The 55,338-nt window shown below is 72.8% G+C and carries 57 protein-coding genes, 2 pseudogenes and 1 riboswitch (1 of these 60 only partly in view); of the genes and pseudogenes, 24 read left to right on the top strand and 35 right to left on the bottom strand.

The genetic code is table 11. The features are described from left to right. Together IF37_RS0115740 and IF37_RS0115735 are read left to right on the top strand one after the other, a co-directional pair. Positions 1 to 210: the 3' end of a hypothetical protein gene (locus IF37_RS0115740; RefSeq protein WP_052845211.1), read on the top strand. Its footprint begins 261 nt before the window's first position; only the last 210 of its 471 coding nucleotides appear in the window; its start codon lies beyond the left edge, outside the window; the stop codon is at positions 208 to 210. A 50-nt stretch (positions 211 to 260) separates the two neighbouring features. After that, positions 261 to 4,169: a CHAT domain-containing protein gene (locus tag IF37_RS0115735; protein ID WP_079165756.1), complete on the top strand. Its 3,909-nt coding sequence runs from the start codon at positions 261 to 263 to the stop codon at positions 4,167 to 4,169. An 84-nt stretch (positions 4,170 to 4,253) separates the two neighbouring features. On the opposite strand, the gene IF37_RS0115730 is transcribed toward IF37_RS0115735, so the two are convergent. Next, entirely contained in the window at positions 4,254 to 5,123 is an 870-nt protein-coding gene (locus tag IF37_RS0115730) for an LLM class F420-dependent oxidoreductase (RefSeq protein ID WP_030742316.1), read from the bottom strand. Positions 5,124 to 5,396: 273 nt separating this feature from the next. Between IF37_RS0115730 and IF37_RS42110 the strand changes: the two are divergent. After that, positions 5,397 to 5,486: pseudogene (locus IF37_RS42110) on the top strand (nuclear transport factor 2 family protein); the annotation flags it as partial. A gap of 35 nt (positions 5,487 to 5,521) precedes the next feature. Here the strand turns inward: IF37_RS42110 and IF37_RS0115720 are convergent. From IF37_RS0115720 to IF37_RS43620, 10 genes are all read right to left on the bottom strand, one after another. Next, positions 5,522 to 6,742 (bottom strand): ferritin-like domain-containing protein, encoded by a 1,221-nt coding sequence (locus tag IF37_RS0115720; protein ID WP_253915777.1) that lies wholly within the window; start codon positions 6,740 to 6,742, stop codon positions 5,522 to 5,524. Positions 6,743 to 6,950: 208 nt separating this feature from the next. Next, positions 6,951 to 7,805, bottom strand: a complete 855-nt coding sequence (locus tag IF37_RS0115715; RefSeq protein WP_037856578.1) for a phosphate/phosphite/phosphonate ABC transporter substrate-binding protein — start codon at positions 7,803 to 7,805, stop codon at positions 6,951 to 6,953. Beyond that, entirely contained in the window at positions 7,802 to 8,962 is a 1,161-nt protein-coding gene (locus IF37_RS0115710; RefSeq protein WP_052845210.1) for an acyl-CoA dehydrogenase family protein, read from the bottom strand. The genes IF37_RS0115715 and IF37_RS0115710 overlap by 4 nt, the downstream gene beginning before the upstream one ends. Before the next feature lie 176 nt (positions 8,963 to 9,138). Further along, complete coding sequence (locus IF37_RS0115705) at positions 9,139 to 10,005, bottom strand: energy-coupling factor ABC transporter ATP-binding protein (protein WP_030742303.1); 867 nt, start codon at positions 10,003 to 10,005, stop codon at positions 9,139 to 9,141. Between the two features lies 1 nt (position 10,006). Beyond that, the gene (gene cbiQ / locus IF37_RS0115700; RefSeq protein ID WP_030742301.1) at positions 10,007 to 10,762 is read right to left on the bottom strand and encodes a cobalt ECF transporter T component CbiQ; all 756 of its coding nucleotides are present in this window, start codon (positions 10,760 to 10,762) and stop codon (positions 10,007 to 10,009) included. Between the two features lie 6 nt (positions 10,763 to 10,768). Continuing rightward, positions 10,769 to 11,209 (bottom strand): energy-coupling factor ABC transporter substrate-binding protein, encoded by a 441-nt coding sequence (locus IF37_RS0115695; protein WP_253915776.1) that lies wholly within the window; start codon positions 11,207 to 11,209, stop codon positions 10,769 to 10,771. Beyond that, complete coding sequence (locus IF37_RS0115690; RefSeq protein ID WP_030742297.1) at positions 11,206 to 11,907, bottom strand: energy-coupling factor ABC transporter permease; 702 nt, start codon at positions 11,905 to 11,907, stop codon at positions 11,206 to 11,208. Before IF37_RS0115690 ends, IF37_RS0115695 begins: the two co-directional genes overlap by 4 nt. Before the next feature lie 29 nt (positions 11,908 to 11,936). Then, a riboswitch (cobalamin riboswitch) is annotated at positions 11,937 to 12,121 on the bottom strand. 171 nt (positions 12,122 to 12,292) lie between these two features. Then, positions 12,293 to 12,625, bottom strand: a complete 333-nt coding sequence (locus IF37_RS0115685; RefSeq protein WP_030742294.1) for an antibiotic biosynthesis monooxygenase — start codon at positions 12,623 to 12,625, stop codon at positions 12,293 to 12,295. A gap of 331 nt (positions 12,626 to 12,956) precedes the next feature. Further along, positions 12,957 to 13,415, bottom strand: a complete 459-nt coding sequence (locus IF37_RS0115680) for a hypothetical protein (RefSeq protein ID WP_079165755.1) — start codon at positions 13,413 to 13,415, stop codon at positions 12,957 to 12,959. Positions 13,416 to 13,481: 66 nt separating this feature from the next. After that, complete coding sequence (locus tag IF37_RS43620; RefSeq protein WP_173456835.1) at positions 13,482 to 13,754, bottom strand: hypothetical protein; 273 nt, start codon at positions 13,752 to 13,754, stop codon at positions 13,482 to 13,484. Positions 13,755 to 13,990: 236 nt separating this feature from the next. Between IF37_RS43620 and IF37_RS39455 the strand changes: the two genes are divergently transcribed. The 3 genes from IF37_RS39455 (at position 13,991) to IF37_RS0115660 (ending at position 15,175) form a co-directional block, all read left to right on the top strand. Further along, the gene (locus IF37_RS39455; RefSeq protein ID WP_037856576.1) at positions 13,991 to 14,188 is read left to right on the top strand and encodes a hypothetical protein; all 198 of its coding nucleotides are present in this window, start codon (positions 13,991 to 13,993) and stop codon (positions 14,186 to 14,188) included. 148 nt (positions 14,189 to 14,336) lie between these two features. Next, positions 14,337 to 14,768, top strand: a complete 432-nt coding sequence (locus IF37_RS0115665) for a phage holin family protein (RefSeq protein WP_173456837.1) — start codon at positions 14,337 to 14,339, stop codon at positions 14,766 to 14,768. Then, positions 14,765 to 15,175, top strand: a complete 411-nt coding sequence (locus tag IF37_RS0115660) for a DUF3618 domain-containing protein (protein ID WP_030742284.1) — start codon at positions 14,765 to 14,767, stop codon at positions 15,173 to 15,175. Before IF37_RS0115665 ends, IF37_RS0115660 begins: the two co-directional genes overlap by 4 nt. A 570-nt stretch (positions 15,176 to 15,745) precedes the next feature. Here the strand turns inward: IF37_RS0115660 and IF37_RS0115655 are convergent. Next, positions 15,746 to 16,225 (bottom strand): hypothetical protein, encoded by a 480-nt coding sequence (locus IF37_RS0115655; protein ID WP_030742282.1) that lies wholly within the window; start codon positions 16,223 to 16,225, stop codon positions 15,746 to 15,748. Positions 16,226 to 16,437: 212 nt separating this feature from the next. Beyond that, positions 16,438 to 16,716, bottom strand: coding sequence for a GlsB/YeaQ/YmgE family stress response membrane protein (locus tag IF37_RS0115650; RefSeq protein WP_030742279.1), 279 nt, complete (start codon positions 16,714 to 16,716; stop codon positions 16,438 to 16,440). A 250-nt stretch (positions 16,717 to 16,966) separates the two neighbouring features. On the opposite strand from IF37_RS0115650, the gene IF37_RS0115645 reads away from it, so the two are divergent. Together IF37_RS0115645 and IF37_RS0115640 are read left to right on the top strand one after the other, a co-directional pair. Continuing rightward, positions 16,967 to 17,503, top strand: a complete 537-nt coding sequence (locus IF37_RS0115645) for a cysteine hydrolase family protein (protein WP_030742276.1) — start codon at positions 16,967 to 16,969, stop codon at positions 17,501 to 17,503. 272 nt (positions 17,504 to 17,775) lie between these two features. Then, entirely contained in the window at positions 17,776 to 18,912 is a 1,137-nt protein-coding gene (locus tag IF37_RS0115640) for an NAD(P)/FAD-dependent oxidoreductase (RefSeq protein ID WP_030742273.1), read from the top strand. A 231-nt stretch (positions 18,913 to 19,143) separates the two neighbouring features. On the opposite strand, the gene IF37_RS0115635 is transcribed toward IF37_RS0115640, so the two are convergent. The 3 genes from IF37_RS0115635 to IF37_RS0115625 form a co-directional block, all read right to left on the bottom strand. After that, the gene (locus IF37_RS0115635; RefSeq protein ID WP_367647075.1) at positions 19,144 to 20,001 is read right to left on the bottom strand and encodes a hypothetical protein; all 858 of its coding nucleotides are present in this window, start codon (positions 19,999 to 20,001) and stop codon (positions 19,144 to 19,146) included. Positions 20,002 to 20,369: 368 nt separating this feature from the next. Further along, entirely contained in the window at positions 20,370 to 20,798 is a 429-nt protein-coding gene (locus IF37_RS0115630; RefSeq protein WP_030742268.1) for a hypothetical protein, read from the bottom strand. 165 nt (positions 20,799 to 20,963) lie between these two features. Continuing rightward, positions 20,964 to 21,596 (bottom strand): hypothetical protein, encoded by a 633-nt coding sequence (locus IF37_RS0115625; protein ID WP_030742266.1) that lies wholly within the window; start codon positions 21,594 to 21,596, stop codon positions 20,964 to 20,966. A 135-nt stretch (positions 21,597 to 21,731) separates the two neighbouring features. On the opposite strand from IF37_RS0115625, the gene IF37_RS0115620 reads away from it, so the two are divergent. The 3 genes from IF37_RS0115620 (at position 21,732) to IF37_RS0115610 (ending at position 23,175) form a co-directional block, all read left to right on the top strand. Then, the gene (locus IF37_RS0115620; protein ID WP_030742264.1) at positions 21,732 to 22,163 is read left to right on the top strand and encodes an Hsp20/alpha crystallin family protein; all 432 of its coding nucleotides are present in this window, start codon (positions 21,732 to 21,734) and stop codon (positions 22,161 to 22,163) included. A 103-nt stretch (positions 22,164 to 22,266) separates the two neighbouring features. After that, a complete protein-coding gene (locus IF37_RS0115615; RefSeq protein WP_030742262.1) occupies positions 22,267 to 22,662 on the top strand; it encodes a DUF2267 domain-containing protein in 396 nt (131 codons plus the stop codon). Positions 22,663 to 22,731: 69 nt separating this feature from the next. After that, positions 22,732 to 23,175, top strand: a complete 444-nt coding sequence (locus tag IF37_RS0115610; RefSeq protein ID WP_030742260.1) for a DUF2267 domain-containing protein — start codon at positions 22,732 to 22,734, stop codon at positions 23,173 to 23,175. Between the two features lie 101 nt (positions 23,176 to 23,276). Here the strand turns inward: IF37_RS0115610 and IF37_RS0115605 are convergent, their stop codons facing one another. Further along, the gene (locus IF37_RS0115605; protein WP_030742258.1) at positions 23,277 to 24,170 is read right to left on the bottom strand and encodes an AraC family transcriptional regulator; all 894 of its coding nucleotides are present in this window, start codon (positions 24,168 to 24,170) and stop codon (positions 23,277 to 23,279) included. Between the two features lie 232 nt (positions 24,171 to 24,402). Here IF37_RS0115605 and IF37_RS0115600 point away from each other — a divergent pair, with 232 nt between their 5' ends. The 3 genes from IF37_RS0115600 to IF37_RS0115590 are packed head-to-tail and all read left to right on the top strand — an operon-like array spanning position 24,403 to position 27,021. Continuing rightward, positions 24,403 to 25,164, top strand: coding sequence for a nuclear transport factor 2 family protein (locus IF37_RS0115600; protein ID WP_030742256.1), 762 nt, complete (start codon positions 24,403 to 24,405; stop codon positions 25,162 to 25,164). 34 nt (positions 25,165 to 25,198) lie between these two features. Next, entirely contained in the window at positions 25,199 to 26,131 is a 933-nt protein-coding gene (locus IF37_RS0115595; protein ID WP_030742255.1) for a macro domain-containing protein, read from the top strand. Then, a complete protein-coding gene (locus tag IF37_RS0115590; RefSeq protein ID WP_030742253.1) occupies positions 26,131 to 27,021 on the top strand; it encodes a hypothetical protein in 891 nt (296 codons plus the stop codon). The genes IF37_RS0115595 and IF37_RS0115590 overlap by 1 nt, the downstream gene beginning before the upstream one ends. A gap of 19 nt (positions 27,022 to 27,040) precedes the next feature. Here IF37_RS0115590 and IF37_RS0115585 read toward each other — a convergent pair whose 3' ends face one another. From IF37_RS0115585 to IF37_RS0115560, 6 genes are all read right to left on the bottom strand, one after another. After that, entirely contained in the window at positions 27,041 to 27,631 is a 591-nt protein-coding gene (locus IF37_RS0115585; RefSeq protein ID WP_030742251.1) for a hypothetical protein, read from the bottom strand. Positions 27,632 to 27,770: 139 nt separating this feature from the next. Further along, on the bottom strand, positions 27,771 to 28,721 hold the full coding sequence (locus IF37_RS0115580) for a carbohydrate kinase family protein (protein WP_030742248.1): 951 nt from the start codon (positions 28,719 to 28,721) through the stop codon (positions 27,771 to 27,773). A gap of 122 nt (positions 28,722 to 28,843) precedes the next feature. Continuing rightward, on the bottom strand, positions 28,844 to 29,176 hold the full coding sequence (locus tag IF37_RS0115575; RefSeq protein WP_030742246.1) for an antibiotic biosynthesis monooxygenase family protein: 333 nt from the start codon (positions 29,174 to 29,176) through the stop codon (positions 28,844 to 28,846). 66 nt (positions 29,177 to 29,242) lie between these two features. Next, the gene (locus IF37_RS0115570) at positions 29,243 to 30,466 is read right to left on the bottom strand and encodes a 3-deoxy-7-phosphoheptulonate synthase (protein ID WP_216725842.1); all 1,224 of its coding nucleotides are present in this window, start codon (positions 30,464 to 30,466) and stop codon (positions 29,243 to 29,245) included. 193 nt (positions 30,467 to 30,659) lie between these two features. Beyond that, on the bottom strand, positions 30,660 to 31,352 hold the full coding sequence (locus IF37_RS0115565; protein WP_030742241.1) for an O-methyltransferase: 693 nt from the start codon (positions 31,350 to 31,352) through the stop codon (positions 30,660 to 30,662). A gap of 196 nt (positions 31,353 to 31,548) precedes the next feature. Beyond that, on the bottom strand, positions 31,549 to 32,292 hold the full coding sequence (locus tag IF37_RS0115560; RefSeq protein WP_158727345.1) for a hypothetical protein: 744 nt from the start codon (positions 32,290 to 32,292) through the stop codon (positions 31,549 to 31,551). Positions 32,293 to 32,899: 607 nt separating this feature from the next. Here IF37_RS0115560 and IF37_RS39450 point away from each other — a divergent pair. Beyond that, positions 32,900 to 34,729: a class I adenylate-forming enzyme family protein gene (locus tag IF37_RS39450; protein WP_052845208.1), complete on the top strand. Its 1,830-nt coding sequence runs from the start codon at positions 32,900 to 32,902 to the stop codon at positions 34,727 to 34,729. A gap of 62 nt (positions 34,730 to 34,791) precedes the next feature. On the opposite strand, the gene IF37_RS0115545 is transcribed toward IF37_RS39450, so the two are convergent. Then, positions 34,792 to 35,667, bottom strand: a complete 876-nt coding sequence (locus IF37_RS0115545) for a LysR family transcriptional regulator (protein WP_037856572.1) — start codon at positions 35,665 to 35,667, stop codon at positions 34,792 to 34,794. 168 nt (positions 35,668 to 35,835) lie between these two features. Between IF37_RS0115545 and IF37_RS0115540 the strand changes: the two genes are divergently transcribed. From IF37_RS0115540 to IF37_RS0115525, 4 genes are all read left to right on the top strand, one after another. Beyond that, a complete protein-coding gene (locus IF37_RS0115540; RefSeq protein ID WP_079165753.1) occupies positions 35,836 to 37,245 on the top strand; it encodes a DHA2 family efflux MFS transporter permease subunit in 1,410 nt (469 codons plus the stop codon). A 91-nt stretch (positions 37,246 to 37,336) separates the two neighbouring features. Continuing rightward, entirely contained in the window at positions 37,337 to 37,942 is a 606-nt protein-coding gene (locus IF37_RS0115535; protein WP_052845207.1) for a VOC family protein, read from the top strand. Beyond that, complete coding sequence (locus IF37_RS0115530; protein WP_052845206.1) at positions 37,939 to 38,193, top strand: hypothetical protein; 255 nt, start codon at positions 37,939 to 37,941, stop codon at positions 38,191 to 38,193. Before IF37_RS0115535 ends, IF37_RS0115530 begins: the two co-directional genes overlap by 4 nt. Beyond that, positions 38,190 to 39,431, top strand: coding sequence for an FAD-dependent monooxygenase (locus tag IF37_RS0115525; protein WP_030742227.1), 1,242 nt, complete (start codon positions 38,190 to 38,192; stop codon positions 39,429 to 39,431). Before IF37_RS0115530 ends, IF37_RS0115525 begins: the two co-directional genes overlap by 4 nt. Positions 39,432 to 39,722: 291 nt before the next feature. On the opposite strand, the gene IF37_RS0115520 is transcribed toward IF37_RS0115525, so the two are convergent. Then, positions 39,723 to 40,592 carry a LysR family transcriptional regulator gene (locus IF37_RS0115520; protein ID WP_030742225.1) on the bottom strand — a complete coding sequence of 290 codons (870 nt, stop codon included), beginning with the start codon at positions 40,590 to 40,592 and terminating at the stop codon, positions 39,723 to 39,725. A gap of 602 nt (positions 40,593 to 41,194) precedes the next feature. Between IF37_RS0115520 and IF37_RS0115515 the strand changes: the two genes are divergently transcribed. Then, positions 41,195 to 42,064 carry a helix-turn-helix domain-containing protein gene (locus tag IF37_RS0115515; RefSeq protein ID WP_030742224.1) on the top strand — a complete coding sequence of 290 codons (870 nt, stop codon included), beginning with the start codon at positions 41,195 to 41,197 and terminating at the stop codon, positions 42,062 to 42,064. A 58-nt stretch (positions 42,065 to 42,122) separates the two neighbouring features. Here the strand turns inward: IF37_RS0115515 and IF37_RS0115510 are convergent, their stop codons facing one another. The 5 genes from IF37_RS0115510 to IF37_RS0115490 all read right to left on the bottom strand — a co-directional run bounded on the left by IF37_RS0115510 (position 42,123) and on the right by IF37_RS0115490 (position 49,064). Next, complete coding sequence (locus tag IF37_RS0115510; protein ID WP_030742223.1) at positions 42,123 to 42,764, bottom strand: CoA transferase subunit B; 642 nt, start codon at positions 42,762 to 42,764, stop codon at positions 42,123 to 42,125. Then, positions 42,761 to 43,519: a CoA transferase subunit A gene (locus tag IF37_RS0115505; RefSeq protein WP_030742222.1), complete on the bottom strand. Its 759-nt coding sequence runs from the start codon at positions 43,517 to 43,519 to the stop codon at positions 42,761 to 42,763. The genes IF37_RS0115510 and IF37_RS0115505 overlap by 4 nt, the downstream gene beginning before the upstream one ends. A 2-nt stretch (positions 43,520 to 43,521) precedes the next feature. Next, positions 43,522 to 45,291 (bottom strand): FAD-dependent monooxygenase, encoded by a 1,770-nt coding sequence (locus IF37_RS0115500; protein ID WP_030742220.1) that lies wholly within the window; start codon positions 45,289 to 45,291, stop codon positions 43,522 to 43,524. After that, entirely contained in the window at positions 45,288 to 47,237 is a 1,950-nt protein-coding gene (locus IF37_RS0115495; protein ID WP_030742218.1) for a maleylacetate reductase and hydroxyquinol 1,2-dioxygenase domain-containing protein, read from the bottom strand. The genes IF37_RS0115500 and IF37_RS0115495 overlap by 4 nt, the downstream gene beginning before the upstream one ends. Before the next feature lie 201 nt (positions 47,238 to 47,438). Further along, positions 47,439 to 49,064: an MFS transporter gene (locus IF37_RS0115490; protein ID WP_079165751.1), complete on the bottom strand. Its 1,626-nt coding sequence runs from the start codon at positions 49,062 to 49,064 to the stop codon at positions 47,439 to 47,441. 89 nt (positions 49,065 to 49,153) lie between these two features. Here IF37_RS0115490 and IF37_RS0115485 point away from each other — a divergent pair, with 89 nt between their 5' ends. Beyond that, positions 49,154 to 49,519 (top strand): helix-turn-helix domain-containing protein, encoded by a 366-nt coding sequence (locus IF37_RS0115485; protein WP_030742214.1) that lies wholly within the window; start codon positions 49,154 to 49,156, stop codon positions 49,517 to 49,519. Positions 49,520 to 49,624: 105 nt separating this feature from the next. On the opposite strand, the gene IF37_RS0115480 is transcribed toward IF37_RS0115485, so the two are convergent. The 5 genes from IF37_RS0115480 to IF37_RS0115460 all read right to left on the bottom strand — a co-directional run bounded on the left by IF37_RS0115480 (position 49,625) and on the right by IF37_RS0115460 (position 53,977). Next, complete coding sequence (locus IF37_RS0115480) at positions 49,625 to 50,938, bottom strand: NtaA/DmoA family FMN-dependent monooxygenase (RefSeq protein ID WP_030742211.1); 1,314 nt, start codon at positions 50,936 to 50,938, stop codon at positions 49,625 to 49,627. Then, entirely contained in the window at positions 50,935 to 51,783 is an 849-nt protein-coding gene (locus tag IF37_RS0115475; RefSeq protein WP_052845205.1) for a creatininase family protein, read from the bottom strand. Before IF37_RS0115475 ends, IF37_RS0115480 begins: the two co-directional genes overlap by 4 nt. Next, a complete protein-coding gene (locus IF37_RS0115470; RefSeq protein WP_052845204.1) occupies positions 51,780 to 52,667 on the bottom strand; it encodes a dihydroorotate dehydrogenase in 888 nt (295 codons plus the stop codon). Before IF37_RS0115470 ends, IF37_RS0115475 begins: the two co-directional genes overlap by 4 nt. Before the next feature lie 58 nt (positions 52,668 to 52,725). Then, on the bottom strand, positions 52,726 to 53,298 hold the full coding sequence (locus tag IF37_RS42100; protein ID WP_030742206.1) for a nucleoside 2-deoxyribosyltransferase: 573 nt from the start codon (positions 53,296 to 53,298) through the stop codon (positions 52,726 to 52,728). Positions 53,299 to 53,497: 199 nt separating this feature from the next. After that, the gene (locus IF37_RS0115460; RefSeq protein ID WP_030742205.1) at positions 53,498 to 53,977 is read right to left on the bottom strand and encodes a flavin reductase family protein; all 480 of its coding nucleotides are present in this window, start codon (positions 53,975 to 53,977) and stop codon (positions 53,498 to 53,500) included. 193 nt (positions 53,978 to 54,170) lie between these two features. Here IF37_RS0115460 and IF37_RS46620 point away from each other — a divergent pair. The 3 genes and pseudogenes from IF37_RS46620 to IF37_RS46370 all read left to right on the top strand — a co-directional run. Beyond that, positions 54,171 to 54,320 (top strand): annotated as a pseudogene (locus IF37_RS46620) (AsnC family protein); the annotation flags it as partial. Positions 54,321 to 54,467: 147 nt separating this feature from the next. Beyond that, positions 54,468 to 55,157: an Lrp/AsnC family transcriptional regulator gene (locus IF37_RS0115455; RefSeq protein ID WP_052845202.1), complete on the top strand. Its 690-nt coding sequence runs from the start codon at positions 54,468 to 54,470 to the stop codon at positions 55,155 to 55,157. 46 nt (positions 55,158 to 55,203) lie between these two features. Then, positions 55,204 to 55,338: hypothetical protein (locus IF37_RS46370; RefSeq protein ID WP_158727343.1), on the top strand; the 135-nt coding region annotated here is incomplete at its 3' end.

The raw sequence follows: 55,338 nt of genomic DNA, 5'->3' as shown, positions 1-55,338 counted from the left end.
AAGCCGTTGCGAAGGCTCATCGCGCAGGGCGCCGCCACGGGCGTCCTGACGGCCCGGCAGGCGGAGTACCTCGACTACGGCCGGAAGATCCGCAACGGCATGGCGCACGGCCAGACCACGCACGCGGTGATGCCCCCGGCCATGGCGGTACCGATGGTGGCCACGTCGTTCGCGATCGTCACCGAGCTGTGCGCACCGCCGACCGGCTGACGGCGTGTCACGGGGAGCCGGGCGGGGAACATCCACTCGTGGGGGGACGCATGACCGACGAACAGCAGCGGGACCACGGAGGGCGGCTGGACCAGGGTGGGCGGCAGGACCAGGGTGGGCGGGAGAGCCGCGCCGGTCAGGGGGAACACGGTGGGGGAGCCGTCGAGGGGCTCCGGGCCTGGGCCGCCGTCGCCGTCCGCCAGGCGCACGAACTGTGGCCACACGCGCTGAAGAGTCCACGGGCCGCCGCCCTGCGGCTCGCGATCGAGCACCTGGCCACCGTCGAGCGGCTGTTGCCGGCGGACGATCCGGCCCGGGCGACGGTCGTGCCCTGGCTCGGGCTGCTGACACGGGCGTGGCTCAAGGACCGGTCGGGCACCCGGCCGCGGGATTGGGCGGCCGCGGTGAGCCACCTCCGGTGGACCGACCGCGCCAGACCGCTCGACGACCGGCTCGCCATGATGGCCCGGAGCCACTTGGCCGAGCTGCTCATCCCGCCCGGAATCCCCTCGGAGGTGCTCGACGGCTCCGCGCCGCCCGAGCTGGTGGAAGCCCTGCGGGAGCAGCTGACCGAGGCCCTGAACGTGCTCGCCCGCGTCGTCGCCGGGGACCTGTCGACGCGGGAGAGGGTGCTGGTCGTCATGGAGCACGTCGCGACGCTGCTGGACTCGCTCCCCGGCCCGCCCGGGGAGTGCCCGACCGGTGAGAGCCCGCCCGGTGAAGGCCCGACCGGTGAGAGCCCGCAGGCTCCGCCCCGGGTGGGCGAGGACGGTGAACGGGCCGCGGCCCGGGCCGGTGCGGAGCCCCACGAAAGGGCTTGGCAGGCCGGGGAGACCGGGGAGACCGGGGAGGAGGCGCTGGCCGGCGCCGTACGGGAAGTGGTCCAGCGGGCGCGCGGGGACGCGGTGCGGTTCGCGCGCCTGCTGGAGTGGCTGTGCGTCACCTTGAACGAGTCCCGGGTCGCCGCCGCGGACGCCGAGCGGGAGCTGGCGGACCTGGGCCTGGACCGGCCCGGGTGCACGCCGCTGCGCGAGCTGCTCGTCGCGCTCAGATCGGGCGGGCAGGATCCCCGGACCCTGGTCGAACGCGTGCGCGGCGCCGCGCTGGCGGTCCGGGAGGCGTTGCTCGCCCTGCCCGCCGACGCGCCCGAGCGGATCCGCGTCGCCAAGTTCCACGCGGCCCTGCTGGTGGCGGGGAACCTCCGGATGCCCGAGACGCTGGACTTCGGCCAGGTGGACGAGGCCGCGATGCGGCCGGACCCCGATCCCGGGGCGCGCTCGATCCCGAGGGGGGCGCTGAGCCTGGAACTGATCCTGTCCACCATGATCGACAACCTGTGGGTGTCGAACGGCGAGATCGCGCGCCTGGAGCGGAGCGTGGCATGGCTGAGGCAGTGGATCGACACCCTTCCGGTGGACGGAGCGGACGGAGCGGACGGAGCGGACGGAGCGGACGGAGCGGACGGAGCGGACGGAGCGGACGGAGCGGACGGAGCTGGCGCCGCGGCCACCCGGCGCTACCTGTCCTCCATCCTGGCCCACCGCGTCGCCACCGCCGCCACGCTCGGCGGCAGCCTCCAGGACGGCGTGGCCGCCCTCTCGATGGCCCGGAAGCTGTCCGGCACCGGCGAACCGGACGACGCACAGGTGCTGTTCAGCCTCCTCGCCGGGTTCCAGGTGGCCCGCCGCAGCCAGGACCGGGCCGCGCTGGTCCGCGCGGTGGAGGAGCTGATCCGGATGCTGAGCGACCGGTACGCCGCCCCCGCACCCGAGGCGGCCACGCGTTTCGTCGTCACCGGCACGCTGGGCATGGCGTACGGCGAACGTGCCGCCCTCACCGGAGACCGGGCCGACCTGCACACCGCCACCCGGTACCTGCGGGAGGCGCTGGAGCTGGACCCGGCCGCGATCCCGTCGGCGTACGCACCGTACCTCCCCACCGTGCGGGCCCAGTTGACGATCGAACTGGCCAAGGCCGACCCCCGCCGGGAGGTCGTCGACCGCGCCGTCGCGGAGGTCCACCGGGTGATCGCGGAAACGCGGCCGTCGGCCTGGGACGAAGCCCGGATGCGGCTCGCCCTCGGCCAGGCCATGCTCCGCGCGACCACCCACCGCAGCGATCTCGGCCTGCTCGACCCGTGCATCGCCGAACTGACCCGGGTCCGCGCCCTGGCCGCCGAGGGCCACGGCCTGTCGCTGAACGTCGAGGCGCTGACGGAACTGTCCTCGGCCCACTGGATGAGCGCGGTGACCGGCGGCGGGCGCGCGAGCGAGGACTGGAAGACGAGCCTGGACACCCGCCGTGCGGCACTGGAGCTGATGGCCGCCGACGTCCTCCTCCAACTCGGCGCGGAACACGCCCTGTCGGTGGCCCGGGCCGCGACCGGCCATGGGCTGTGGCTGGCCCTGCGGTGCGCCGAGGAGCACCGTTCCGCCGAAGCGGTGGAGGCGCTGGAACTGGGGCGGGCCCTGGTGCTCCAGACGGCCGCCGCCGCGCACGGCGTGCCCCGGCTGCTGACGGACCGGGGCCACGCCGACCTGGCCGAACAGTGGCGGGCCCAGGCCCCGAGGCACCCGCTCCAGGGGGACCGGCACGAGGAGGACCGTCGAACAGCGGCCACGGCGGAGCCCCCCGCCCCCGGCCTCGCGTCCGCCCCCGAACTGCCGAGCAGCCTGCGGCGCAAGGCGCTCGCCGCACTGGGAGCGGGCGACGGCACCGGCGCGCGGGAGCTGCTCGGCACCCCGGACGCCGCCGCGCTGACCGCCGCGCTGGCCGCCTCGGGGGCCGACGCGCTGGTCTACCTGGTGCCCGGCGAGGGCTTCCGGCCGCACATCCCGGGCCGCGCGCTGGTCCTGCGCCCCGGCGGCGCCGAGCCCGCCGTGCTCGCCCTGCCGCTGCTGCTCTCGCCCGGCAGCCACCAGCTGGAGCGTTACCTCGCCGCCGCCGCCGACCGGTCCCGCAAGGCGGCCGACCCGGACGCGCCCCGCGCGTCCCGGGAGGCCGCCGAGAGGGAGTGGCAGGCGGCGCTGGGCGAGCTGTGCGACTGGGCGTGGCCCGCCGCCGTGGGACCGGTCCTCGACTCCCTGGAACCGCTCGGCCGGCCGCCGCGGATCGTGCTGGTCCCCTGCGGCGCCCTCGGCGCCGTCCCCTGGCACGCGGCGCGCAAGCACATCCCGCTGGGGGGCCACCGGTACGCCTGCCAGGACGCGGTGTTCAGCTACGCCCCGTCCGGGGCCCAGTTCCTGCGCGCCGCCGGACGCGCCCGGCTGCCCGGCGGACGCCGGGTGCTCGTCACGGACCCGCGGCTCAGTCTGGTGTGGGCCGAGGTCGAGACGGAGGCGCTGCGGTCGGCCTGCTACCCGGACGCCCGGCGCTACGGCGAGTTCGCCGCGGCCGAGGGCGTGCCGGACGCGCCGGGCGACTGCGCGGACCTGCTGGCCGTGCTGCCGGGCGGCGGCCGGCCGGCCGCGGTCGTGCACGTGTCCTGCCACGGAGTGGCCGGTCCGAGCCCGACGCGGTCGGCGCTGTCGCTGGCCGACGGGGAGCTGACCGTCGCCCGCATCCTGGACCACCCCACGACCGCAGCGCCCGGACCGGACGGCCCGCTGGTCGTGCTCAGCGCCTGCGAGACCGACCTGAGCACCGGCGACCACGACGAGGCCTTGACCCTCTCCACCGCCCTGGTCGCCCGGGGCGCGGCCGACGTGGTCGGCTCCCGCTGGGCCGTCGACGACAGCGCGACCGCGCTGCTGATGGCCGTCTTCCACCACTTCCTCACCAGCCAGGACCTCGCTCCCGCCGACGCGCTGCGCGCCGCCCAGCTGTGGATGCTCGACCCCGACCGCCGGCCCCCGCCCGGCCTCGGCGACCCCCTGCGCCGCGAGGCCGCCCGCACCGGCCTGCACGAGATCCATCTGTGGGCCGCCTTCACCCACCAGGGCAACCCCGCGCCCCGCTGACCACCCGCCCACGCCACGCCGCCGTACGACCGCACCACCCGGGGCCCGGCCACCAGTCCCCGAGCCGCCCCGCGCCGGCCCTGGTCACACCCCCGGGCGCAGCCACGTCCGGGCGAGTTCCGCGATCCAGGGGGCCACCGCGTCGGGAGCGGGCGGGGGAGCGGCGACGACGACGAGTTCGGTGACGCCCGCCGCACCGAGCGCGGGCAGGTGCTCCGGAGTGCCGTCGCTCAGCGCGACGGCGACCGTCAGCTCGTCGAAGGCGCGACCGTGCCGGACGCACTCCTCGGCGAGGACGGCGACGCGCGCCGGGACGTCGGCCGCCGGCAGTCCGAAGCCGTACCAGCCGTCGGCGAGCGTGACCGCGCGGCGCAGGGCGGCGTCGCTGTCGCCGCCGACCACCACCGGCAGCCGGCCGCCGCGCAGCGGCTTCGGATTGACCCGGATCGCGTCGAAGCGGGTGAACTCCCCCGCGAACGAGGCCGGGTCCTCGCTCCACAGGACGCGCATCGCGGCGAGGTACTCCTCGGCGCGCCGCCCGCGCCCGGCGAAGGGGACGCCGAGCGCCGTGAACTCCTCGGCCGACCAGCCGATTCCGACACCGAGACTGAACCGGCCCGCGGAGAGCACGTCGAGTGTGGCGGCCTGTTTGGCGACCACGACCGGGTTGTGCTCGGGCAGCAGGAGCACTCCGGTCGCCAGTTCGACGCGGCTGGTGACCGCTGCCGCGAAGCCCAGGGTGAGCAGGGGGTCCAGCCAGTCCGCGTCCGCGGGTACGGCGATCCGGCCGTCCGCGGAGTAGGGGTAACGGGAAGCGGGCGCGTCCACCAGCACCACGTGCTCGCCGCACCAGAGCCGGGCGAAGCCGTGCGCCTCCGCGGCTGTCGCCACCGCCCGGACGACCTCGGGACGGGCACCGTCACCGATGCCGAGCGCGTGCAACCCCACTCGCATGCTCCACCTCCGGGCGCCACCGTAAACGTGTGCCGCGGTGACACCCGGCCGACGCGGCACACGGCGCGCGGAGGCGACGCGGGACATCCACCGGACGAGCGAGCCGACGCCCATCACCCACACCGCGGCTTCAAGCGCGACGCACCGCGCCGAGCGCCGAGGTCAGCAGCTGCGTCAGCACTCCGGGTATCAGCGCGATGGCGTGGCCGGTCGCGACACCTCCCCGGCGGGCGTCGGGCGCACACCGCGTACGTGCCGCCGTACCAGCGGAGGGGCACAGACACCTTCACCGACGTGTTCCTGCTGGTCCGGGCCGACGGCGGCTGGCGCATCGCCGACAAGGTCTACCACCGGCACTCCTGAGCCGGACACACGTGTGCGGTCGGAGCGGCGCCGACTCACATGAAGTTGCGGGTGTGCAGCGCCGAGAGGGCCGCCGCCTCGTCGTCCGGGAAACCGAGCCGGGACAGCCGGTGACGTCGTCCTTCGTCCATGTCGGCCTGGAGCCGCAGCACCGCGCGCCAGCCGCGTTCGATCGCCTCCGGGTGCCAGGAGCCCGCCGCGAGCAGCACCAGGGCGTCGAACACGTCGGCGTTCAGTCCGGCGGTGTGCGTCAGGGCCTCGTGACGGCGTTCCACGGCGGCCCGCAGCCGGCCGCGGAGCCGGGGGTCGACGGTGCCGCGGTGTTCGAGGTGGCCGAGGCCGAACGCGACGTGCCGGGCCTCGTCCTGCCGGACGAGCCGGCTGATGCGGTGCGTCACGGGGTCCGGCGCGTGCCGTTCGAGGAAGGACAGCAGGTTGAGGAAGCTGCCCTCACCGAGCACGGACAGCAGGAAGGACGCGATGGAGAAGTCCGGCTCGGTCAGCAACGTGGCCAGGGAGGCCCGGCCGCCCACGGAGGAGGTGCCCATCCGGCCGCCGTTCAGCAGCGCCCGCCGGGTGAAGACCTCGACGTGCCTGGCCTCGTCGGCGGCCTGCACGGCGAGCAGTTGCAGCACCTCCCGGAAGTGCGGGTGCACCTGGGTCAGCAGCCGCGCGGGCACCACCAGGGCGGCTTGTTCGTTCTCCACGAGGTAGGTCATCACCTGCCGTACGGCCGTCTCGACGTCGTCGGGCAGCGTGAAGGGCGTGTCCCAGGGGATCGCGGTGTGCGGGTCCCACTGGGCGGCGGCCGCCTGGCGGTAGAGCCGTGGCGCGAGGTCCGTCCAGGCGGTGTCGCGGTCGGCGACGGCGAAGTGTGCCTCGGGTCCGCCGGCCTCCACCAGCGCCCCCCGCGCGGCCAGGCCCCAGTGTGCCGGGGCGTGTCCGACCACCCCGTCCGGCCCCGCGTGTCCGGCCCGTTCGGCGCCGTTCCAGCGGGCCCCGGCGGCGGCGCCCCGGCACACGTGTGCGCGCAGCGGAGCCGCCTCGGCGGGCGCGGGTGTCACCAGGTGTCCTTCGTGACGGCACCAGACGGTCAGATGGGCGAGGAGCTCGGGGTGCGTGCCGGACACCGCGACCGGCCGGCCGGGTGCCGCGCGGTCGAGCGCCCGGCGCAGCAGCAGGTGGGCCCCCTGGTCGAAGCCGAGCGCGGCGAGGTCGAGCGGCAGGGAGGCGGCCCGAGGATCACCGGCGGTCACGGCCGGCACCCGGCGGGAAGCGGAAGCGGCCCGCGGGTCGTCGTCGGCCGCCCTTGCCTGTACCCGGCGGTCATGACCGGTACCCGGCGGGATGTGGCCCGCGGGTCGTCGGCCGCTGCTGGTAACCGGCGGTCATGGCTGGTCCCGGAGGCCACGGCTGGTCCTGGAGGCCACGGCTGCTCCTGGGGGTCACGGCTGCTCCTGGGGGTCACGGCCGGTAGCCGGGGGCCGTGATCCGGCCGTCCGGGCCGTAGAAACCGGTGGCGTCGACGGCCGCCGCGAGCTGGGCGAAACCGGTCTCGCGCGCGGGCACCCAGCGGGTGAGTCCTTCCAGGTCGAGCAGGTGGCGCAGGTCCGGGTCCGCGTACGACATCGACAGCAGCAGCGTCGTCAGCCGGTCGGCGGTTTCGGCCGCGAGCGCGGGCCCGGCGGCGAGCACACAGTGGTCGTAGGGGGCCGTGCGGGTCAGGACCCGGGTGCTGCCCGGGGGCAGGGTCGCGTCCTGGGTGAAGGCCAGGTGATTGGCGTCGATCACACAGGCCGCCGCCGCCCGCCCGGCCAGCAGGGCGCGGGCCGCGTCGCGTTCACCACCGATGTGGTCGCCGTGCAGCCCGACGCCCGTGTCGTGGCGTTCGACCCGCAGGTGGGTGTCCGGGTCGACGCCCAGTTCCCGCAGGTGGTGCAGGGGGATCAGGGTGGCCTGGGGCGAGTCCACCGCGCCCACCGCGACCGTCTCCCCCTTGAGGTCGGCGACCGTGACGGCGGGCGAGTCGGTCCTGACCACGACCACCGAGGTGAGGTCCTGGTCGGTGTCGCGCATGACGAGCGGCCGGACGTCGACGCCTGCCGCCGCGGCCAGCCGGCGGGTACGCAGCCAGGCCAGCGGCGACTGCCAGGCCACGTCGATACGGCCGCGCACCAGGTCCTCGGTCTGCCGCTCGTAGTGGGTGTGGAGCACGAAGTCGAGGGGCAGCCGCTGCCGCCGCAGCCAGGTGCGGAAGCCGGACCAGATGGTCACCACCTTGGGGTCGTAGGCGACGGCCCCCAGCACGAGCGGGTTCACCGGGCCTCCTCGAACAGCGGCAGGCCGAGTCCGGCCCGTCCGCAGAAGTCGTGGAGCGCGTCGGTGGTGGGTGCCATCACGCGGGCCGCGAGCGCGTCCCGGAAGCGGCGTTCCACGCCCAGGTCGCGGCGGAAGGCGCTGCCGCCGCACAGCCGCATCACACCGTCCGCCAGCCCGGCGGTGGTCTCGGCCGCCAGCGCCTTGACCTGGAGCACCCGCGTCATCGCGTCGGGGCGGGCGGTCTCCAGCGCGGTGAGGGTGTCGTCCAGGAAGACGCGTACGGCGTCGGCGCGCAGCCGCAGGAGGGCGAACTCGCGGCGCGTGACGGGCTGTTCGGCCAGGCTCTGCCGCAGGTGCTCCAGGCGGGTGGTGCGCAGGTGCCGGGCGGCCAGGACCAGGAGGGCCTCCGTCACCCCCACGCAGAACGCGGCACTCAGCACGAGGAAGCGGGGCAGCACCAGGTCCAGGGCGGTGGTCAGACCACCGCCGTCGGCGCCCAGCCGGGCCGTCTCCGGCACGCGTACGTCCTTGGCGCCGACCGGGCTGGACGCGTTGCCGCGCAGCCCGAACCCGTCGTAGTCGCCGCGTACGTCCAGTCCCGCGCTGTCGCCCGGCACCAGCCACAGCGTCATCGGGCCCTCGGCGCCGAGCGGCCGGCTCGACCAGACGTAGCTGTCGGCCTCGCCGGCCGAGGTGACCCACGACTTGCGGGCGTTCAGCAGCACCTCCCCGCCGCCGTCCCGCGCGGCGGTGCCGGCGGGTGCCCAGAAGTGGCTGCGCGAGCCCTGCTCCGAGAAGGCGAGGGTGCTCAGGTGCCGTCCGCCGGCGACCGCGCGCCGCACGTCCTCCGGGCCGTGCGCCTCGATGACGGACACGGCCGCGTAGTGCATGAGCAACACCATGGCGGTCGAGCCGCAGACGCCGGCCAGCCGCTCGACGACCGCGGCGGCCTGCCGGAGGTCCGCGCCGGCCCCGCCCAGCTCCGCGGCGCTGAGCAGCCCGAGCCCGCCCGCGCCGGCCAGGGCCCCGAGGCCGTCCCGGGGGAAGCTGCCCGCCCGGTCCACCTCCTCGGCGAGCGGTTCGACGACGTCGTGGATCACGGCGTACAGGCGTTCCACCGGGTCCGGCGTCGGCACGGCGCGGGTGGGGTGCGGCATGGTGGCCCCTTGACGGTCGGTACGTTATGTCGCGTTTCGGCACCACCTAACCACTACGCCCGGTCGATCCCCTCCCAACGCACCGTGCGGGACCGGAAGCGGGGTACCGGACCGGGAACCGGGTTGCCGGACCGGAAGCGGGTCGCGCACACCTGCCCGACTTCCGGGGGCCGGCCTCAGTCGGCGCCCGTGACCGTGACCGGGGAAGCCGCGGGCGGGACGAGCAGCGCCAGTTCCTCCGCGGTCCGGGGACCGGCGGCGGAGCCGGTCGGCAGCCCGTGCGCGCGCAGCAGCCGGGTGGCGGCGACGCCCCAGGGCAGCCGCAGCCCCGCCCGCTCCAGCAGGTCGGTGCGCGCCAGCATGGCGGCGACCGGGCCCGTGTGCGCGCCCGACGGGGTGAGCAGCGCCGCGTCGTCGGCCCAGCGCAGGGCGAGGTCGACGTCGTGGGTGGCCATCACCACCGTCGTGCCGCTCTCGCGCAGGGAGGCGAGGGTGACCAGGAGCCGTTCCTGGCCGTCCGGATCGAGGCCCGCGGTGGGCTCGTCGAGGATGAGCACGCGGGGCCGCAGGGCGACCGCCCCGGCGATGGCGGCCCGTTTGCGCTGGCCGTAGGAGAGGAGGTGGGTCGGGCGGTCGGCGAGGTCCGTGATGTCCAGGGCGGCCAGGGCCTCGCCGACGCGGGAGCGGACCTCTGTGTCGGGCAGGCCCAGGTTGAGGGGCCCGAAGGAGACGTCCTGCGCGACCGAGGCGGCGAACAACTGGTCGTCGGGGTCCTGGAGCACGAGCTGGACCGTCGTACGCAGCCGGGTCAGGCCCCGGCGGTCGTAGGAGACGGGCTGCCCGGCTAGGGCCAACTGCCCGGTGCGCGGCCTGAGTCCGCCGCTGAGCAGGCGCATCAGCGTGGTCTTCCCGCTGCCGTTGCGGCCCAGCAGGGCCAGCGCGCGCCCCTCCCGGATGTCGAAGTCGAGGTCCTTGAGGACGGTGGGACCGTCCTCGTAGGCGAACGACGCTCCCCGCAGGGTGACGAGGGCGGGGTCGCTCATGTCAGCGGCCTTTCCCGTACGAATGCAGTACGAAGGTGAGGGTGGCCAGGGCCGCGAGCAGCACGAGACTCGCGACCGTGAAACGGACCGAGACCCGGGAGCCGGACGGCAGGACGCGCAGCGTGCCGTCGTACCCGCGTCCGGCGAGTCCGGCCTGGAGACGCGCCGCCCGGTCGAAGGCGCGGACGAACGCCACGGCGCCGAGACCGGCCAGGGACCGCCAGGCGGCGGTCCGGGTGGTGTGGCCGAGCCGGGCGGCCTGCGCCTCGCGGATGCGGCGGACCGAGTCGAGCAGGAGGAAGCTCATCCGGTACATCACCATCGCCACGTCCACCACGGCTGCGGGCACCCCGGCCCGCAGCAGCCAGGGCAACAGGTCGGACAGGGGAGTGGTGAAGGCGAACAGCAGGACGCCGAGGGAGGCGGCCGAGGAGCGCAGCAGCAGTTCTCCGGCGCGCACCGGTCCGCCGTCGGCCAGGCCGACGAACCCGTGCGGCCCGCCCACCCGCACCAGCAGCGTGGCCGCTCCGGTCAGGCAGAAGCCCAGCGGTACGCGGTAGGCACGCCACAGCCGGCGGCCCGGCACGCCGGCCGGGCCCAGCAGGACGGCGAGCGCGGCCGTCAGGACGAGTGCCGCACCGGGCCAGGGCGGCAGCGCGACGGCGAGAGCGGTGAGGCCCAGTCCGAGCACGGCCTTGTCCACGGGGTGACGGTGGCGCCAGCGGCTGCTGTGCGCCGCCGCGTCGATCGGCAGCACGTCGGCTCAGACCTGCTCGGCGGCGGACTGGGCGGTGGGTGCGTCGGCGGACGCGTGAACGGATGCGTCGGTGGGTGGGTTCACGTGCCCGTCAGCGGGGGCGTCGGGGGCGGGCGCGGCAGGCCGGCCGTCCGCCCGTGCCAGGGCCCGGAGTTCACCCTGGCGCCGGCCCCGGCGCAGACCGAAGTAGTAGGCGAGGACACCCGCGCCGAGGGCCGCCTGCGCCGCGAACAGCGCCGATTCGATCTCCCCGGACGGCGGTTCGTACAGCGGCGAGAACCAGGGCTTGTAATCCGGTTCGATCTCGGTGATCGCCGTCTCGGCCTCGGCGTCCGCGCCCGCGAACGGTTCCTTTTTGCGGTCGCCCAGCCCGAGGGCCAGGGGCAGTACGGCCAGTGCGGCCACGATCACCAACAGCAGTACGTTGATCTTCGTGTTCCGGCTCATCGGGTCACCGCCTCCGCTCCGGTGGCACCACGGCCGCCGGTGACGAGCACGCCCAGCCGGGTCAGTTCACCCTTGCTGGACTGCACCAGCAGCCGCATCACGAACACCGTCAGGAGCCCCTCGCTGACCGCGAGCGGGATCTGGGTGACGGCGAAGATGGAGCCGAACTTGCCGAGCGCGCCCAGGAATCCACTGCCCGGGTCGGGGAACGCCAGCGCCAGTTGCACACTGGTGACGCAGTAGGTCGAGAGGTCGGCGACGAACGCGCCGCAGAAGACGGTGACCATGAGCGGTACGCCGTAGCGCCGCAGCAGCCGGTAGACGCCGTACCCGGCCCACGGCCCCACGATCGCCATCGAGAAGGCGTTGGCGCCGAGCGTGGTGAGGCCGCCGTGGGCGAGCAACAGGGCCTGGAAGAGCAGGGTGATGGTGCCCAGCACCGTCATGACCGGAGGACGGAACAGCACGGCGCCCAGGCCCGTACCGGTGGGATGCGAGCAACTGCCCGTCACCGAGGGCAGTTTCAGGGCGGACAGTACGAAGGTGAACGCTCCGGAGGCACCGAGGAGCAGTGTGCTCTCGGGGTGCTCCCTGACCTCGCGGGTCAGTGACCGGACTCCGTGGACGACGAACGGCGCGGACGCGACGCCCCAGGCGATCGCGTGTGCGGGAGGCAGGAAGCCCTCGGCTATGTGCATGACTCGGCAGACCCTCTCCAACACCTCGTGGATGGTTGAACTGCCTTGGCCGGTCTCCTGGCTCACGGGTACCACCGCCCAGTGCTCCGCCTTCCCGGGTCCGAGGACCCAGTGGCCGCCCGCGAGGGCTGGAGCCGGACTTCCCGATCACAGTGGCGAGGGCCGCACCGGCATCACACCGGATTTCCCGAGCACCAAGGCACGGTGACAGTAATGCCGGGGTGTTATCGATGGCAAGCAGCGGCCCATGGCCGGGAGGGGGCGCGCGACGGCTCCTGCCCGCGCGTGCGCCCGCGCCCGCGCCCGAGTCCGCGCTCGTGTCCGCGCCTGTGCTCCTGCCCGCGCCCGGCGGCCTCGCCGTCCGGTGTGCCGCCGGGCGGGGCGGTCATGGCGCGTGGACCGACACGACCGAGAACAGCCGCGGCTGCACATCCGTCGCGATCTTGGCCGCCTGCTCCATGTGGACGCGGGCCTCGGGGTTGGAGAGCATCGCCCGGTAGTGCTCCTCGGTCTCCCACTGGGCGTAGTTGAGCACGCGTTCGCCGTCCAGGGACGCGTGGAAGTTGGCGCAGACGAAACCGGGTTGGTGCTTCATCGTCTCCTCGGTGGCGCGGGAGAGCAGTTCGATCAGTTCGTCCTGACGATCCGGTGAGACGGTGAAGACGTTGATGAGGGTGGCCACGGGGCGGGTCGTGTCGACCTGAACGGTAACGGTCATGCCGCCATGTCTCCCCTTACCCACCGTAAGGCTCTCACATTCGACCGCTCATTCGCCCGATCGGAGGCGAGTCGCAAGGGCACGGTGGTCGGCGAGGGCTGCCAACAGGTAGGGCGGCGGAGGCACGACAGCGGGACGGTGGTCTTGCCCGGCGCCGGTCCCGCTGCCTGGATCGGCCGCCATGCCGCTGCCACCGCTGGTCCGTGTGGTCACCCGGATGCTCAGGACTTTCACGAGTACGGCCCAGTAGTCGAAGAATACGGACGGACGCCCCGTCCTCCGACTCCGGGAGGCGCGGGCGTCGTCGTACCCAGCTCAGGTCTGGCACTGCTCAGGTCTGGCACTGCTTTGTCGCGGCCCCGCTCCAGTTGCTCCACGCCCCGCCGGCCGGCCTCACACGCACCCGGATCTCGGCAGTGACGTTGACGGGGCCGCAGACGCGGTCGGTGTTGCCGATCTCGAACGGGCCGATCGTGGACCTGCGCTGGACGACCGTGCGGCCGTTGCCGAGCTTGACCCAGTGGCCGCCTTCGCGGACCCGGAAATACGCTTCGTAGTCGACGTAGGAGGCGTGGGCACGGGAGTTGGTGATGACGGCATGGGCCGTGATGTTCCGCATGAAGACGCGGCCGTCCTTCCACCGTTCGGCGGAGATACAGCCCTGTGCGCCGATGTTCTGGGTCGAGACGGCGCCTCCGCAGGCAATGGCGGTGGCGTGGGCGTCTGTCGGCAGTGCCAGCGCGGTCAGCACGGCTGCTCCTGCTGCGGCGGCGAGTTGTTTCAGTTTCATGGATTCCTTTCGGTCGGAATGTACCGAAGAACAGACTGCCAGTCAGACCATGCGCCGGTACCCGTTTCATGCCTTTGCAGCGGTCGGCATTTCGGTCCTCCACGGCTCCGGATCGTCAGCGGTGATTGAGGGTGTGCGTTGTCGTCCGCGTCCGGGCTTGGTCTCACGCTTCGTCGCGGTGCGTGAGGTGGCCGTCGGTGAGTCGTTCGCGGTGTTCGGCCACCGTCCGCGCCGGTGCTCCGGCCAGTCCAGCAGCAGCTTCACGGTGAGGTCGTCGAGCGGGCGGACGCGTCCGGCGATGGTCAGCCGTCGGTTGCCGAGGTCGACGTCGTCGAGCATGAGGGTGGCGATCTGGGCGGATCCGGGCGGCGTGGACCGCCGCGCGCCCGAACGGCCAGCCGGCATCCCCGCGCCCGAACGGCCAGCCGTCCGGCACACGGCGGCGAGCGGGGGCGTACGGCGGCACACGGCGGCACACGGTCGGAAAGGCACACCGGACTTTCACGCGGGCGGACCGGTGACCGGGACCGGCATGGGCACCCGTCAGCGATCGCCTGCCGGGAGGGAGTCCCACCGTGGTCATCGTCGCCTGTCTGCTGCTGCCCGTCGTCGCCGTACTGCTCTACGGCATGGACCGCGTCGAGGACTGGCTGACCCGCGCCCCGCAACGACCCCGCCACGCCCAGCCCCGGCATCTGCGCCTGATCCAGGGCGGCAGGCAGGGATCCCCCGCGCGCACCCGGACCGGCCGGCGACACTCCGACGCCGCGTGAGCGCTCGGCACCGGTCCGGCCGGGCAGGGACGGGAAAGCTCGAAATCACTGTCCTGAACTGCGTTGTTCGGGGTACCCGCGCGCTCACCGGATGGCGCTCGCGGCGCCTTCCTGCCGGAAGAAGCGAGTAAGACAGGAGGTGATCGCCATGCCGTCGAGTACGCAGCCGCATCAAGGTTCCGGCCAGCGGACGGCGGGATCGGAGCCGGTGAGCGAGCTCGTGCAGCGCGCCTCGCAGCAACTGACCGCACTGGTACGGAGCGAGCTGCGCCTGGCGCAGGCGGAGATGAAGGAGAAGGGCAAGCGGTACGGGAAGGGCGGTGGACTGTTCGGCGGTGCCGGCCTCGTGGGGTTCCTGATGCTCCAGGCCCTGGTGGCCACGGTGATCGCCGCGCTGGCGGTGGTACTGCCGGTGTGGGCCGCGGGCCTCATCGTGACCGCGGCCCTCGGCGCGGTCGCCGCCGTCATGGTGCTGACGGGGAAGAAGGAATTCTCCCAGGCCGCCCCGCCCACGCCGGAGCAGACGATGGAGAACGTGAAGGCCGACGTGGCCGAGATCAAGGAGAGTGCACACCGATGACCCAGCCGCCTCACGACGAGCCCACCGCCCAGAGCCCGGAGGAACTGCGCGAGCAGGTCGAGCGCACCCGTCACGAGCTGGGGGACACGGTGGAGGCGCTCGCGGCCAGGACCGACGTCAAGGCCCGGGCCCAGGAGAAGGCCGTGGAGATCAAGGAACAGGCGGCGGTCAAGGCCGGCGAAGTCGCGGCCAAGGCGGGGGAGGTCGCCGAGGAGGTCGTGGCCAAGGCCGGGGAGGTCAAGGCCAAGGCCGCCGAGACGGCGTCCCGCGTGCAGGAGAAGCTGCCCGACCCGGTGCGGAACCAGACCGCGCAGGGCGCCCGCCTGGCCCGGGACAACCGCGGTGTGCTGCTGGCGGTCGCCGCGGCGGCCGCCGTCGTATGGCTGACGTGCCGCGGGAGGAAGTGACACCGTAGGGGCGTTCGGCACGCTGCCCGTGAGCGGGCCGGTCCCGTTCCGGGTGCCGCCGACGGCATGCTCGCCGGCGCGCTGCTCTCCCGCCAGGCGTGGAGATGACCGGACGCCCCTGGGGCGCCGCTGACACCACTGTGGGGACCGCGGCTGCGGCGGGAAACGGTGAACGCCGTACCGCCGCGGCCGTGGTCCCCACAGTCGTTCCGGCAGAGGGGCAGCGTCCTCGTACCTCGTCATCAACGGATTCGGCAGCCAAGCGGAGCCGGTGACCGCGTACTTGCGCGATCGGCGCTGGGCGATCGCAGCCCGCTCACCGGGCGTGGTTGCCCGTACGGGCTGCCGCGCCGGTTACGGCTGCTCTGGCTGCTCGGCCAGCCTGGGACGAGGGACAGGGCCACGGAGGGTGAGGCTCCCCGTGAGTTCCACGGCCACCACGACCGCGGCCCCGTAGTGAACCCCGGCCGGTGGCATCACAGCGGCGACGCACCCTCGGGCCGACCTCGGCATCCCCAACCCCGCCCCCGCACGCGCGGAGCCGACGAATGACGCGGATGCCCGCGACACTCACGTCGGCACGCCAGTCCATCCCTCGACGTTCCGATGCCTGCCCAGGCCCACCGCCGTGAATTCGTCCTCCCGTTCACCAGGACGGACACCGAGTACGCGTAGAGCCCGGCAAACCGGACTGCCCTCGGACGAGGGCAACTCACCTTCGACAAGGTGCAGCGGTCCCAGGACAAGCTGCCCGTCGCACCAGACCGCCACGTTTTCCTCGCCGACACCTCCGAAGTACTCGGCTTCCACATAGGCGACGGGGCCTTGCTTCGACCACTTGGCCAGCACAAGGTCGAAGCCGGGCGGAAGGCTCCAGAAGTCGGTACGACGGGGGCGATCAGCATCGGCTACCGCATCCGACAAGGCATCGGATATCGGCAGCAACGCCAGACCTTGCTTCAGATCTACGACGCGAGCCGACGACAGGCCGCTCGCCATCGCGGCCAGCAGACCGCTGCCCGCGATCACTGCCTTGAGGTCATGGCTCAACCCCCTCACCTTCCCCTCCACTCGTCACAGCGCTGATCCTGGCACCCCCGGGACTTCCCGGTCGACGCCACTCCTGCGGCGTCGACATCGACACGCCCCAACCCACTCACCCACGGAGCCTCATCGCCCTGGTCCTTACACACCGACGGCTCCCCCCTGTGCACCAGGGTGGGAGCCATTCGGAGGGTCCTGGACGCGTGCGGTGTCAGGGCTTACGCGTGACGGTGCGAATGGCGATTGCCGGTGATGACGCGGTAGAGGGCCAGCAGGATGAGGGAACCGACGATCGCGGCTATCCACGTGGAGAGTTCGAAGAACCCGTCCACCGAGTCGACACCGAAGATGACCTTGCCGAGCCAGCCACCGAGCAGACCTCCGGCGATGCCGATGAGCATGGTGATGATGATGCCGCCCGGGTCCTTGCCCGGCATGATGGCCTTGGCGATGGCGCCGGCGAGCAGGCCGATGATGATCCACGCGATGATGCCCATGTTGCCGCTCCGTCTCGTCGTGTAAAGGTTGTGTTAGCTCCTCGTGTTTACCGTCCGCGCTCGTACAAACGTCCTCTTGTGCTCGAAGTCCTGACGGAGTCTGAGAACCGGCCGGTCGCGCGGTGCGTGAGACGCGTCGCCTCCTGGCTCGAATCCACTGGAATGAGGACGTGAGGAGCGTGAGGAGCATGAGGATCACGAGGAGTGACTCACGAGTTGCCTCCCGCCCCATCAGTGGAACTCTGGTGGAATGAGCAAGACAGCGCTGATCGTCATCGACATGATCAACACGTACGACCACAAGGACGCCGAGCAACTCATCCCCTCGGCGGAATCGGTCGTCCCCGTGCTGGCCGACATGCTGGGGCGCGCCCGGAGCCGTGGGGTGACGGTCGTCTACGTCAACGACAACTTCGGTGAGTGGCGCTCGCATCACGGTGAGGTACTCGATCACGCGCTGAAGGGCCCGCACGCCCACCTCGTCGACCCGCTGAAACCCGACAGCGACTCCCTCTTCGTGCTCAAGGCCCGGCACTCGATCTTCTACGAGACACCACTGCACTACCTGCTGCAACAACAGGGCGTCGACGAGCTGGTGCTGACCGGGCAGGTGACCGAGCAGTGCGTGCTGTACTCCGCACTCGACGCACACATCCGGCACTACGACGTGACGGTCCCGGAAGACGCCGTGGCGCACATCCACGCGGACCTCGCCCAGGCGGCCCTGCGGATGATGGAGCGGAACATGGGCGCCCGCGTCTGCGCGAGCGGGGACCTCTGGGCGTGACCCGCACCGAACGGTCTTGACCTCGGGTGATGGATGATCCGGCGGCGGAGCCACCCCGCTGCCGGACACACCGGACCCTCGGCGGCACATGTCACCGTTCACATGTCACCGTTCACATGTCGAGGTGCTGTCGGCCGGATGCCGGCGACCGTGTCGGCGGCGCGTCGCCGGCTTGTCGGCGGTCTGTCGGCGACGTCTGGGACCTTTCCGGAGATCCCGCCGGATGCCCGTCCGGCAGGCGTACGACACGCTCCGACACACAAGGAATCACCATGACGACCGCTGACGTCACGATCATCGGCGCCGGGCTCGGAGGCCTGACCCTCGCCCGCGTGCTCCACGTCCACGGCATACCGGCCACGGTCTACGAGGCGGAGGTCTCACCGACGGCCCGCGCCCAGGGCGGGATGCTCGACATCCACGACTACAACGGCCAGCCGGCCCTGCGGGCGGCAGGGCTGCTGGACGAGTTCCGCGGCCTCGTCCTGGCGGGCCGTCAGGCGATGCGGGTCCTCGACCGGGACGGGACCGTCCTGTTCGACCAGCCCGACGACGGCACGGGCGGACGCCCCGAGGTGCAGCGCGGCGAGCTGCGGCAACTGCTGCTCGACTCGCTCCCGGCCGGCACCGTCCGATGGGGCCGCAAGGTCGGCGGCACCCGCTCCCTCGGGCAGGGCCGCCACGAGGTGTCCTTCGCCGACGGCGGCACGGTCGTCACCGGCCTGCTGGTCGGCGCGGACGGCGCCTGGTCACGGGTACGGCCGCTGCTCTCCGCCGCGATACCCGAGTACACCGGTATGTCGTTCGTCGAGACCTACCTGTTCGACGCCGACACCCGGCACCCCGCCGCCGCGAAGGCGGTGGGCGGCGGGTCGATGCTCGCGCTCGCGCCGGGCAAGGGCATCCAGGCCCACCGGGAGAGGGACGACACCCTGCACACCTACGTGGCGCTCACCCGGCCGCAGGAGTGGTTCGCCGCGATCGACTTCACCGACACCGCCGCGGCCCGCACGCGGATCGCGCGGGAATTCGACGGCTGGGCACCGGAGCTGACCGCGCTGATCACCGACTGCGACTCCGGGCCGGTGCCGCGCCCCCTCAACGCGCTGCCGCACGAGCACCGGTGGGACAGGGTGCCGGGGGTGACCCTGCTCGGCGACGCCGCCCACCTCTCGGCCCCGAACGGGGAAGGCGCCAACCTGGCCATGTACGACGGTGCCGAGCTCGGCGAGGCCATCGCCGCGCACCCCGACGACGTCGAAGCCGCCCTCACCGAGTACGAGGCGGCCCTGTTCCCCCGTAGCGCCGAAGCCGCCGTCGACGGCGCCGGGCTCCACGGGCTCCTCTTCGGCGACGACGCGCCCCACGGCCTGGTCAGCGCGTTCACCGAGGATCCGCAGACCCCATGAGGACTGTGACCACACCGGTCGGCGCGGCGGTGCGAGGCCGCCCCGGCGAGCACCGGCAGCAGCCCGGGCGTCTCCGGCTCCCGGAGGCAGGAGCAGCCGCCGTGCTGCCGAGCCGCCGTGCTGCCGAGCCGCCGTGCTGCCGGGTCGCAGGGCTGCCGGGTCGCCGCTTCGAGAAGCCGCCGACGCGGCCCATCCGGCACCCGTCCGCCGGATGGGCCGTGCTCGGCGCGCTCAGAACTCGTCCCTCGGCAACTCCTGGTCGCTGATGCCGTTGAAGTCGCTGGGGGTGCCCTCGTCGAACTCCGCGCCGTCCGGCCCCGCGCCGGCGAAGAAGCCCCGCATGAGTTCCTTCAGGTCCAGCTCCCTGGCGCCGGCCGGAGCCGTGGGCTTGGTGCCGTCGCTCATCCGCAGGCTCAGCCCCAGCTTCTTGACCTTGGCGCTCTCGGCCAGCTTGGCGAGGTTCACGTCCACCGCGGCCAGCTCACCGTTCTTGAGCGTGAAGTCCGCGGTCGCCTTGGCGTCGGGAGCGTCCTTGAGGTCCTTCTTCGTCGGCAGTTCCATGCCCGGCGGCAGATCCTTCGCCAGCGGGCGGATCTCGTCCAGCAACTCGGTGACCAGCGTGCGGAAGGGGGCCGTGGCGGTGATGTGCTCGGTGTCGTCCTCGCCACCGGCCGTCTTGAAGCGCACCTCACGGGCGATGACCTCGCGCAGGGCCTTCACCAGCTTCTTCTGGGTCTTGGCGTCGAGGGACGGGGCGGGCGCGGGGCTGTCCTCGGCCTCCTGGCCGTCGGCGGCGGCCTTCTCCATCTCCTTGGTGTCGAACTTCACCCACTTGCCCTCGATGATGTCCTTGAGCGCCCCGGCCTGCGGGGGCAGGTCCTCGACGGTCGGTACGGGGCTGCCCGTCATCTTGCCGACGGCGTCGGTGTCGGTACGGATGTAGGTGTAGTCGCCGATCACCCGGTACTCGATGAGGTCGCCCTCCGGGCCGCTGATCTTCAGGGCCGTGCCGACGAGGTCCTTCTCCCCGGACTCCTCGATCGGCTTCCTCGACTGCACGGTGACGCTGATCTTCGCGCCGCTGAGCAACTCGGCGGCCTCGTCCGGGATCTCGTCACCGGGCTCGGGATCGGACTCGGCGTCCAGCGCCTTCAGCGAGGCGACGTCGGTGTCCAGGTCCAGCTCGAAGGAGATTCGATTCTTCTTGCCGAGTTTCTCGAAGGCCTGGTCGAGCTTCTTGCCGGCCGAGAGCTGCTCGATCGTCCCGCACGCGGCGGAGCCCGCGAGGACGACACCGGCTACGGCGACGGTGGTCAGGGTCTTGTGTATGGCGCTGATGATGGTCTCCTCGTGGATCCGATCACGGCGTGATCGATCAGGAGACTCACAACCTCCTCACAAGGTTGCACGTGCTTTCTCACGGCGGGAGACCGGGCGTGTCCCACCGCCGTGCGTCCTCACTCCGCTCCGGGATCCGGCGGAGGGGGAGCGGAGGTGGTGAAGGACACGTGGGAGAAGGTGTGGCCCTGCACCACCGGTCCGTACTGGGTGCCGCCGCTGACCGTGTTCCGGTTGTCACCGGTGGGCACCCGCTCCGCCCCCGCACGCCACTCCCGCAGGGCGCCGGAGAACTCGGCGTCCAGCGCGGCGCGCACCGCCAGGGCGGTGCTCAGTGCCTGGGCACGTGCCACGTCCCCGGGCGCCTCCCGGAGCCGGACCAGCTCCGCCTCCCCGGAGCCGGCGGCCGGTGCCCGGCCGGACGCGTCCCGGTCTCCCTCCAACGGGCGGCGCACCAGAGCGGTCAGCCCCGCCCACGCCTGCCGTCCCAGCTCGCCGCCGGCACCGCCGGCGAGCGCCCCGAGCAGCGTCACAGAAATCGGATCCACGTCGTGCCACCTTCCGTCTCTCCCGCCCGATCACGCAACGGTCCGGCTCCGCCCGTGCTCCGTCCCCGCACCCCAAGTCCCTTGGCGGAGAACCGAATCCCGGACATCGTCCCACTCACTCCAGGTCCGCGGGTACAAGCGGCGGGCAAGAGCGAACGGAGGGGCTCAGGGGGGTGTGAGGGCGTCGAGCCGGGCGGCGAGGCCGGGGTGGGCGGCGGCCAGGTGGGGGCGGGCCGCGGTCAGGGGGGCGACGAGGTCGGCGGGGTCGTCGTGGGCGAGGGCGGCGTGCAGCTCGTCGAGCGGGCGGCGGGCGGCGGGGGGAAGGTCGGCGAGGGCGGTGATCTGGCCGGCGAGGCGGCGCAGGTCGGCCGCGTTGGCGCGGGCCCAGGTGGCGGTGGTGCGTTCGGCGGCCCGGGCCTGGCGAGTGGCTGTCACACGTTGCTCGCCGGTGGTGCCGGCGGCACCGGGGCGGCCGCGAAGGTAGCGGCGTTCGGCGGCCTGACGGCTGGCGACGCCTAGGGGATGGGCGAGGTCGGCCCAGCTGGCTCCCGCGTCTCGGGCGGTTTCGATCAGGCCGGTCTCCCAGCCGGCGAGCCGCTCGCGCACCTGCCGCAGCAGCATCAAGGTGGCCAGCGCCTGCTCCGGCCCGGGACCGGGATCCTCCGGCGTGTCCGGGGACTCTCGCTGGGCGTCGCGCAGGGCGTCGTCTATGGCGTTCAGGGCCGCCGCGGCGGCGAGGAACGACGCCGGGCTCTGGGCGTTCGGGCTGGTCGTGGGCGGTTGGTCGGCTGCGGTCACGGGCACCTCCCTCGGGTGTCATCGGTGTCATCCGATGGACGACATTCTTGTTTGTCATCCATTGGACGACATGGTACAACAGTGCCTGAGGCGCATTGGCAGCAACTGCCCTGAACCGCTGGAGGTGTTTTCACGATGTTGATGCGCACTGACCCCTTCCGTGAGCTGGACCGGCTGGCGCAGCAGCTGATGGGCCCGGGGACCTGGTCCCGGCCGTCGCCGATGCCGATGGACGCCTACCGCGAGGGTGACGAGTATGTGGTGGCCTTCGACCTCCCGGGCGTCACCGCGGACGCGATCGACATCGACGTGGAGCGGAACATGCTCACCGTCAAGGCCGAGCGCCGGCCGGTGGCGAAGGCCGACGACGTGCAGATGGAGCTGTCCGAGCGGCCCCTGGGCGTCTTCTCGCGCCAGATCGTGCTCGCCGACACCCTCGACACCGAGCACATCAAGGCCGATTACGACGCGGGCGTGCTCACCTTGCGCATCCCGATCGCCGAGCGCGCCAAGCCCCGCAAGATCTCCATCGGCGTCGGATCCGGCCGCAAGGAGATCTCCGGCTGACACCGGCCGGACGAGTGCGGAGGGCGGGCACCTGATCTCCCCCTCATCCCGCTCTCCGCACCCCCCGTCGGGCAGTTTCGAAGAAGAAGGGGCGGCGGCCGAGATGACTCTGCTACGCGAAGCGTTCCTCGGCCATGTGCAGGAACGCGGCGAGTACGACACTCCGGAGGAAGCCGAGCGCGCGGCCCGTGTGGTGCTCGCCCTCCTCGGCGCGCATCTGGTCGGCGACGTCCGCGCCCAGTTGGCGGCCCGCCTGCCCGAGGCGTTCGCCCTGATCCTGCTCAACCCGTTGCGCAGCGCGGAGCCGCTGCCCCCTGAGCGGTTCGTCCGCGCGGCCGCCGCGTGGATCGAGGGCGCCACCGAGCAGACCGCGGCCTGGGACGTCGGCGCCGTGCTGTCCACCGTCGCCGACGCCGCCGGCGAGGAACTGCTGGGCCAGATCCTGCTCCAGCTGCCCGCCGGCTACGACCTTCTCTTCGGCCGCCCCCAGCCCACCTGACCGTGCCGGGTGGTGCCGCACCCCGGCACCGCCCCACCCATCCTCGCTCCACGAAAGGCATGCACCGCAGTGATCTCCGACGCGCGCGTACCGCTCGCGCACCAGCAGCCGTACGGGACGGCGTATGAGCAGATGCTGGAGAGGGTCCGCTACGAAGGCGCCTATCCCACCCGCGAGCGGGCCGACGAAGCCGTTCGCCTGGTCCTCGCGGGGCTGGGGCGCCAGCTGGCCGGCGACGAACGCGTCGATCTCGCCGCCTGTCTGCCCCTGGAGGCCGCCCGCGTCCTCACCGCGCAGATACCCGACCCCCGGCCGCTGACCGGCTGGGCCTTCGTCAAGGACCTCGCCACCCGCACCGGTGCCTCCCTCGCCACCACCCGCTGGGACACCGGATCGGTCTTCTCCGCCGTCGCCGCCCACGCCGGCCCCGACCTCATCACCCGCGTCCTCGGCCGGCTCCCCACCGGCTACGCCCTCCTGTTCGGCCGCGCCGAACTCACCCCCGCCGCGTAGCGGGCCAGGCGCCGGCCTGTCCTCGTCCCGTCGTCCACCGGCTCGAAGTCGGTCGGCCGTCACGGGACCCGGCAGGTCGGCGCCGTCGGTCGCTGCGCGGTTCACCGCTGGGCATGGCCACGGACAGTGTCGCGGAAGGCGATCGGGGTCTGTCCGGTGCGCTGCTGGAAGTACTTGCCGAAGTGGGTCGCGCTGGGGAAACCGAGGTGGCCGGCGATGCGGGCGGCGGTCTGGTCGGTGTGGGCGAGCAGGCGTTTGGCTTCGAGGACGACACGGCGGTCGATGAACTCCTTGGCGCCGAGGCCGGCCGTGGCGAGGGTGGCGCGGGAGAGCGTACGGGCCGAGTAGCCGAGAGCGCCGGCGTAGTCCTCCACGCGGCGGGTGTGGGTGAAGTCCTTCTCGACGGCGTCGCGGAAGCGCAGATAGGCGGGGTGGGGTTCGGAGGCGGGGCCGCCCGCCGGCACCGTGAGGTGGGCGAGGCGAAGGACGAGGACGGACAGCAGGTGGCGCAGGGCCGCGGTGTGGATCTCCAGCGGCAGTTGTCCGAGTGCGTGGAATTCGGCGGTGAGGTGGTCGGCGGCCATGCCCAGGGCCGCGGCGTCGTCGGGCAGCGGGCGGTGCAGGACCGACGGGTGGGAGTCCCTTTCGGCGGCGGCGGTGGTGGCCGGGTCGAGGAAGTCCTGCCGGAAAAGGATCAGGGTGCCCTCGGCGTGGGTGAGGTCGCCCCACTGGTGGACCTGGCCAGGGCGTACCCAGAGCCAGGAGCCGGGGTCGAGGGCGAAGGCGGCGAAGTCGACCGTGTGTGACAGCGTGCCGTGGCCGAGCGTGAGCAGGTGGTGGAAGTCCGGGCGCTGGGGGAACGCGAGGTGCCTGCTCGGCATGCGGTGGCGCAGGTCGCTCAGGGAGAGCACCTCGACCCCCGCCGGGGTTCCCACGGGCGCGACGAAGGGGATCTCCGGGATCTCCCGGATGCCATCGTGTCGGTTTTTGGCCATCGGTAGTCGTGAGGGTATCAGTCCCTGCTGCTCAGCCCGCTTAGCTTTGAAGTGTCGCCCTTCAGGGCCGACGTAGCTGTCGGAAAGCGGTCATGAGAGGGGTGCGGGGCTGTCGCGGCCGGCCTGTACACCGAGGGCCGCTCCGCTCGATCAGTACCCGGCCACCGCGTCGTCCTGACTCCGCCCTCCCCTCCCCGCCCTTCCCCACCTGTGACATGCAAGGAGATCTCCCATGAGCGACGCGAAGAGCATCGTCGTCACCGCCGCCACCGAGCTGTTCGGCAAGAAGGACCCGAGCGCGGTGGACCGCTGGGTGTCCGCCGACTACACGCAGCACAGCGCCCTGGCCGCCGACGGCCCCGAGGCCCTGCGCGGGCTGGTCGCCGGCCTCGCCGACGACTTCCGCTACGACGGCGCCCGCGTCCTCGCGGACGGGAACCTCGTGGCCCTGCACGGCATCTACCACGGGTTCGGGCCCGAGCCGCTGGTCGGCTTCGACATCTTCCGCGTCGACGACGACGGCAAGCTGGCCGAGCACTGGGACGCCCTGACCCCGCTGGTCGAGAACACGGTCTCGGGCCGCTCGCAGACGGACGGCCCCACCGACGTCACCGACGTGGACAAGACCGAGGCCAACCGCGCCCTGGTCACCGAGTTCGCGCGGAAGGTCCTGGTCGGCGCCGACTACTCCGTGCTGACCGACTACATCTCCACCGAGACCTACGCCCAGCACAACCCGGAGGCCGCCGACGGCTTGGACGGGTTCGGCGCCGCTGCCGCGAAGTGGGCCGAGCAGGGCAAGAACCTGGTGTACACCAAGGTCCACAAGGTCATCGCCGAGGGCGAGTTCGTGCTGCTCCAGTCCGAGGGCGTCTTCGGGGTGCCGGTGGCGTACTACGACCTTTTCCGCGTCCAGGGCGGCAGGATCGTCGAGCACTGGGACGTCATCGCCCCCGTCCCGGCCGAACTGCCCCACACCAACGGCCTGTTCTGACCGACCCCGCCGCGCACCCCCGCAGGAGAACCCCGTGCCCGCCGCCCTGCCGCTGACCGCCTACCGCACCCGGATCGCCCTGGACGCGCCGTTCCGGCCCGCCCCGGCGATCTCCGCTCGCGCGCGGCGGTCCGACCTGGTCCGCGACGCGCTGCGGCTGCTCGCCGACGACCCGGCCTGGACGCGCATCGGGCTGCGGGGCGAGGAGGCCGGCCGCGTCGACGACGCGCGGGCACGGCGGCTCCTGCGCGCGGTCCTGACGGTGCGCGCCCCGGGGCCGTTTCCCGAGGAGACGACCCGGGCGCTGGACGCCCTGCTGGACAGCGAGCGGCTTGCCCGGCCCCTCACGGACGCGACCCGGCTGCCCCTGCTCGCCGAGGAATTCCCCCACACCACCTACCCGGCGGCCGGTCACACCGTGCTCTGGCAGGGCGACATCACCTCCCTCGGCGCGGACGCGATCGTGAACGCCGCCAACAGCGCCCTGCTCGGCTGCTTCCTCCCGCTGCACCCGTGCGTCGACAACGCCATCCACAGCGCCGCCGGTCCGCGCCTGCGCGAGGACTGCCACACGGTCATGTCCTTGCGGGGCGGCCGTGCGGAACCGACGGGAACCGCCAAGATCACTCGCGGCTACCACCTGCCCGCCCGCTACGTCCTGCACACCGTGGGCCCCGTCGTCGACGGCCCCCTGCTCCCGGAGCACGAACGGGCGCTGGCGGCCTCCTACCGCGCCTGCCTCGACCTCGCGGCCGAGGTGGACCACCTGCGCACGATCGCGTTCTGCGGGATCAGCACCGGGGTCTTCGGCTACCCCAGGACGCCCGCCGCGCGTACCGCCCTGGACACCGTGGCCGACTGGCTCGAAGAACACCCCGGGCGGCTCGACCGCGTCATCTTCAACGTGTACGGGGACGACGACCACGCCGCCTACGTCCACGCCCTCACCGAAGGAACCCGGCCCTGATGAACCAACCGGAATCCAGCCTGGAAGACGCCGCCGGAACGGTCCGCTCCTGGCTCGGGGCGGCCGACCGGGTGCTGGTCACCGCCGGGGCCGGACTGAGCGCCGCCGCCGGATACGACTACGGCGACGTCGACCGCTTCCGGGAACTCTTCCCGGCCCTGCACCGGCTCGGCCTGCGTTCGCGCTACATGGTCGGCGTGCCGCTGCCCCCGGCCCTGCTGTGGGGCTACTGGGCCGTCCACATCGACGACATCCGCTACGACCCCGCTCCCAACCCCCTCTACCAGCGGCTGCGCGCGCTCGTGGGCGACACGGAGCACTGGGTCATGACCTCCAACGTGGACGGCCTGTTCGCGCGCAACGGCTTCGCCCCGGACCGCGTCTTCACTCCGCAGGGCGACTACGGCCGCTACCAGTGCAGCACGCCCTGCACCCAGGCCACCTGGGACAGCGGACCACTGGTCGAACGCCTCCTCGCCGCGTACGACCCGGCCACCGGCGCCGTCACCGACCCCCAGGCCCTGCCCCGTTGCCCGAACTGCGGCGGCGAGGTCCAGATCAACGTCCGTATCGGCCCCGAGTTCATCGAGGCCCCCTACCGTCCCGCCGGGGACCGTCTCCAGAGCTGGCTGAGCACGCCCGGCGCCGGCACCCGCCTGGTCATCCTGGAAATCGGCGCCGGTTTCAACACGCCCGGCGTCATCCGGTGGCCCGGCGAACACCTCACCCGGCACACCCCTCACGCGCGCCTCATACGTGTCAACCCCACCCATCCGGAGGTCCCCGCCGACCTCGCCGACCGGGCCCTGTCCATCCCCGCCGACGCCGAGCGCCTGCTCGACGCACTCGACGCACTCGACGCGCCGGACCGGCACCCGACCCCACGGTGACCCGGACCCGCGACCGGGGTCAGTGGCCGCCGCTCGGGGGCTCGCAGTCGGTGCCGTCGGGGTAGCCGCCGAAGGCGTCCGCCCGGGTGGAGTCACCGCTCATCGTGCCCTCCACACACCAGGGGGAGGCGCCGATGACGATGAGGAAGCCGACCCCGGACCCGTTCCGGTACGTCCGCACCTTCCCGGCGGAGTAGCCGGCGCCGGTGAGCGCCTCGCGGACGCTGTCCGGGGCGAAGTCGCCGCGCCGACGCAGTGGTTCGAGGGCACTCCTGACGCGTCCGACGGCAGTGAGTCCCTCGCAGCGGCTCCGGCCGTGGAGCGGGATGGGATCCCTGAAGCCGTGGTTCTCGGCGTAGTGGTCGGTCGGCGGCGCGGTGGGGCGGGGGGTGGCGGTGGCCGTGGCCGCCGTCGGCTCGGGGCTCTCGCCGGGGCAGGGGAAGTCGGCCGGTGCGCTCGGCGTCGGGACGCCGGTCGGGGTGGGCCGCGTACGGCCGGAGGCGTCGCCGTCGTCCCCTGCCCGCTGCGTTCCGCACCCCGCCGCCAGCAGGACCGTCACGGCCAGCGGCAGCATCCCGAGCCGGGCCCTCGTCTTCCTTGACGTCGTCATCCCGCGATCCTCGCCCACGGCGCGGCGGACGTCATGAGTCCGCGTACTCATGGGCCACAAGCGCTCAGCCGGGTACGAGGGCGTCCCACCGGACGCGGGCCGGGCCGTCGTGCGTCAGGTTCTCGCCGTACGGCCGCGGTCAAGGGGCGGCGGCCCCCGGGCCGTACGCCGTGTCGAGCAGGGCCGGCAGGGCGGACGGGGTGATGCCGTAGCTCTGGGTGCCCACGGCCGCGAGGGCGCGGGTCGCCAGGACGGAGCCCGTCCGTGCGCAGCGCACCGCGTCCAGGCCCGCCGCCAGGCAGGACAGATAGCCCGCGCGGAAGGCGTCGCCGACGCCGGTCGGATCGACGGCCTCGGTCGCCGGGACCGCGGGCACGTCCACCGGCGGTTCGCCCGCCCGCTCGATCCGGCTGCCCTTCTCGCCGAGCGTGGTCACCCAGGTGCCGACCCGGGCCAGCACATCGGCGGCGGACCAGCCCGTCTTCTCCAGCAGCAGCCCGTGCTCGTACTCGTTGGTGAACAAGTGGTCGGCCCCGTCTACGAGTTCGCGGATCTGCGCGCCGTCGAGGCGGGCCAGCTGCTGCGAGGGGTCGGCGAGGAAGCGCGTCCCGGCCGCCCGGCACGCGCGCGTGTGCCGCAGCATCGCCGCCGGATCGTCGGCACCGACCAGCACCAGGCCGACACCGGCGGACAGGAACCCGGCGAGGTCGATCGAGGACGCCTCCGACATCGCCCCCGGGTAGAACGAGGCGAGCTGGTTGCCGTCCGGGTCGGTGGTGCACAGGAAGCGGGCCGTGTGGCGGGTGGCCGAGGTCCGCACCCCGCCCAGGTCCACGCCCAGCCCGGCCAGCCGGGCGCCGTAGTCGTGGAAGTCGGTGCCCACCGCCCCGACCAGCAGCGGACGGTGCCCGAGTCGGGCCAGCCCGTAGGCGATGTTCGCGGCGACGCCGCCCTCCCGGATGTCCAGGGTGTCCACCAGGAACGACAGGGAGACCCGGTCGAGGCGGTCGGCGAGCAACTGGTCCGTGATGCGGGCGGGGAACGTCATCAGATGGTCGGTGGCGATGGACCCGGTGACCGCGATCCGCACCGCGGAGGCCGGCGGGCGAGGGGGCATGGGGCGGGGTCTCCTTACCGGAGGGGAGTCGGGGCGGCGCCGCACCGCGCACCACGAGGGGGCGGTACGGCGCCGTACGGGGCGGGACGCGGACGTCAGCCCTCGGGGTGGTGGACGGCGAACACCGTGTAGGCGTGCGGGTCGGGCTTGGCCAGCGCCGCCGCGCGGTCCCGGTAGAGCTGCACGTCCGGGTCGTTCATGGTCTCCTTGATGGCGCGCTTGGTCTCCCACTGCGCGTAGTAGACGAGGCGCTTGCCGTCGAGGCTGGTGAGGATGTTGACGGAGATGCAGCCGGGACGGTGCCGGATGAACTTCTCGGCGCCCTCGCTGAGCACTTCGGCCAGCTCCGTCTGCTTCTCCGGCTCGACCTCGAAGACGTTGATCATCGCGAAGGTTCCGTCGTCGGTGCGGATGACGGTCTCGGACATGGTTCGTTCCCTTCTCATCGGGTTCACAGGAATCGGTGCACGGGAATCGGGTTCACGGGCATCGGGTCACGGGGCTTCACCCGGGTCGGTCCACGCCCGGGCCACCTCCACCGCCTGGGCGGGGTTGAGGCGGGGGTCGCAATGGGACACCGGGCCGGCGGCCCGGTCCGCGACGAGGTCGTACTCGGCCGGGTCGCCCCAGACGCACTCGTCGACGTCGTACGGCGTGGTCTCCAGGTGCAGTCCGGCGGGCGTCCCGCCGGCCCGCGCGACCACCGCCAGGAAGGTGCGCACCTCCTCGACCACCGTGCGCACCGAGCGGACCTTGGCGCCCGACGGCGACTTGACGGTGTTGCCGTGCATCGGGTCGCACAGCCACGCCACCGGGTGGCCGGCCTCGCGCACGGTGCGCACCAGCGGTTCCAGCGCGTCGCCGACGGCATCCGCGCCCATCCGCGCGATCAGGGTGAGCCGGCCCGGCTCGCGGCCCGGGTCCAGCCGGGCGCACAGGGCGAGCAGTTCCTCCGGCCGGGTCGTCGGGCCGATCTTCACCGCCACCGGGTTGCTCACCTGCGCCAGCATCAGCGCGTGCGGTCCGTCCGGCTGCCGGGTCCGCTCGCCGATCCACGGCAGGTGCGTGGAGGCCAGCAGGATGTCCCCGGCCGCGGTCCGCCGCAGCAACGGCAGCTCGTAGTCGAAGACCAGCGCCTCGTGGCTGGTCCACACCGGGGCGCCGGTGGGCAGGGCCCAGTCGCTGGTGCGCTGGCGCAGATAGGTCACGGCGCGGTGGGCGGCGTAGTAGCAGTCCAGCATGCGCCGCGGGTCGGGGCGGCGGGCGGCCGGCGTCGGCTCCGGGCCGTTGACCAGGTGACCCCGGTAGACCGGGAGTTCCAGCCCGCCGACGGTCTCGGTGGGGGCGCTGCGCGGTTTGGCGAACTGGCCGGCGATCCGGCCGATGCGCACCACGGGCTTCCCCGTGCCCGCCACCATCACACCGGCCAGGGCGTCCAGCAGTCCGGCCTTGCGCAGGACCGCCGAGGGCGCGCACTCCGCGGGGTCCTCGGCGCAGTCGCCGGCCTGGATCACCAGGCAGTGGCCGGTCGCCGCCTCGGCGAGCAGGGTCCGCAGCAGCCGGACCTCCTCCCCGCCGACCAGACCGGGCAGCCGGGCCAGTTCGGCGCGGGCCGCCGCGACCTGGACGGGGTCGTCCCAGGGCGGCTGCTGTTCGGCGGTGCCCAGATCGCGCGGGAAGTCCTCGTCGAGGTCGGCGAGGGGGTACTCCGCGGTCACGGTGTGCGCCGGGTATCCGGGATGGATCGCGGAGTGGGCTCCGGGGTGGGGCGCGGGGCGTGCGCCGGAAGGTGTTCCGGGGTGTGCTCCGGGTGGTGTCCCGGGGTGGGTCGCGGGGTGGGTCAGCCCCGTCACGGTCGTCCTCCTGCCGGTCGGCGCGGATGGTGGGGCGGGCGCTGCGGCGGCCCGGCCATCAGAACGGCGACTCGCCGGCGGACAGCCGCCGGGCCAGCGTCAGACCGTCCGCCATCGGCAGCAGGACCAGCTGGACACGCTCGTCCTTGCGGGCGTGCTCGTTGAACTCCTTGATGGCCGCCGCCTTCTCACCGGGGAGTTCGTCGACCACCTCGCCGTTGAAGAGCGTGTTGTCGACCAGCAGGAGGGCGCCGGGCTTCATCCGCGGCACCAGCTCCTCCCAGTAGTCGATGTAGCCGGGCTTGTCGGCGTCGATGAAGGCGAGGTCCAGGTGGGGTTCCCGGGGCAGGGCGCGCAGGGTCTCCACGGCCGGGCCGAGCCGCAGCTCGATCCGGTCGTCCACGCCGGCGCGGGACCAGAACTCGTGTGCCGTCGCGGTCCATTCGGCGGAGATGTCGCAGGTGATGAGCGACCCGCCGGCCGGCAGTCCGCGGGCCAGGCAGAGCGAGGAGGAGCCGGTGAAGGTGCCCACCTCGACCACCCGGCGGGCGCCGAGCAGCCGTACCAGGAAGGTCAGCAGCGCGGCCTCCTCGGGGGCGACGACCATGTGCGCCTGGTCGGGCACGAGGGCGCGGGTGCGCTCCGCCAGCTCCGCGAGGAGCGGATCGGGGGTCATCCTGCCCGCGGTGAGCAGGTAGTCGTGCAGCTCGGGGGTGAGCGCGATGTTCCGATGCGTTTCGTTCCGCAACACGGTTTGCTCCCGGTGGTCGTAGGGACGCGGGCACGGGCGGGGACGGAGTGCGTGGCGGTTCCGGGCCGCCGCCCCGGGACGGTCGGGGGCGGGTCCGGGCCGTTGCCCCGGCGGCGGGCCGGGCGCGGCGGGTCCGGGGTGGTGGCCGGCCGGGGGCCGCCACCGGTCTCCGGGGGGTGGGGTTCGGGCGGTCGGGTCAGACGGCCGCGAGGGCCAGGCTGGGCCAGGTGGCGTACGCGCGGCGGACGGCGTCGTCCTGCCGCGGCAGCCCGGCGGCGACCTGGCGCAGATCGCCGGGGCAGTGCAGTTCGAACCGGCGGCGGCCGGCGGGCCGTGCGCCGTCACGGACGAAGTACAGGACGGTCGAACCGCCCGGTCCGCCCTCGTGCGGGTTGTGGCCGCCCCCCTCCCACAGCAGTCCGGCCTCCGTGTGCCAGGCGGTGACCAGGTCTCGCAGCAGCGGTGGTGCGGGGCGGCGCAGGACGAACGCGGTGTGGTTCTCGAAGCCGTGCGCCGCCTCGGACACCTCGATCCGCCCCTCGAACGCGGGACTGTCGCGCGGGAAGAGGAACACCTCGACCGCGGGGTGCCGCCGTCCGTCCGGCAGATCCAGGCGGAGCCGGGTGATGTGCACCTCGCACCGGTCCGGGTCCAGCCCGTGGCGTTCGCTCAGCCGGCCCCGCACCACCGTGCTCGGCACGGTCGGCAGGGGTGCGAGACCGGCCCGCGCCAAGTCCCTGAGCCCCGCCGCGAGTGTGCTCGGGAAGAGCAGTACGGCGCAGTGGTCGAACACGCAGTCCCGTTCCACCAGGGATACCGCCGTACCGAGCGGGGGAACCGGCGTAAGAAGGGTGGCCGCCGGTGCGGTGGACGCGTAACGGGCGTCCCGGATCGTGTCGTCGAGTCTGCGCCGATCATCCTCGGAAAATGCTTCCACCATGGCGGAAACGCCAGGCGGAAACGGTATTTCATGGGTTTCTCCGGAGGGGTGGACGAGGGGCATCGATACCTCCTGCCGCTGGGTCGTCGAAATTCTGTGTCGCTCATCAGTCGCGGGGCAAGAGCATCTTGGCCGGTGGCTGTTCCGTACCGCCCGAAAAGCCGCCCGAGTCCGCTCACCCACCGCTCTGACCAGCGGGAACAGCAGATGTTCGCCCTTCTCGATGACCCTCATCGGAGGAGCCGATCATCCTCTTCGACGCAGGTTCCGGCCTCTTCGGGAAGTGGATTACGGCAGTCCTCTATTGAGATTCCTTACCGGTCGCTCGCCGGTGTATGACGGTGATACGGGCAATGCCGCAGCCGGGCGGGATTCGGCTGTGCCGATGAGTCTCATCGGAGCGGCCGATGCTCGGGGTCGAAGGCGTGGGAAAAGCCTCCCGGAACCCGCCGTGGACCGCCTTCATAGAGCTTCCTTATCGTCCGCTTCCGCGTCCGCCGGATCAGATTTCCTTATCGGCTCCCGCTGGACGGGGAATTCCGTCGCCCCGCAGAATCCGGTGTCGGCGAGCAGCGGCGGTTCCGCTGCCGCGAACGGAGGTTTCTTCGTGAACGCCCCCGCACATTCCCCGGATTCCCCGACGCCGCCCCGCACGTTCTGCGAGGCGCTGGAACTGGCCGCCGCCACCCGCGCGGAACCGGCCCTGTGGGACGGTGGTCACTGGCGGACCTGGCGGGACTGCCTGCGCCAGGCCGAACGGACCGCCGGCGCCCTGCACCGCCGCGGCTTCACGACCGGCGACGTCCTGGCGGCCCAACTCCCCAACTCCTGGGAGCTGGTGGTGCTGCACGCGGCCACCGCCCGGCTCGGCGTACTGCTCCTGCCGCTGCACTCCGCCTACGGCACCCGCGAGACCCAGGCCCTGATCGAGCAGTCCGGCGCGAGCGGGCTGGCCATCCGGGCCTTCCACCGGGGCCATGACCGGACCGGCGAGATCGTCACCCTGTCCGAGCGGTGCCCGTCCCTGCGGCACCTGTGGGTGAGCACGGCCGGAGCACCCACCGATCCCGGGCGCCCTGCCGGTGGCCTGCCCGAACTCGCCGAGCTTTTCGATCCACCGGCCGCACCGACACCACAGTCGGCACAGACGGCACAGACACCACAGTCACCACGGACGGCACCGACCGACCGGCTGCCGTCCCCGCCCGCGGACCCCCGTACGCCCCTGCTGCTCCTCGCCTCCTCCGGGACCACCTCGGCCCGGCCCAAGCTGTGCGTCCACAGCCACGCCGGGCTGCTCGGCAACGCCGCCGCCGTCGCGGCCGACGGGGGATTCGGAGCGGGGGACACCATCGTCTCCGCGAGCCCCCTCAGCCACGCCTTCGGGATGCTGTCGGTGCACCTCGCCCTGGTGACCGGCGGAGCCGTCGGCCTGTTCGACGGCTGGGACGCGCACCGGTTCGCCCGCGCCCTCGCCGCCACCTCGGCGACCACGGCGTTCGCCGTACCCGCCCAACTACGCGACCTGCTCGCCCTGCCGGCCGAGGCCACCACCGCCCCACCCGCCGGAGCCATGGCCCCGCCGGCCGAAGCCGTCGCCATCCCAGCCGAGGCCCCCATCCCGCCGGCCGGAGCCACCACCATCCCGTCGGCCGAGGCCACCGCCCCGCCGGCCCCGCGCCTGCGCGAGGTACGCACCGGCGGCGCGCCCGTCCCGCGCGAACTCGCCGACGCAGTACGGCGACGGCTGCGCGCGCGGCTCGTCGTCCAGTGGGGGATGACCGAGGTCGGCGCCGGCACCTACACCCGGCCGGACGACCCGCCCGGGGCCACGGCCACCATCGGCCGCCCGGCATCCGGCGCGCGGGTGCGGGTACTGGCCCCGGACGGCGGCCCGGCGGCCGAGGGCGCGACCGGCGAACTGCAATACCGCAGCCCCTACATGTTCGACGGCTACTACCGGGCCCCCGAGCGGACCGCCGCCGCCCTCACCCCCGACGGCTGGCTGCGCACCGGCGACCTGGCCGCGCTCGGCCCGGACGGCTCCGTCCACTACCGGGGCCGCGCCGACGAACTCCTCAACCGCGGCGGGCTGAAGTTCAGCGCGCTGGAGGTCGAGGAACTCCTCGACGACCTCCCGCAGCTCGCCCAGCACGCCGTCGTGGGGCGGCCCGACCCCCGGCTCGGCCAGCGCTCCTGTCTGCTGGCCGCGCTGCGCCGGGGCACGCACCTCACCCTTGAGGACGTGACCGGGCACCTGATCCGCAAGGGGCTGGCGACCTACAAGCTGCCCGAGCAACTGGTGCTCGTCGACCGCCTCCCGACCACGGTCACCGGCAAGATCGCCCGCGCCCGGCTGCATACGATCCCGCTGCCCCCGCTCCCCGAGCCGCCCCGGCGCGGAGCCTCCCGGCCCGTACCGGAGACCGCACGATGAGCCCGGTCGGACACCCGCTCACCGCGAGGCACCCGGCCCCGCGGCCCCTTGACGGGACGGCCTCAGCCGCCGAGCTGCTTGCGCAGCACCGTCTGCAACCCGATCAGGTTCGGGTTGGTGGAGTTGCGGTCCAGCCACGTCATCGTGACCGGTGTCCGCAGGTCGGCGTCCTCGACGCGGACCACGGCCACCTCCCGCCGCTCGGCCTGGGCGCGCACCGCGAGCGCCGGCAGCAGCGCGCAGCCCATGCCGGCCGCGACGCACGCCCCCAGTGTGCCGATGCTCGACACCTGGGCGACCGGCTCCTTGGCGACCGGCGCCGCGAAGACGCCGTCGTACATCTCCCGGAAGCCGCACCCCCGTTCGGTGGCCAGAAACGGCTCCCGGGACAGGTCCGCGAGCGGCGCCCGGCCGCGTTCGGCCAGCGGATGCTCCGGCGGGACGATGACCACCAGGGGCTCCTCCGCGAGCGTCTCGGCTCGCAGACCGGCGTCCGCCGGCGGATCGCCGAAGGTCAGGCACACGTCCAGGTCGCCCCGGCGCACCGCCCGGTACAGCTCTCCGCGGTTGTCCTGGGTCACCCGCACCCGCGCCTCCGGATACAGCGACCGGTAGCGCGAGAGCACCCCGGGCAGCAGGTTCAGCCCCACCGTCTCCAGCGCGCCGACCGCCACCTCCGAACCCGGCCGGGCCACCGCCCAGCGCGCCTCCTCCAGCAGCTTGAGGATGCGTTCGGTGTACTCCGACAGCACCTTCCCCTGCGGCGTCAGCCGCACCCGCCGCTGCGAGCGGTCCAGCAGCTCCACACCCAGGTCGCGCTCCAGCGCCTGGATCTGGTCACTGACGCTGGACTGCGCGTAGTGCAACTCCTTCGCCGCCTGAGTGACGCTGAGCGTCCTGGCGACCGTTTCGAACGTCCGAAGATGTCGTAACTCCACGGCCCGGCTCCCCCCTTGCTGAACTATCGGCTGAGCCGATGTTACCCATAGGGCATTCCCGCCGTCACCAGCGACAATTGCCCATTCCGGTCCGCTTGAATGGTGGGTGCCGCTCCCAACTCATGGGATGTCACGGCGAATTCCCGAAATCGAAACGAAGGAGCGCACATGTCGACGCAGGCGGAACCGCAACGGGCTTCCGTCGCACCGGCACGAACCGACAAGCCCTCCCGGACCTTGCTGATCGGCCTCTCGCTCGGCTACTTCATGGTCCTGCTGGACATGACGATCGTCTCGGTGGCGCTGCCCGCCATCTCCAGTGACCTCAACGTCGGGCTCAGCGGTCTGCAATGGGTCACCAACGGCTACACCATCACGTTCGCCGCCCTGCTGCTCACCGCCGGCTGGCTGTCCGACCGCTACGGCGGCCGCCGCATCTTCATCTGGGGTCTCGTCACCTTCGGCGTGCTCTCCGGCATCTCCGCCGCCGCGACCACGCTGGAGGCGCTGGTCGTGCTGCGCCTGGCGCTCGGCGTCGCCGGCGCGCTGCTGCTGCCGGCCTCCCTCGCCGTGATCACCAACGCCTACACCAACCCCGCCGACCGGGCCCGCGCCGTGGGCAACTGGGCGGCGATCACCGGCGCGGCCCTCGCCGCCGGACCGCTGGTCGGCGGCGCGCTCACCGACTCGGTGGGCTGGCGGGCCATCTTCCTGGTCAACGTGCCGCTCGCCCTGGTCAGCCTCGTCATCACGGTGCGGCTGGCCCCCGAGACCGTCCGCAAGCAGCGCAGCGGCCTCGACGTCACCGGCCAGCTCAGCGCGGTCGTCGCCCTGGGCGCCCTGGTCTACGCCCTGATCGAGGGCCCGGACAAGGGCTGGGGCGCCGGCCTGGTGGTGGGCGCCCTCGTCGTGACCCTCGTCGCGGCGGCGGTGTTCCTCGTCGCGGAGTCCCGCGCCGGCGACGCGGCGATGCTGCCGCTGCGCATGTTCCGCAGCCGCGGCTTCTCCTCCGCGCTGGGCGCCGGTCTGCTCGCCAACTTCGGCCTGTCGGGCCTGCTGTTCGTGCTGTCGCTGTACTTCCAGGAGAGCCGCGGCTACTCCTCCTTCAGCGCCGGCCTGGCCTTCCTGCCGCTGACCCTGCCCACCGCCTTCAACCCCATCTACACCGGACGCCTGGTCGGCCGGATCGGCCCGCGCCGGCCCGCCACCACCGGCTTCCTGCTCATGGGCGTCGGCGCGCTGCTCCAGGCGCCGTTCACCGGGAACGACGCCCTGGCGCTGACGGCCACCGTGGTCGGCCTGCTCGCCTTCGGCTTCGGTGTCTCCTTCGCCCTGCCCGCGCTCGTCGCCGGCACGGTCAGCTCCGTACCCACCGAGCTGGCCGGCATTGGCTCCGGCGCGCTCAACTCCGCCCGCCAGATCGGCGCGTCGCTCGGCGTCGCCGTCCTCGGTGTGGTCCTCAACCTGTCCTCGACCAACGCCGACGGCACCCGTTGGGCGCTGGTCGTCGGCGGCGTGGCCCTGCTCTTCGGCGCGCTCGTCGCCGTGACGGGACTGCGGGGGCGTACCGCCGCCTGACCGCACGCACCGCGTGCGTGGACAGCGGCCGTGACCGACCCCGTCCCGACGTGCAGCGCCCTGCCGTCCTGCCCCAACCCCAGGAGGAGCAATGGCAACCGCACCACCGTCCGCCCGGCCCCCGGCCGGCCAGTCGGGCCTGCACGTCGACGGGGTCGACCACCTCGCCTTCGTCACCTGGAAACCCCGCGCCACCGTCGACTTCTACACCGGCGCCCTCGGCATGCCGCTGGTGCACGCGATCACCGCGACCGGCTGGGTCACCGAGGACTACCCGGACTTCGTCCACTTCTTCTTCGACATGGGCGCGGGCAACCGCATCGCGTTCTTCTACTACTTCGGCCTGCCGGAGGAGGACGCCCCCAGCGACCTCATGCACCGCTCCCGGCACCTCGCCTTCCATGTCGACACCGAGGAGGAACTCCTCGCCTGGCGGACGCGCCTGAAGGCGCACGGGGTGCGGGTCACCCGTCCGCTCGCCCACGAACTCATCGAGTCCATCTACTTCGACGACCCCAACGGCATCCAGCTGGAGATCACCCGGCCCCTGCGCGAGATGGGCCCGATCGACTCCCGGGACGCGGAACTGACCGTCCGCGCGCTCGCCGACGTCGCCGAGTCGCCCCGCCCCACGGTCCAGGCGCTGTGGCAGCGCAAGGCCGAACTCGTCCGCAAGAGCACGGAGGTGGAGGCGTGAGCCTGGCCCTGTACGTCCTCGACGTCCCCGAGTTCGAACCCGTCGTCCACACGGCCGAGGACGCCGGCATGAGCGTCGAGCGCCGCGGCGACTACCTCCGGCTGAGCACCACCGAGGAGGAGATCGTGCTGAGCCGCGACCCGGACGCGATCCGCACGGCGCTGTGGCACGCCGCCCTCACCGGCGGCCTCGACGGCCGCATCGTCTCCTTCACCTCCGACACCCTCCACCTCGCCAAGGAGACGTCATGAGCGAGCAGCCCCGCACCGACCCGGCGCGCCGTCATCCGGTGCTGGTGGCGGGCGCGGGCCCGGCCGGCCTGAGCGCCGCCCTGGCCCTGCGCGCGGCCGGCCTGCCCGCCGTGGTCCTGGAGCGCCGTACGGAGGAGACGGTACGGCCCGGCAGCCGGGCCGCCTATCTGCACGGCGCCTCCCTGCGCGAACTGGAGCGGCTGAGCCCCGGGCTCGGCCACGAGGTCGCCGGCCGCGGCCTGATGTGGGCGACCAAGCGGTCGTACTGGGCGGGCAAGGAGGTCTACACCCGCACCTACCCGCTCCTCACGCGCGAGGGACTGCCGCCGTTCACCAGCCTGCCGCAGGTGATCACCGAGGACCTGATGGTCACCGCGTGCCGCAAGGCGGGGGTCGAGTTCCACTGGGGCGTGCAGGTGGCGTCCGCCGAGTCCACCCCCGACGGGGTCCGGCTGACGGACTCGACGGGCCGCGAGTGGCTCGCCGACTACGTCATCGCGGCCGACGGTTCCCGCTCGGTGCTGCGCTCCGCGATCGACAGCCCGCTGGAGGGGCCCCGCTCGCGCAACACGTTCGTGGTGGTCGACCTGGAGGACGACCCGGCCAACCCCATGCCCGTCGAGCGGGTCTTCCACTACCGGCACCCCCGCGTCGGCGGCCGCAACGTGCTGACCGTGCCCTTCGCGGGCGGCTGGCGCGTCGACCTCAACCTCCTGGTCCGCGACGACCCGGAGCGCTACGTCTCGCCGGAGGGCCTGCGCCGCTGGATCCCGCGCATCCTGCCCGAGGCGTACGGCGAGCGGGTGCGGTGGGTGTCGACGTACCGGTTCGCCCAGCAGGTGGCCGCCCGGTTCACCGACGCCCACCACCGGGTGCTGCTGACCGGCGAGGCCTCCCACCTGTTCGCGCCGTTCGGGGCGCGCGGCATGAACTCCAGCATCCCGGACGCGGTCGGCGCGGCGGACGCGGTGGCCGAGGCCCTCCAGGCCCGCGACGCGGGCGCGGCCGGAGCGGCGGTGGCCCGGTTCGCCGCGGAACGCAAGGAGGCGGCGATGTACAACCGCGCCTGCGCCAGCGGGGCCCTGGAGCACATGCTGGCGCACCGGCCCTCCCTGTGGCTGCGCCAGCGGGCCGCCGCGGCCGTGGCCACCGCCGGGCGGCGGGCCGGCGCGTGGCTGGACTCCGCGCCCTACGGGCCGAAGCTGGCCGCGCGCGGGGCCGCACGCAGCTCGTACTGACGGGGCTCGTGGCCGCCGGCCGGCCACGCCCCACCCTCGAAAGACCGCCTCCGACGGCGGCGTGGCGGGACCGGTCCAACCCCCCGTGCCGGTTCACGGCCCCGCCGCCGTCGGAGGCACGAGCATGCCGTGGACGGGAGCGACGGCGACGGGAACGACACGGGGTACGACGGCGACGGGAACGACACAGGGATGCGACGGGGGCCGGGACCCGGCGCGACGGGCAGAACAGGCGAGCCGGGCGGGACCGGCGGGACGGGTACCGTCGACCCGTGGGCGGGGCCGCCCCGCTCACGGCGGGGACAGCGGGGCGCCCACCAGCGTGGCGCGGGCCGCGGCCCGCGCGGCGTCGACGACGCACGAGCGCACGGTGGGGGCGAAGGCCAGGTAGACGGGGAGCGGCGCGGGCGGCGGGCCCAGGGTTCCGGGCGGGGCGGGCCGCAGCTCGGGATGGCTGTGGTGCGCGGTCTCGTCCAGCGCCGTGCAGGCGAGCCCCGCCTGCACCGCCGCCCGTACCGACAGCGGGTCGGCGCTCCAGGGGACCGAGCGCCAGGCGACGCCGTTCTGGGCGAGCGTCTCGACGATCCGGATGCTCAGGGCCGAGCGGCCGCCGGTCAGCGCGACCGGGACACGTTCCCCGGGCCCCAGCCGGACGTCTCCGAACCAGCCGAGGCGCAGCCGTCCGAGCATCTCGCTGCGGGGCGTCTCGGTGCCGAGCAGCAGCGCCGCCTCCAGCTCGCCGTCCGCGACCCGGTCGACGAGCGCGGTGCTGAGTCCGGTGACCATGCAGCAGCGGATCTGCGGGTGTTCGTCGGCGAGTTGGACGAGCATGCTGCCCAGGCCCTTGGCGAAGTGGATCGAACAGCCCATGGTGAAGGAGTCCTGGCTGCGGATCGCCGAGAGTTTGCTGAGGACTTCGTTGTTGAGCAGGATGACCCGGCGTGCGTGCGCCACCAGTTCCCGTCCGGCCGGCGTCAGTCGTAAGGGGCGCTTGGCCCGCTGGAACAGCGGCGCCTGGATGATGGACTCCAGCCGCTGTATCTGCTGGCTGACGGTCGGCTGGGTGACGTGGAGCGCTTCCGCGGCACGGGAGAAACCGTCCTCCTTGACCACGGCCAGGAGAGTCCGCAGGAGCTTCACTTCGATGTCGCGCTCCACCACTGCCTCACACCTTTTCCGGTCGCAGCGGCCGGAAACATGCGGCTGGCCGGGCCGGTGGTACGGCGACTGGGGAGGAAGCGGAAGCAGAAACGTTTCTGGATGCACGACGACAGAACATGGGCGGCCCCCCGCAGCTCGCGTTATCCGATGGTGATGTGCGGAAGCATTGATACCCGATCGAGCGGATGTGCGACGAGACTCTCTTCGTGGGAAAAGGCGAGAAATAGCCGGTTTGTTCCCATGATTTTGCCGCTTCTTGAGCTGTCGCGCGGGTGCGTGCGGCGGCCGCTGTGATACCCAACGGGCCGGACCGTGAAACGCGCGCGGGTCGGCGCCCGCCCTCATGGCCGAACATCGCCGTGCGCACCGGCCGGCGGCCGGCCGCTGGGCCGTCGCGGCGGAGCCGTGACCGCGCACCCGCTCCGGCACATCCCGTCAGGAGGCGTCCGAGGGTGACGCGCCGGCGGGATCCTGCCCGATCGGCGCCCGACTCTGCACCGAGGACGCGTCATCGGGGTCACACCCGGGAAGGGTTCGACGGAACTCACACCGATGTGCTTCCATGATCGACAGGAGTGCTGGTGCCACGAGGAGGTCGCACCGTGCCGGAGCTCTCAGTGGCCGATACGGTCGGGATCCTGCGTCGCCCCGGCGTACGGCCCCGGTACAACAGCGCGGGGCTCGGCTGGGAGCACGCCTATGTCTCGTCCCAGCGGGAACGGCCCTACCGGGCGACGTTCGATCTCGCCCCCACCCATCTGCTGATCCTGCACCTCACCGGACCCGTGACCGTACGGCGTGGCCGGGACGGCGAGGCCCGGTCGCGGGTGGTCCCGGCCGGCGGCCTGTTCCTCCAGCCGGCCGGCCGGGAGCTGACCGTGGAACTGGGCGGTGGTCTCGACACGGTGCACGTCTATCTGACGGACGACACCCTGCGCGAGGCCAACGACGGACGACCGGTCGAGCTGGCCGAGGAGACGGGCTTCACCGATCCGCTCGCCGAGCAGGTCGTGATCGCGCTCGACGGCACCGTGCGCCGCTGGGAGCCGGCCGCCCGCACCTACGTGGACCAGCTGACGGGCATGCTCGCCGCCCAGCTCGTCCGGCGGCACGCCGTCCGCCCCGCGCCGGCGCCGACCACGCGCGCCGGGCTGTCCGACCGTCAGCTCACCGCCGTACGGGATCTCATGCGGGAGCGGCTCGCCGAACCCCTGCCGATCACGGACCTGGCCGCGGCGGCCTCGCTCAGTTCCAGTCAGTTCACGCGCCAGTTCCGCGCGAGCACCGGGCAGTCACCGCACCAGTACCTGCTGGGGCTGCGCCTGGACCACGCCTGCCGGCTGCTGCGCACCGGGTCCGCGCCGATCGCGGAGGTGGCGGTCGACTCCGGGTTCTCCCACCAGGAGCACCTGACCAGGGTGATGCGGGCCCGTCTCGGCACCACACCGGCGGTCGTACGGCGCGAGGGGTGAGCGGGCCGCCCCCGGACCGGCACGGCGGCGACGCCGTACCCGCCGCGGGGGCGGCGGATCACCGCGGGCCGCGCACGGTCAGCGGCACGGGGGTGACTGCGGTGATCCGGTCCACCGTCACACCGGGCGCCGTCTCGACGAGTTCCAGTCCCCGCCCGGTGACGTCGAGGACGCCCAGGTCGGTGATGACACGGTCGACACAGGCCCGTCCCGTCAACGGCAGCGTGCACTCCGGGACGATCTTGCAACTGCCGTCCTTGGCGAGGTGCTCCATCAGCACCACGACCCGTCCGGCGCCGTGCACGAGGTCCATGGCCCCGCCCATGCCCTTGATCATTCGCCCCGGTACGGCCCAGTTGGCCAGATCGCCGCGCGCGGAGACCTGGAGCGCGCCGAGGACGGCGGTGTCGATGTGACCACCCCGGATCATGGCGAAGGACAGCGCAGAGTCGAAGAAGGAGGCACCCGGCAGGACCGTCACCGTCTCCTTGCCCGCGTTGATGAGATCGGCGTCGACCTCCTCGGGTTCCGGGTACGGCCCGACCCCGAGCAGGCCGTTCTCGGAGTGCAGGACGACATCGACGTCCGGCGGCATGAAGTCGGCCACGAGGGTGGGCAGTCCGATGCCGAGGTTGACGTACGTGCCGTCGCGCAGCTCCCGTGCGGCGCGGGCCGCCATCTCGTGTCTGCTCCAGCTCATCGTGCGCGCACCGTCCTCTTCTCGACCGGCTTGTCCGCGGCCTGCTCCGGGGTCAGCTCGACGACACGCTGGACGAACACGCCCGGCACGTGCACCGCGTCGGGATCCAGCTCGCCGGGCTCGACGAGTTCCTCCACCTCGGCCACGGTGATCCGGCCGGCCATGGCCGCCAGCGGGTTGAAGTTGCGGGCCGCCCGGTGGAAGACGAGGTTGCCGTGACGGTCGCCGCGCGCGGCCCGGACGAGGGCGAAGTCGGTCCTGACGGCGTGCTCCAGCACATGTTCCACGCCGTCGAAGACGCGAACCTCCTTGGCCGGCGAGGCCACCGCGACCGAGCCGTCGGCGCCGTAACGCCAGGGCAGGCCGCCCTCGGCCACGGCGGTGCCGACACCGGCCGGGGTGTAGAACGCGGGAATCCCGCTGCCCCCGGCCCGCAGCCGCTCGGCTAGCGTCCCCTGCGGGACCAGCTCGACCTCCAGCTCGCCCGCGAGGTACTGGCGGGCGAACTCCTTGTTCTCACCGATGTAGGAACCGGTGACCCGCGCGATGCGGCGCGCCGCCAGCAGGACACCGAGACCGCGTCCGTCGACGCCGCAGTTGTTCGACACGACGGCGAGGTCACGGGCTCCGGACTCGTACAGCGCGCCGATGAGCACCTCCGGCACCCCGCTCAGCCCGAAGCCGCCGACGGCGAAGGATTGTCCGTGCGTCACGTCGGCCAGTGCCTCCGCCGCGCCGGCCACCCGCTTGTCCACGCTCACCGCCCCAGGACGTGGCGGAGCGCGGCGAGCAGTCCGTCCAGGGCCTCCCGCCCCGTCTCGGGCGGGGTCGCGCGCCGCCACGCCACGTGGGCGTCCGGGCGCACCAGCAGGGCGCCGCCCTCCGCGATCTCGCTCACCCGGCTCCACTCGCCGTAGGAGTCACGGGCGCCGTCGTCACCGATCCGCACGAAGCGCAGCGGTATCCCCAGTTCCTCGCGGCACGCTGCGGCCGCCTCCTCCCAGACTCCGCCCGACCGTCCCGTCAGGACGGTGAACTCGCCCTTGCCGACCACGTCGAGCGTGGAGATCCGCCTGCCGTCGCCGTCGACGAGCCAGGCGTGGGGGAGCTTGGCGCCCGGGCGGGTCGTCGGCCGGGCCACCAGCTCGCGGTCCTCGCCCCAGACCTCCTCGGGCGAGTCGTCGGCGACGACCGCGCCCGAGACGTAGCGCTGGTTCATCTCCACACCGTGCGCGTTGAACTCGAAGTTCTTGAGCTGGATGGCCTCCTCCAGCTGACGGCGCCGCTTGGCGCCCTCGGCGGTGCCGGCCCGCAGCGCGTCGAGCCCCTGGGCGATGGTCTGCTCGTCGCCGTCGGCACCGACGCCGAGGGTGTCGAAGATCGGCCCGAACTGGTCGCGGCTGAGGTTGGCGCGCTCCACGATCTGCCGCCCCACCGGGGCGCGTTCGGCCGTGTAGCTGTCCAGCAGCGCCGGTCCGGCCTCGCCGCGGACCACCATGGCGAGCTTCCAGGCGAGGTTGTAGGCGTCCTGCACGGAGGTGTTGGAGCCGAGGCCGTTGGACGGCGGGTGACGGTGGACGGCGTCGCCCATGCAGAAGACCCGGCCGGAGGAGAAGGACGAGGCGTAGGCGTGGTTGACGGTCCACAGGGCGGTGGAGGTGATCTCCACCGGCAGGTCCGGTACGCCGATCAGGTCGCGCACGATCCCGCGCGCCGTCTCCTCGTCGACCGCGGGCGGCGGCTGCTCGATGTCGTAGCCCCACACCAGCAGCCACTCGTTCCACGGCCGGACCATACGGACCAGGCCCATACCGATGCCACCGGTCGCCGCGCCGGGCCGCAGCACCCAGTACAGAACGCTGGGACGGTGCGCGGTGTACGCGGAGAGATCGGCCTTGAAGCCGATGTTCATGCTGCCGGCCTTGCCCATCCGTCCCTCGACCGGCAGACCGATCTGCTCGGCGACGGTGCTGCGTCCGCCGTCGGCCCCGATCAGATACCGGGCCCGTACGGTGAACTCGTCGCCGCGGATCCGGTCGCGCAGCACGGCCGTGACGCCGTCCGCGTCCTGGGTGAGGCTCAGGAACTCGGTGTCGAACCGGACCTTGGCACCACGGGCCGCCGCGTTCGAGGTGAGGATCGGCTCCAGGTACGTCTGCGGCAGGTCGAGCATCTGGCAGGGGCTGGTGGAGGCGTACTCGGTCAGCGAGTACGGTCCGGTGCCCCAGCTGCGGATGCGGCCGATCTCCTCGCCGGCCAGCGCCGTGCACAGCACCGTGTCGCCCATCAGGTGGGGCGGGCTGCCCTGGGCCAGCGCCTCGTCCTCGACGCCGAGGTCGCGCAGCACCTCCATGGTGCGCTGGTTGGTGATGTGCGCCCTGGGGGTGTTGGCGAGCCAGCCGTACTTGGTGACCTGGAGGGTGCGGATGCCGTAGCTGGCCAGCAGGAGGGCGGCCGTGCCGCCGGAGGGTCCGCTGCCGACGACGAGGACGTCGGTGTCGTAGTCGTGCGCGGTGGTCGGGGTCATGCTGAGGTGCTCCTGGATCGGTCGGTCAGCGGGGCGATGCGGAAGGTGTGGTCCAGGCGGCGCCACTCCCCGTCGAGGCGGCGGCCGTCGGGGGTGGGTCCGGTCTGCGGGGCGAAGTCGACGATCAGCGGGTCCTTGACGCCGAAGACCGTGTCGCTGTCCAGGTAGGCACCGCCCGCCACGAACAGCTGCGTGACCAGGCGGTGGTGGCCGGGCGCGTCGATCATGAAGTGGAGATGCGGCGCGCGCTGGTGGTGGCGGCCGACCGTGGTGAGCAGCCGCCCCACGGGGCCGTCGCCCGGAATGGGGTACTCCGAGGGCAGGATCGACCAGAAGGTGAGCCGCCCCCGGGCGTCGGTGCGCAGCCGGGCCCGCAGGACCGGCTCGTCCAGGTCGGGGAGCTGGACGTCGTAGAAGCCGTCCTCGTCCGACTGCCAGACGTCGACGACCGCGTCCGCGACGGGCGCGCCGGAGGTGTCGGTGACCGTCACGTCCACCCACAGCGGCGTGCCCGGCAGACCGCCGGAGATGTCGTCGCCGTGCGCGGCCTCGGGCGGGTCCTCCACGTAGAAGGGGCCCAGCACGGCGGACGGGGTGGTGTCGGGGGTGCGGGAGTTGGTCAGCAGGTCCACGGCGCTGGACACGCCCAGCACGTCCGAGAGCAGGACGAACTCCTGCCGGGTCGGTCCGCAGAGCTGACCCGTCCGGGTGAGGAAGTCGATCGCGTACCGCCACTCCGCGTCCGTGACGTCCTGCTCGGCCACGAAGGAGTGCAGCTGCCGTACGAGGTTCGTGAGCAGGGTGCGGGCGCGCGGGTCGGGCGTGTGCGCGAAACTCGCCACGACCTGTTCGGTGAGCTTGGCCAGGGTGGCGGCGGTGGTGGCGGGACCTGTCGGCCGGCGCCCGTGCCAGGCGTCGGCGAGCAGGCCCGAGATGCCCTCGGCGGTCAGCTCACGAGGGTTCGGGTACGGCGTGGCCACGGCCTGCTCGGCCGCGCGGGCCAGGTCGGCTTCGGGCATGCCGAGGTCGCGCAGCGAGGTCGGTCCGCCCAGCGCGGCGACCAGGTCGTACACGCCGCTCGGGGCGTCCGGCACGTCCAGGGCGCGGGCGATGCGGCGCATCGCGTCCGGGGCCGCGGGCGCGTTGTAGGCCATGGCGTGCGGCAGGATCACCGTGTGCGTCTCGGCGTGCGGCAGGCCGAAGGAGCCGCCCAGGGTGTGGCAGAGCTTGTGGTGCAGGCCCATGCCCACCGTGGCCAGGCAGGTGCCGGCGAGCCAGGCGGCCTGGAGCAGGTCGGCGCGGGCCTCCCGGTCCGCCGGGTCGGCGGCGAGCCGGGGCAGAGCCCGCGCGATCCGGGAGATCGCGTCGAGGGCCCGGGCGTCGGTGACCGGCTCGGCGTCGGGGGAGTACAGCGCCTCCACGGCGTGCGCCATCGCGTTCACACCGCTCGTCACCGACAGGGACAGGGGCAGCGAGAGGGTGAGGTCGACGTCGTAGACGACGGTCTCGGGCAGGATGGCGGCCGAGGACCGGGTGACCTTGCGTCCCTCCTGGGTCTCCCCGAGGACCGGGGTCACCTCGGAGCCGGCGTACGTGGTCGGCACGATCACCTGCGGGAGGCCGGTGCGTACCGCCAGGGCCTTCGACAGGCCCGTCGTCGAACCGCCGCCGACGGACACGAGGCAGTCGGCGTCGGCCTCCCGGAGCAGGGTGAGGGCCCGTTCCGTCACCTCCACCGGTGTGTGCATGGCGGCGCCGGTGAATTCGGCGGCCACGAGCCCGCCCAGCGCGTCCCGGACACGTGCGGACGCCTCCGCGAGCGAGGGACCGGACAGCAGCAGCACCCGCGTGCCGCCCAGCCGCCCCACCTCCTCGGCGAGCCGGCCGACGGTACCGGAACCGAAGACCACTCGTGCGGGATGGGATGTGTGCACGAACGTCCGCATGTGGGCATCGCCTCCGCGAGTCGGTCGGGGTGCGGTTGTGCTGCACCACCGAGTCTGCGGACCACGAGCGGGTGAACTCCTGCACGATCGAGGCGTGTTGCTGCACAGATCGCGCACCACGGGTGGGTACGGCGGCCCCGAGCGGACCGTGGACGGGACGGGAGGGAGCGGCTGCGGGCGTACCCGGGCGGGCGGGGCGGGTCAGCCGCCGCCGGTGGCCGGTCGGTCGCCGCCGGTCTCCTCGGCGCCCCGGCGCGGGCGCAGCAGCGTCGCCGCCAGCAGCGCGGTCGCGGCCAGGCCGGCCGCCGCGATCACCGACACCGCGGTGAAGCCCCGGTCGTAGGCGTGCTGTGCCGAGTGCAGCACCGCGCGGGCGGTCCGGGACGGCAGCTGTGTCATGACGTCCTCCGCCGCGGCGAACGACTCCTCGGCGCGGGCCCGCTGGTCCTGGGACAGGCCCGGCACCGGCGGCAGGCCCGTGCGGTACACGGCGGTCAGGACGGTGCCGAGGACGGCGACACCGAGTCCCGCGCCGAGTTCGAAGGACGTCTCCTGGATGGCCGCCGCTTCCCCGGACCGCTCGGGCTGCGCGGCGCCCATGATGGAATCGGCGCCCAGGGTCATCACGATGCCGGCGCCGTACCCCGCGGCGAGCAGCGGGACGAGCAGGACGCCGTAGTGCCCGGTGTCGCCGACGGCCGCGATGGCGGCGTACGCGACGGCGAACAGGGAGAGCGCGCCGGTCAGCGCCCAGCGGTTGCCCCACCGGTTCGCCGCCCAGGGGGCCGTGACCGCGCCGAGGGCGTTGGCGCCCGCCAGCGGCATCAGCGCGAGCCCGGCGCGCACCGGCGAGTACTCGCCCACCTGCTGGAGCCACTGGGTGAGGAAGAACAGCAGGGCGACATAACTGCCGAAGCAGCCGATGACGCACAGCGTGGCCGTGGTGAAGCGACGGTCGCGGAAGAGGGCGAAGTCCAGCAGCGGCTCCGGGATGCGTCGTTGCCGCCGGACGAAGAGGTGGATCAGGGCGGCGCCGGCGAGGGCGGTGACGACGATCACGGTGTTCAGCCCGGCGTGTTCGCCGGCCTGCTTGAGCGCGTAGACCACGCCCGCCAGACCGGTGACCGACAGCGCGACGCTGGCCACGTCCCAGCGGCGGGGCACGGGATTGCGCGACTCGGGGATGACCCGGGCCCCGACGGCCAGAATGACGACGATGACGGGGACGTTGATGAGGAACACCGCGCCCCAGCCCCACCTCTCGGTGACCAGACCGCCCGCCAGCGGGCCGATGGTGGCGCCCACGCTGTGCGCGGAGGTCCAGATGCCGAGGGCGAGGGCGCGCTCGCGGTCGTCGGTGAAGACGACCCGGATGATCGCCACCGTGGACGCCATGATCATCGCCGCGCCGACCCCGAGCGCGGCACGGGCCGCGATGAGCTGTGCGGTCGAGGTCGAGAAGGCGGCCGCGGCGGAGGCGAGTCCGAAGGTGAAGAAGCCGCTGAGCACCATGCGGCGGCGGCCGATGCGGTCGCCGAGGGTGCCACAGGTCACCAGGAGGGCGGCGAGCGTCAGCGAGTAGACGTCGACGATCCACAGCAGCTGGGCGGGGCTCGGCTCCAGCTCCCGGCTCAGGCTCGGCACCGCGACATGCAGGACGGTGAGGTCGATGCCGCACAGGAAGAGGCTGCCGGACACCACCGCCAGTACCAGCCACCGCTGCCGCGCGGGGAGGGCCGGCCGGTCCGGTCCGGCGTCCGCGGACGGGGCCGCGCGCTTCCCGCCGTCGGCTGATCCGGCCGCGGCGGGCGCCTTGCTCTCTGTCATATTCTCAGCTTCCGGGAGTACCGACGCGGGCCGCAAGTACGGTCATTCGTGTCCCCTGGTGCCACGCTGTATACCAATGGAGGTCAGGTATGCGATCCAAGGTGGAGGAAACCTCGGACCACTGTGCGGTCGAGTTCGCCATGGAGCTTCTCGGCGGCCGTTGGAAACTCGCCATTCTCAAACAGCTGGTCTCGGGTACGCACCGGTTCGGCGAACTGAGGCGTGCGCTGCCGGGGATCACCCAGCGCATGCTGACCCGCCAGCTGAGGGAGCTGGAGGCGGACGGGCTGGTGGCGCGGACGGTGTACCGGGAGGTGCCGCCGCGGGTCGAGTACACCCTCACCGACGTCGGTCACACCCTGGACTCCCTCACCGAGCAACTGGACACCTGGGGCCGCTGGTACCGCGACACGGTGCGCCGTGAAGCGCCGTCCCGGCTCGGTGCGTCCGTCTGACCGGGACACGGGGGCGCAAGGCACCGGACGGGGCGGCCGGCTCACGACGGAGAAGATACGCGGCCCGGTGCGCACCGTCCGGCGACTCGGGGTGTCCCGCCGGGCTCAGAACTCGGCGAGGTTCTGCCGCAGGGTGTTGCCGGGCGTGTACGCGTCCCGGGTCAGCCCCCGGCGCCGGAGCGCGGGCACGAGCCCGTCGGTGACGTCGGCGACCCAGCGGCGGTTCAGCCGGAGCACCGGGGTCGTGAGCATGAACCCGTCGCCGCCGACCTCCTCCATCACCTCCCCCATCCGCTCCGCCACCTGGTCGGGTGTGCCGACGAGTTCCACCGAGGAGACCAGCCCCCCGGCGGCGTCCAGCACCAGCTCCCGCAGCGTCTTGCCGCTGCCCCACTGCTGGAGCTGGTCGAGCGAGCCCTGTTCCCCGTTGGTCTGAAGCCGGTACGGCAGGGGCTCGTCCAGGTCGAACTGGGCGAAGTCGATCTCCGTGAGCGCGGAGGTCTCGGCGAGGATGTCGTGGATGAACTGGGGCGACGAGATCATCCGCTGGTGTTTGTCCCGTGCCTCCTGCTCGGTCTCGCCGAGCGTGGGCGTCACACAGAACAGGACCTTGACGTCGTCGGGGTCGCGGCCGGCCGCCTCGGCGTGCTTGCGCACGTCGTCGCGGAACTCCTTCATCCCGGCGACCCCGTTGGCGATGGCGATGACCGAGTCGGCGTTGCGCGCGGCGAAGACCCGGCCGCGGGGCGAGGCCCCGGCCTGCACGAACGCGGGCCGGTGCTGCGGCGAGGGCACGGTGTTCAACGGGCCCCGCACGCTGAAGTACTCGCCCTTGAAGTGGATCGGGCGGACCTTGGTGTGGTCGGCGTAGATCCCGTTCTCCCGGTCGAGTACGACGGCGTCCTCGTCCCAGGAGTCGAAGAGCCGGCGCACCACGTCGACGTACTCGTCCGCCATGGCGTACCGCACGTCCCGCGTCGGCAGCTTCTCGAGGCCGAAGTTCCGTGCGGCCAGGTCCTCGGCGCTGGTGACGATGTTCCAGCCGAAGCGCCCGCCGAGCATGCTGTCCATCGTCGAGGAGAGGCGCGCCGTCATGAAAGGCGGGTACGCCAGGGTCGACAGGGTGGCGACGATACCCAGGTGGGAGGTGGCCAGGCCCATCGCGACGGCCAGCGGGACCGGGTCGTGCTTGGGGACGACCATGCCTTGCCGCAGCGCCCGCTCGGCGGAACCGCCGTAGCTCTCCGGGACCATCAGCTTGTCCTCGATGATCACGTAGTCGAAACAGGCGCGTTCGAGTGCCTGGGCCACCTCCGTGTGGAACTTGCCGTCCCACGGGGAGCCTCCGGTACCGAAGGGGCCCTGCCAGTCGTCCGGGGTGAAGTTGAAGATGCAGGCGAGGTGGAACTTCCGGGTCACGGCTGTGGGTTCCCTTCGGGGCGTGCGGCGGTTCGGCGCCGCGGGTCCGGGTGGCGGCGGTCCGGACGGGTCTGGGCGAAGAGCAGCCCGCTGCCGTCGCGGACCATGGCCGTCGCCTCGTCCACGACATGGCGCAGCAGCTTCTCCCCGAGCCCGGCGTCGGAGCCGGAGGTGGAGGAGAGGACCCCGCGGTGGGTGGTCTGTGCCACGTCGACGGGGTGCAGATAGACACCCGCGCGGGGCGGGTCGTCGTGGTCGGGACGTTCGTCGGTGACGAGGTCGGGCCGCAGGTGGAGCATCAGGCTCGTCTCGGTGACTCCCGCGTGCTCGGCGTGCCAGCCGGGGAACCTGGGGATCTCGGCATCGGTCCAGGTGTCCCGGACCAGGCTCCACCAGCTGAAGGCGAAGACCTCCGTGCTGTCCAGCAGACCCCGCTCGCGCACCTGGTCCAGCGCCTCGAAGAGGAACGGCTCGTTCTCGTAGTGCCCGTTGACCACGACCAGCCGGGCCATGGGCAGGGCCGCCAGGGCCGTGATTGTCTCGCGCAGGAAGCGGACGAGGGTGTCTCCGGCCACGTACACCGTGCCGGGGAAGTACAGCCCGCCGCCGCTCTGCGGCAGGGAGCGGGCGCCGATCGCCTGCGCGGGCAGGGTGAACGCGTCGAGTTCCTTCGCGATCTCGCCGGCGAAGGCCTCCGCCAGGATCAGGTCGACCGACAGCGGCAGATGCGGGCCGTGCTGCTCGATCGCCCCGATGGGCCACACGACGGTGCGCCCGCGCACGGCGTCGGCGACCTGGGCGCTGGTCAGGTCGGTGAGTGGTGATCCAGGGTGGCGAGTCGTCATATGCCCGCGGCCTCGACCGTGCCGACCTGGGCCGGGGCGGGCGGACCGAGGAGGTCGCGGGTCTCCGCCACGATGCGCTCGAGCGTCTCGTACATGTCGGTGTGCAGGGCCGTGTACACCTGGGCGACGTTCGCGCCGACGCTGAGGTAGTCGGCCACGTCACGCCCGCTGCCGACTCCGCCGCAGCCCATGATCGGCAACTCGACGCCCCTTTTGCGCAGTTGCCAGACGGCGGCGAGGACGAGCGGCTTCAGACCGGGGCCCGAGTAGCCGAAGACGCCGTCCAGTTCGAGCCGGCCGGTCTCGGGGACCACGGCCGCGCCGCCGATGGTGTCGCTGAGGGTGATGGCGTCGGCTCCCCCCGCGATGGCGGCCCGCACCCGGTCCTGGAGCCCTTCACCGACGGCCAGCTTGACGGAGAGGGGCAGCGCCGTCCTGCCGCGGGTCTCGGAGGTGTAGGCGTAGACCCGGTCGGGGTTGTCGTCCTCCAGCCCCTCCTCCTCGTTGAGGCAGGAGATGCCGAGTTCCAGGGCCCGGCAGCCGGTCCCCTCGACGTCCTTGGCCAGGGCGGCGAGTTCGGCCGGGGTGTCGGCGTGCAGGGAGGCGATGACGGGCAACCCGTCGTCGGCGAACGAGCGCAGCACGCCCAGCCAGTGGTTGACCGGGCGCTTGGAATAGGTGGTGCTGTTCAGCATGCCTACGGGCAGGCGGATGATCCGCTCGTCGAGGCCCTGCGGCGGGTTGGGGTGGATGGTCTTGGTGACGACGGCTCCGGCGCCCCGCTCGATGAGCCGGCGGATGTTGCGTTCCTGGTCCGTCAGCAGTCCGGAACCGACTATCACGGGATTGGCCAGCGACAGGCCCAGTATCGACACGTCAGACACTCGATGACTCCGTCCGGGTGGATGAAGCGGGTGTGGGTGTGCGAAGGAGGGTGTCCGACTAGGCGACGAGACTCGCGGTGACGGCCTCGCGCTGCCGCTCGGTGGCGGCGAGCACCGCGTCGATGAGCAGGGCCGGCTTCTCGGTGAACTCGTCGAAGTCGATGGCCTGGACGGAGCCCACGCGGTGCAGGCCCTTGAGGAGGTGGCTCGCGGAGTCGGCGAAGGGCTGCTTGGTGATCAGGACGATGGGACGCCCCAGCGCGGTGGCCCAGCCGAGTTCGACATGGGTACCGTCCGTGCGCCGCAGGGTCCCGTCCTCCAGCAACGGCAGGACCGGCACGAAGACGTCGCACTTCCTCATCCAGCGCAAGTCCCGCACGGAGACCTGTTCGGGGGTGAAGGACGCCGTCTCGGCCCCGAACTTCTCCACGAGGTGTGCCGAGAAGACATTGGCCCCGTTGTCCCGGGCGATGCCGATCGCGGTCTGGATCGCGTCCTGCAAGTGACCGACGAACCCGCCCGCCAGGATGGCGTGCTGGATCGGGCCGCCGACGAAGACGTCGAGTCCGGCGAGCAGGCCGCTCTGCTGTGCGGGCGTCTCTTCGGTGCGGGTTCCCGGCTTCGATTCCATGGCGTTGTCACTCCTGTTTCCTGGGGGGTGATGACTTCGACGGGGGTGCTGGCTTCGGCGCCCGGCCCGGGTCCGGGCAGGGCGGGGTGCGGTACGGCCGCCGTGCGGGCACGCGCAGCCGGACCGGGGTCGCGGGGAGAGGGAGAACGGGAGGGGTACCGCGGGCCGCACGGCGGGCCGGCCGCCGGGCACGCGCCGGTCAGGCGGTGTCGTCGATCCGCGCGTACCGGCCGCGGTAGTACAGCAGTGGCTGCGGTGCGTCGGCCGGCGCCTCGACCCGGCGCACGTCACCGATGACCACGAGGTGGTCGCCGCCGTCGTGCTCGGTGTGCACACGGCAGTCGATCCACGCCGTCGCGCCGTCCAGGCGGGGCGCGCCGTCCGGTGACGCGGTCCAGGACACGCCCTCGAACTTGTCGCCGCCGGAGCGCGCGAACCGCTCGCACAGCGAACGCTGCTGCTGCGCCAGCACGTTGACGCAGAAGGAGGTACTGCTCCTGATGGCGGGCCAGCTCGTCGAGGTGCGGCTGACGCAGAGCAGGACGCGCGGCGGGTCGAGGGAGAGCGACGAGAACGCCTGGCAGGTGAATCCGGCGGGACTCGTGGGTCCCATGGCGGTGACGACGGTGACACCGGAACAGAAACGCCCCAGCACCGAGCGGAACACGCTGGAGGCCACGGGGTCCTGGACTGCTGCGGTGGTGCTCTCGCCTAACAAGGGGCCCTGTCCTTTCGGCCCGGTACGGGCCGGTCGCAGAGGACAGGTCCGCCAGGCGCCGGTTCGGCGATGGGTCCCCGAGTCTGCCTCAGTTGATCGATCGCGACAACAGCCACAAGTTTTCTGATAAAGATCCTGCCATCATTGCCGTGTGATGAACGGTTCAGACATGTGTGACGACCTTGACCAGCGCATCGTGGCAGCACTCCAGATCAACCCGCGGGCCCAGGTGGCAGAGGTGGGGCGCATACTCGGCGAACACGAGCGCGCGGTGGCGCGGCGCGTCCAGCGGCTCCTGGACTCGGGCCTCGTCCGCTGCACGGCCGACCTCGACCCCCTGCGCAGCGGATTCGGACACTCCGCACACGTCCGACTGCGCACCGCAAGGGATTGTCTGGAAAATGTCCGCCAAGGATTGGCAGGGCACCCGGAAGTGCTTAACGTCGCCGCTGTGAGCGGAGGGGCCGGCCTCCTCTGGTACCACCTGCTCGTGGAGGGACGGCCACGCCTGACCTCGCCGCTGGAGGAGATACCCGGTCTGCCCGACGCCACGGTGCTCGACGCGCACATCACCCTGCGCCCGTTCCGCACCGAGGCCGAGTGGCACGCCCCCGTCCTGACCACAGAGGAGGAGAAGCGCTTGCGGGCAAGTCTGGTCCAGCCCCTGCCCGGACCCGCACGCAGACACGACCTCACGCCCACCGACCGGCGTGTCGCCGAGGCCCTCACGAGGAACGCCCGTATCAGCCTCACCGACCTCGGCAGGGAGCTGGGTTTCTCCACCGCCACCGCGGGACGCCGGGTGGCCTCCCTGCTGGAGCACCGGGTGCTGCGGCTGCGCACCGTCGTCGATCCGGCCGCCCTGGGCCGTCCCGTGACGGCGCGCGTACGGCTGAAGGTTCACCCGGCGGGCCTCGAGACCGTCGGTACCGCCCTGTCCGCCTGCCCGGACGTGCGCTTCTGCGCCGCGGTGACAGGGCGTCACAACATCCTCGCGGACGTGTGCGTCGAGGACGAGACCGGCCTGTACGGCTTCATCGTCGGCACACTCGGAGCGCTACCCCACATCCTCGACTGTGACACGGAGATGCTCACACCCGTCTCCGCACCCGGCTCCACCGCGAGCGACCCGCTCCGATGAGCCGTGCCGTCCCCCCGCCAGCGACCACGGGAGCCCCCTCTTGGCCATGACGCCCGATTCCACGACGACCAAGCACCTGTTGGTCACCGGGGGTGTCGCCTCCTCGCTCGGCAAGGGTCTGACCGCCTCCAGCCTGGGCATGCTGCTCAAGGCCCGCGGACTGCGTGTCGTGATGCAGAAG

The sequence above is a fragment of the Streptomyces sp. NRRL S-31 genome, assembly GCF_000718775.1.
GTDB lineage: Bacteria > Actinomycetota > Actinomycetes > Streptomycetales > Streptomycetaceae > Streptomyces.
The sequence above is the reverse complement of the archived record's forward strand: the minus strand, read 5'-3'. Positions and strand labels throughout refer to the sequence as shown.

Bases quoted from the DNA above. Each gene is read 5' to 3' on its own strand.
- IF37_RS0115735 (WP_079165756.1), top strand. From the start codon at position 261: ATGACCGACGAACAGCAGCGGGACCACGGAGGGCGGCTGGACCAGGGT.
- IF37_RS0115730 (WP_030742316.1), bottom strand. From the start codon at position 5,123: ATGCGAGTGGGGTTGCACGCGCTCGGCATCGGTGACGGTGCCCGTCCC.
- IF37_RS0115710 (WP_052845210.1), bottom strand. From the start codon at position 8,962: ATGCCGCACCCCACCCGCGCCGTGCCGACGCCGGACCCGGTGGAACGC.
- IF37_RS0115705 (WP_030742303.1), bottom strand. From the start codon at position 10,005: ATGAGCGACCCCGCCCTCGTCACCCTGCGGGGAGCGTCGTTCGCCTAC.
- IF37_RS0115695 (WP_253915776.1), bottom strand. From the start codon at position 11,209: ATGAGCCGGAACACGAAGATCAACGTACTGCTGTTGGTGATCGTGGCC.
- IF37_RS0115690 (WP_030742297.1), bottom strand. From the start codon at position 11,907: ATGCACATAGCCGAGGGCTTCCTGCCTCCCGCACACGCGATCGCCTGG.
- IF37_RS0115685 (WP_030742294.1), bottom strand. From the start codon at position 12,625: ATGACCGTTACCGTTCAGGTCGACACGACCCGCCCCGTGGCCACCCTC.
- IF37_RS0115680 (WP_079165755.1), bottom strand. From the start codon at position 13,415: ATGAAACTGAAACAACTCGCCGCCGCAGCAGGAGCAGCCGTGCTGACC.
- IF37_RS43620 (WP_173456835.1), bottom strand. From the start codon at position 13,754: ATGCTCGACGACGTCGACCTCGGCAACCGACGGCTGACCATCGCCGGA.
- IF37_RS0115665 (WP_173456837.1), top strand. From the start codon at position 14,337: ATGCCGTCGAGTACGCAGCCGCATCAAGGTTCCGGCCAGCGGACGGCG.
- IF37_RS0115660 (WP_030742284.1), top strand. From the start codon at position 14,765: ATGACCCAGCCGCCTCACGACGAGCCCACCGCCCAGAGCCCGGAGGAA.
- IF37_RS0115650 (WP_030742279.1), bottom strand. From the start codon at position 16,716: ATGGGCATCATCGCGTGGATCATCATCGGCCTGCTCGCCGGCGCCATC.
- IF37_RS0115645 (WP_030742276.1), top strand. From the start codon at position 16,967: ATGAGCAAGACAGCGCTGATCGTCATCGACATGATCAACACGTACGAC.
- IF37_RS0115640 (WP_030742273.1), top strand. From the start codon at position 17,776: ATGACGACCGCTGACGTCACGATCATCGGCGCCGGGCTCGGAGGCCTG.
- IF37_RS0115620 (WP_030742264.1), top strand. From the start codon at position 21,732: ATGTTGATGCGCACTGACCCCTTCCGTGAGCTGGACCGGCTGGCGCAG.
- IF37_RS0115615 (WP_030742262.1), top strand. From the start codon at position 22,267: ATGACTCTGCTACGCGAAGCGTTCCTCGGCCATGTGCAGGAACGCGGC.
- IF37_RS0115605 (WP_030742258.1), bottom strand. From the start codon at position 24,170: ATGGCCAAAAACCGACACGATGGCATCCGGGAGATCCCGGAGATCCCC.
- IF37_RS0115600 (WP_030742256.1), top strand. From the start codon at position 24,403: ATGAGCGACGCGAAGAGCATCGTCGTCACCGCCGCCACCGAGCTGTTC.
- IF37_RS0115590 (WP_030742253.1), top strand. From the start codon at position 26,131: ATGAACCAACCGGAATCCAGCCTGGAAGACGCCGCCGGAACGGTCCGC.
- IF37_RS0115585 (WP_030742251.1), bottom strand. From the start codon at position 27,631: ATGACGACGTCAAGGAAGACGAGGGCCCGGCTCGGGATGCTGCCGCTG.
- IF37_RS0115575 (WP_030742246.1), bottom strand. From the start codon at position 29,176: ATGTCCGAGACCGTCATCCGCACCGACGACGGAACCTTCGCGATGATC.
- IF37_RS0115560 (WP_158727345.1), bottom strand. From the start codon at position 32,292: ATGGTGGAAGCATTTTCCGAGGATGATCGGCGCAGACTCGACGACACG.
- IF37_RS0115540 (WP_079165753.1), top strand. From the start codon at position 35,836: ATGTCGACGCAGGCGGAACCGCAACGGGCTTCCGTCGCACCGGCACGA.
- IF37_RS0115535 (WP_052845207.1), top strand. From the start codon at position 37,337: ATGGCAACCGCACCACCGTCCGCCCGGCCCCCGGCCGGCCAGTCGGGC.
- IF37_RS0115525 (WP_030742227.1), top strand. From the start codon at position 38,190: ATGAGCGAGCAGCCCCGCACCGACCCGGCGCGCCGTCATCCGGTGCTG.
- IF37_RS0115510 (WP_030742223.1), bottom strand. From the start codon at position 42,764: ATGAGCTGGAGCAGACACGAGATGGCGGCCCGCGCCGCACGGGAGCTG.
- IF37_RS0115500 (WP_030742220.1), bottom strand. From the start codon at position 45,291: ATGACCCCGACCACCGCGCACGACTACGACACCGACGTCCTCGTCGTC.
- IF37_RS0115495 (WP_030742218.1), bottom strand. From the start codon at position 47,237: ATGCGGACGTTCGTGCACACATCCCATCCCGCACGAGTGGTCTTCGGT.
- IF37_RS0115490 (WP_079165751.1), bottom strand. From the start codon at position 49,064: ATGACAGAGAGCAAGGCGCCCGCCGCGGCCGGATCAGCCGACGGCGGG.
- IF37_RS0115485 (WP_030742214.1), top strand. From the start codon at position 49,154: ATGCGATCCAAGGTGGAGGAAACCTCGGACCACTGTGCGGTCGAGTTC.
- IF37_RS0115475 (WP_052845205.1), bottom strand. From the start codon at position 51,783: ATGACGACTCGCCACCCTGGATCACCACTCACCGACCTGACCAGCGCC.
- IF37_RS42100 (WP_030742206.1), bottom strand. From the start codon at position 53,298: ATGGAATCGAAGCCGGGAACCCGCACCGAAGAGACGCCCGCACAGCAG.